Origin of the sequence: Enorma phocaeensis, from assembly GCF_900186505.1 — a bacterium.
Taxonomy (GTDB): Bacteria; Actinomycetota; Coriobacteriia; order Coriobacteriales; family Coriobacteriaceae; genus Enorma; species Enorma phocaeensis.
Window position 1 is genome coordinate 402087 of the sequence record NZ_LT891969.1, and the last position, 57671, is coordinate 459757.

Below are 57671 nucleotides of genomic sequence, written 5' to 3' on the forward strand. Positions count from 1 at the left end.
GGCGGAGGGCATGGCGTTTGAGGCGAGGTTGGCGGTGGAGGCATGCAACCTTGATGCCCAGGTCGTCTTCGACCAGGACGACCTGCTCTTCGATCTTGGGATCGACGAGCTTCCCTGCAAGCTCGATGCTAAGGACCTCGTTGACGCAATCAGGGCGGAGCAGCTCCGCCATTCCAATAGAACCATGCTCGCCCTTCCGCGCTCGATAGGTTCCATCCGTTTTGCTGCCGTAGATGACGAGCTGCTATTGCGCCATGCGGAGGCATACACCGCCTCGCGTGCCGAGCTGGTTGAGGACTAGGTGTCTCGCAACGCGTCGGAGCGTTGCAGGTGTTTGGGAAGCTTTGGGAGGATATGCAATGGTTGATGAGCTGATCGGTCCCGCTGGGCGCATCGAGCGCGTGCGCAAGCTCATGGGGGAGCGCAACTACGATGCCGTGGTGATCAGAGACGAAGCGAACCTTCGCTGGCTCACGGGAGCCGAGGGGGTTTTCGATTTTACCGGGGAGCTTCCGCATGCGGCGTTCATCACTGCGGACGACGCGCTGCTCCACACCGATTCACGCTACTATAACGCCTTCATCGAGCATCTGCCCCAAAACAGCCCCTGGCTGGTCGACCAAGAGGTCGTTGCCATCCCTCGCTGGGTTGCCGATCGCGCCTGCCGTTTCCATGCACGCGTCGTCGCACTCGAGGATACCTGCGATCTCGCTTTCTACCAGGGTCTTATTCGCGCGTTCGAGGATTGCTCCATTGTTTGCAGCGTCCCGCTCATGCATGGCGACCTTCGTCTCATGCGCGCATCGAAGGATGCCCAGGAGCTTGAGCTCATCAGGCGCGCCCAGGCTATCACCGACGAGGCATTCACGCATATGCTCGGTTTCATCCGGCCCGGCCTTACGGAGAAGGAGCTCAAGCTCGAGCTCGAGACCTATATGCTCTCCCATGGGGCAGATGGTCTTGCATTCTCCACGATCGTCGCCACGGGTCCCAATACCGCCAACCCCCACGCCATCTCGGGTGATCGTATGGTCGAGAAGGGAGACTTCGTCCTCATGGACTATGGCGCCCGCTACCGCGACTACTGCTCCGATATGACGAGGACCGTCGTTGTGGGCGAGCCTTCCAAAGATCAGCTTTTCCTCTACGATTTGGTACGACGCACGCACGAGGAGTGCGTGAGCGCGATTCACGCCGGAGTCGATGGCAAGGAGGTCCACGAGCTTTCTTGCAAGATCATCGGAGATGCAGGATACGGGGCGTATTACGGGCATGGTCTCGGCCATGGAGTAGGAATCGATATCCATGAGCTCCCCACCTTCAGCAGGAAGTCGAACACGGTTGGCGAGGGCGCCGTCATTACGGTCGAGCCAGGGGTGTATCTACCTGGTGTGGGCGGCGTGCGCCTGGAGGATTTCGGCGTCGTGACCCAGCAGGGTTTCGAGCCCTTCACGCAGAGCCCGCACGAGCTTCAGGTTATCGACTGCTCGTAATGCCCTGCCTCTGGCTCCGCAGCGGGGTCGCTGGATCGTCCCATGGGGGTGCGGTCGGGTTGGGAATCCTTACCATACGGGCTCTCGCCATGTATATTTCGCAGCGTATCGCGGGGGCGCACGTGAAAGAGTATAATTTGAGCGTTCATGCAACGACGCTCTGCGGCTATCCGGCCGCGACGGATTCGGAAAGGTAGCATATGGCAACCATCACCACCGCTGATTTCAAGAACGGTATCGGCCTGCGCATCAAGGACAAGGTCGTGACCATCGTCGAGTTTCAGCATGTCAAGCCTGGCAAGGGCGGTGCATTCGTGCGCTACAAGACCAAGGACATCAAGAGCGGCCGCGTGGTCGAGAACACCTGCAACGCCGGCACCAAGTTCGAGAGCGTTATGCTGAGCACTCGCGAGATGCAGTACCTCTACCACGATGGCACCGACTACATCTTCATGGACAACGAGACCTATGAGCAGGTGCCCGTTTCCGAGGACTTCATCGGCGACAACGCCAAGTGGCTCAAGGAGAACGACGTCTGCCAGCTCCTCTATGCTGACGACGAGCTCATGGGCGTGAATCCGCCGATGTTCATCGAGGTGCAGATCACGCAAACTGACCCCGGTTTCAAGGGCGATACCGTTCAGGGCTCCACCAAGCCGGCTACGATCGAGACCGGTGCTGTGGTTCAGGTTCCCATGTACCTTAACGAGGGTGAGACCATCAAGATCGATACCCGCGACGGCAAGTTCGTTTCCCGCGTCTAGCTCCCCTAGAGGGAAGAAATGAGGGACCTCATGTCTCAGGAGATCTACATTTCCGGTATGGGCATCGCGCCCGAGGTGCTTGCCACCGTGGTCACCCGCTCCGTTGAGGAGATCGAGGGCGTCGCATCGGTTGGCGTGAAGGACCTCGCTGCCAACCTGGTTTCGATGTTCTCCACTCGCAGTGCCTCCTCTGCTCCCGCCGTCGAGGCGACCGTCGAAGATGACAAGCTTGCCATCACGGTCCATCTCGTCGTCTTCTTCGGCTATCCTTTCAAGAACCTTGCCGAGATCGTGCGCGCGGCTGTCGTTCACGGCATCGATGCGCAGGTCGGCGTCGAGGTCTCGCGCGTCGACGTGTGCATCGACGGCCTCGTGTTCCCCAAGGAGTAGCACGTGAGCCGTAAAGTCGAACGAGGCCGCACGCTCGCGCGCAGCCAGGCACTGCAGCTCCTGTTCCAGGCGGAGATCACTCGCAGGACCGTCGAGGAGGTTCTCGCAGGGGACTACCTCATCTCGAAGGGCCCGCTTGATCCCTATGCTGTCGAGATCGCTCGCGGATGCGCGGATCATCTCTCCACGATCGACAGCGCGCTTCAGCGCGCCTCCGAGAATTGGTCGCTTTCTCGTATGCCTGGAGCCGATCGCAACTTACTGCGCGTTGCTGTCTACGAGCTTCGCTATGCGCCGGATCGGCTTGATGACGCCGTCGTCATCAACGAGGCGGTCGAACTTGCCAAGGCGTACGGTACCGACGAGTCTGCGAGCTTCGTGAACGGCGTGCTTGGTCGCGTCGTACGCGAGGGTGACCGCTTCTTCCCGTCAGATTCGTCTTCCGAAGAAGCTGAGGCGTCTTCCATTGAGGTCGCTCCATCCATTGCGGACCCCTCTTCTGAGGAGGAGCGGTAACTATGGCGGATACCGCGCTCAACAGCTTCGCAGACATCACCGAGCGCCTTGACGAGATCGTTGCTTCGGTGCGCTCCAAGGATACCTCCTTAGAGCGGAGCCTCGATCTTTTGGATGAGGGCATCGCGCTTGGGTCGCGGGCTGTCGAGCTTGTGGACAGCTTCGACCTGAGTCCCGAGGAAGCCGAACAGCTCGCTGACGCCGTTGAAGCGGATGCTGCAGGCGAACCAGAGGCTGCGCCTCACGAAAACGACGCTGAATAGACAGAGGCGGTTTATGAAGCGAGTCCGCCTTGATGATGAAATGATTGCCCAGGGCATCTGCGCTGATCGCGCGGATGCCCTGCGTATCTTGATGGCAGGTGACGTCTCCTCGCGCGGCGAGCGCTTGACCTCCCCAGGCCTGAAGGTCGATCCGGGTATCGAGCTCCATGTGAAGGGGCACCTGCCATTCGTGGGGCGCGGGGGCCTCAAGCTCGCCGGAGCGCTCGATGCCTTCCGCTTCGACCCATCCGGCCTAGCATGCCTGGACATCGGATGCTCCACAGGGGGCTTCACCGACTGCCTGCTCAAGCGAGGAGCCTCGAGCGTCGTCTCGGTTGATGTCGGGCGTGCCCAGTTCGCCTGGTCGCTCAGGAACGATCCGCGCGTGACCCTGCTTGAGAGGACCAATGTCTGCGATGTGCCGGAGCTCGGCTATCGAGGCGCTTTCGAACTCGCTGTCTGCGATGTCTCCTTCACGGGGATCGCGCATATCATCGAGGCGGTTCAAGAGCTGCTGGCCCCCGGCGGGGTCTTCCTCACGCTCGTTAAACCGCAGTTCGAGGCGGCACCTGAAGAGGTCGGTGATGGCGGCGTGGTACGTGACCTCGCCGTTCGCCGAGCGGTGCTCGAACGCGTGATCGGAGTCCTCGGTGATCACGGTCTTGCTCCTTTTGGCTTGTGTGCTTCGCCGATTTCTGGAGCTAAGGGCAATGTGGAGTTCTTCGCCATCGCCCGTATGGGTAAGCTAGAGGATGGCCGGCTTCCAGCCGAGGCGGCGCGGATGGTGCTCACCCAAGTCGAAGGAGTTGTGGGTTCATGAAGGTCTTCCTCGTTCCCAACTACTACAAGAACGAGGCTGTCGACAGCGGTCTTCGTCTTGAGCTCTGGTTGAACCGCCAGGGTGCCGAGGTCGTCTGGGCGCAGGACCAGCGCTCCAAAATCGTCGCCCAACCGGATATCGAAGGGTGCGATCTGGTGATCTCGCTCGGTGGCGACGGGACGCTGCTGCGTGCCGCGCGCATCGTCGGCTATCGGGAGATTCCCATCCTTGGCCTGTCGTATGGCCATGTCGGCTTCCTTACGGCAGCAAGTCCCAGCGAGCGCGACGTCATCAGCGTCGTGAGCGACGCGCTTGCGGGCGAGCTTCACGTCAGCCGCCGGGCGACGCTTGATGTCGACGTTGTCGGCGAGGCTGGAGAAGAGGCTCCGAGCACCGTCAACACGTTCGCTCTCAACGATCTCGCCTTGACGCGTGGGCCGCTCTCAGACATGGTCGAATTCGATATCACCGTTTCCGGTCATCACATCGACCGGTTGCGCGGCGACGGCGTGGTGGTCTCGACTGCGACCGGTTCCACCGGCTATGCGCTCTCTGCCGGAGGGCCTATCGTGAGCCCAGATTATTCGGGCATGGTCTGCGTGCCCATAGCGCCGCATACCATCCAGGCGCGCGCTTTTCTGACCTCACCCTCGGATGTCGTCGAGATCGCCATGTCGCATGAGCGCCCGTCGGTTCCCGCAATAGCGGTCGACGGTCAGTTCATCACCAGTGAAGCAACCGTCGACCGAGTTGTGGTTCGTCGCGGCCCTGGAGATATCCTGCTGCTCGATTACGGTCCCGAGAGCTTCTACAACTCGGTATCGCGCGTGTTCTACGGAGTGCATCATGGTCGATGAGATCGAGGTCCGCGACCTTGCCTTGATCCGCAACGCGTCCTTCGCTCCGGCGGAGGGCCTCACCGTTCTAACCGGCGAGACGGGTGCGGGAAAGACGGCCCTGCTTTCCGCCTTCAAGCTGCTTGTGGGGGAGCGCGCGGAGGCCTCGCAGGTTCGCGAGGGGTCAGATGCCGCCCTCGTTACCGGTCGCTTCTTCTTCGATGCCCGTGATACCGAGGGGACGTGCGTTGAGCGGCGCGTTGCATCCGATGGCCGCAGCCGCGTCCGCATCGATGGCTCGATCTCCAGCGTGAGGGAACTTGCCTCGCTTGTGGGGCCGCGGGTCGACCTATGCGGCCAGCATGAGCACCAGCGCCTGCTTGATCCTGCCTCGCATGTTGAGATGGTCGATGCCTGGTCGGGAGCCTCGGTTCAGAACGCGGTGCGGGCTTATCGCGACGCCCTTGCACAGGCGCGTGCGGCGGCTGCCGAGCTCGATCGTATCGAACGGGCGGCATCGACCCAGGGTGCCCGCTTGGAGGACGCTCGCTTCACGTGCGAGCGCATCGACGAGGTCGATCCCAAAGAAGGTGAGCTCGAGGAGCTCGAGGAGTTGCTTCCGCGCGCCGAGCACGCCGAAGCCCTCGCCGGTACGGCCCATGAGGCTGCGGAAGCGCTCTCAGGCGAGGGAGGCGCGCTTGATGGGTTGAACGCCGCCATCGCCGAGCTGTCTCGCATGGGGTCGGTTGATACCAAGCTATCCGAATATGCCGACCAGCTTGCCGGCGCGGCGATCACGATCGAGGATGCGGTGAGCGATCTGCACCGCTATCGCAATGGGGTCGATTTCGATCCGGCGGAACTCGGCCGTCTGCAAGAGCGCTACGGCGCGATCAAGGGGTTGCTCAGGCGATTCGGCCCGCGCATGGAAGATGTTTTCGCCAAACGCGACGAGGCCCGGGAGCTTCTCGCTCTCGTAGATGACAGCGAGGCGCGCGTTCGCCGGGCGCGTCAGGAGGTCGATGAGGCGGAACGTAACCTCGCAGCATGCGCGCGCACGCTCTCGAAGCGTCGCAACGAGGCTGCCCCTCGGTTCTGCCGTGAGGTCGTTAAGCAGATGGCTCGCCTCGAGATGGGGCGCGCGGAGCTCGTCTGGGAGTCGCGTCCGCTGCCCCGCGAGCGGTGGACGGAGGCTGGCCCTGCGTCTTGCGAGCTGCTGTATCGGAGCGGAGCCGGTCTTACCCCGCGCCCGCTTAGGCGCATCGCTTCGGGCGGTGAGCTCTCTCGCGTGATGCTCGCTTGCAAAGTTGTCCTCGGCGAGGCGGACGGCGTGGATACCCTCGTGTTCGACGAAGTGGATGCGGGCGTGGGCGGCGCGGTGGCTCGCTCGCTCGCTCAAGTGCTCGCCGATCTTTCCCGTACGCATCAAGTGGTCGTCGTGACGCACGTCGCGCAGGTTGCCGTCCTGGCAGATCGACACTACGTTGTGCGCAAGCAGGATGCCGATGTTCCCGAAACCCAGCTGGTCGAGGTCACCGGTGATGAGCGGGTGCGCGAAATCGCCCGCATGCTTTCCGGTGATGCGTCCGAGGCTTCGCTTGCGCACGCGCGCCAGATGCTAGGAGAGGTCGACGAGGCTTAGCCTCGATCGCCGCCCTTTCCATTGAGCGAGCGGTCGGGAAGCGAGCTATCCAGCCGATGCATCGTCGTTCAAAGCTGCTTGCTGTCAGCTCGCGCTTCCTTAGGCGAGGCGCTCTGAGAGCATCTCGATGGCGTGCCGATATCCGTTGAGACCTTCTCCCGCCACCCGCGCGATGCATGCCATTCCGGCATATGAGACCTGGCGGAAGGCCTCACGAGCATCCACGTCGGAGATATGGACCTCGATGGCGGGGATGGCGACCGCCTTGAGGGCGTCGAGGATCGCGACGCTCGTATGGGTATAGGCTGCCGGGTTGATGACGATGCCGTCGACGGTGCCCCATGCCTCCTGGATCTTGTCGACGATGGCTCCCTCATGGTTTGACTGGAATACCTCGATGTCATCGAAGCCGTTGTCAGCGGCGGCTTCGCGGCAGATCCGCTCGAGGTCGGCGTAGGTACCGGTGCCGTAAATGGCGGGTTCGCGAACGCCGAGCATATTGAGGTTGGGGCCGTTGATGACGAGCACCTTCACAGCGCGTTCCTTTCTCGGTAAGGGGCGGGTTAGAGGCTTACGCTTCAAGTTCACCGGCTTCGCCACGTAACCGGACGTCTAGCTGCAGTTCCTGCAAGACGGCTTGAGCTGTGAGTGAGGCGGAGGCGCGCGAGGCTATGATGCGATCAGCCCATGACCGGTAAAGCGGCATGCGCTGCTCGGCTAAGGCCTGCACGCCGTTTTGCGCGGAGAGCGGCCTGCCCCTGCTCGAGAGCTCCTCGAGTGGACGGTCGAGCATCACGATGCGGCTGTTCTGATGGAGCAGCGCATAGTTTTCCGGCCGGGTGACCACGCCGCCCCCGCAGGAGATGACGAGCCTGCTTGCCTTGGCGATATCGGCGAGCACGTGCGTCTCCTGCACGCGAAACGCTTCCTCGCCCTGCTCGATGATGAAGTCGGAGCAGGTCGTGCCGAGTCGCCTCTCGAGCTCGACATCGATATCGACGTGCTGGCGTCCGGTAAGGCGAGCGAGCTCTCGGCCGACGCGGGTCTTGCCAGCGCCCGGCATGCCGATGAGGGCAACGTTTTGTTCTAGCCGCGCAAGCGTCTCGGTGGTCGCCTGGATGCGATCTTTCGATATGGATTCCCCTGTGAAGAGGCGATCGGCTTCGGCTGCTTGGGCAACAAGCATAAGCAGGCCGTTCACCGCTGGCATGCCGCGCTGCTCGGCTTCGATGATGAGGGCCGTCCGCGCGGGGTTGTAGATGAGGTCGATCACTCCCTCGAGGTCGGGGAGCGCCTCGAGCGTGCAGGGCGCTTCGGGACAGTTGGGGTACATCCCTGAGGGCGTGGCGTTGACCAGAAGGGCGGCATCGCTGTAGTGGGGGAGGTCATCGTAGGTGACCGGTCCGCTACGTCCTACCGATACGACGTCTGCACCCAGATCGCATAAGACGGCGCGGCAGGTCGTTCCCGCTCCTCCGCTGCCCCCGAGCACGAGCGCGCGCTTGCCCGCGACATCTACGCCGAGAGCCGTCACGAGGGCATGGAATCCTGCGAAGTCGGTGTTATCGCCGAGGAGCGTCCCGTCCGCGCGTCTGACGATGGTGTTCACGTTGCCCAAGCGCTGCGCCGTGGGAGTGAGCTCATCCAAGAAGGGCACCACCGCATGCTTGTACGGTACGGTGACGTTGAGCCCCTGCCAGCCTGTCTGCTGCAGAAACGATCCGAGCTCGTGTGGTTCGAGTTCGATGAGCCGATAGGGTATGCCCGCGAGCTCACCATGAATGGCGGGGGAGTAGCTATGGCCGAGCTTGCGCCCAAGAAGGCCGAAGGGGGCATCTGCGGCTTGGGTGGAATCGGAAAGCGCGCCCATCTATATCAGCTCCTGATAGCTTCCTAGGTACGCGAACATCTCGCAAACGTCGGAGATCCCGTCGAGCAGATTTCCCAAGGCTGCCGATCCGAACGGGCAATCCAGATCGAAGTAGAACATGAACTCGAAGTCCCTCCCCGGAATGGGACGGCTCTCGAGCTTCACGAGGTTAATGTCGAGGGCGTAGATGCGCTCGAGTACGCGGTAGAGCGAGCCGGGTTCATGCGAGACCGTGAGCATGAGCGAGGTGCGCGTGGCGCCAGGAAAGACCTGAGGCGTGGCGGAGATCACGACGAAGCGCGTATAGTTGTTGTCTGAATCCTGCACGTCCTCATCTATGGCCGTGAGTCCATAGAGTGCCGCGCAATCGCGAGACGAGAGGGCGGCGATGTCGCGTCTCGGCGATTCTGCGACGAATGCCGCCGCTTGCGCCGTGTTCTCGCAGGCGTGCACGGTGACACCGAGGCGTTCGAGGTATTCCGAGCATTGCGCGATGGCTTGCTCGTGGGAGTAGACCTCGGAGATGTCGGCTTTCGATACACCGGGCTTGGCAAGTAGGTTGTGGTCGATTTTGAGACGTATGCTCCGCACGATGGAGAAGCGATACTTCGCGATAAGGTCGTAGACGGCGTTCACCGATCCTGCGGTGGAGTTTTCGATGGGGAGCACGCCGTAGGTAGAAGACCCATCCCTCACCGAGCGGAAAACACCCTCGAATGTGGGGTGGAAGGTGATGGTGGGAATCTTGAAAAGCCGGCACGCGGCAATCTGGCTGTAGGCTCCTTCGACCCCTTGGCAGGCAACGTCGGCGAGGGCGGGGAAGGGTTTATCGATGGGTTGCAGGGCGCTGAATGCCGTGCGGGAGAGCGAGCCGGCGTCTGCGGCATGGATCGCTCGTTGCTGGGCGGCCTTGTTCATACTCATGAGCAGCGAGAAGAGGCTCACCGCCTGCCCGCTGAACTCTGCGGGGACCGCGCGTGCCACCTGTGAGAGCTTCTCGCGCTCGCGTTCGGGATCGAAAACCGCCTTGCCCGTCTGGGCTTTGGCTTTGGCAACCTCTTGGGCAAGCTCCATTCGCTCGCAGAAGAGGTCGAGGATCCCCGCGTCGATCGCGTCGATCCGGTTGCGGATATCTGAGAGTTCCATGAACGACCCTTTCCTGTTTTGTCGATGAGCGCGGGGGATCGTGGCGAATTCCTGGTTTAGCGCCGAGGGGCGGGGTACTTGAAGCGGCCGTCCTCGATCATGAGGTCGAGCAAGGCGAGCGCGCAGGCGGCTTCGGCGACCGGCACGGCTCGGGGGACTATGCAAGGGTCGTGACGTCCTTTGATGGCAAGCTCTGCTGGTTCCATTCGGTCGAGGTCGACGCTTTGCTGCTTCTGGCCGATCGATGGCGTGGGCTTTACCGCCATCTGCCAGACGATGGGCATGCCGGTTGAAATCCCGCCGAGGATGCCCCCCGCGTTGTTCGTTTCGGTTGCTACCTGGCCATCGCGTATGGTGTAGGGATCGTTGTTCTTGCTACCGGTAAGGTAGGAGGCGCAGAAACCGGCACCGAAATCAATCCCTTTGACCGCGGGGATCCCGAAGGCAAGCCGTGCGATTCGATTTTCGATTCCGTCGAACATGGGGTCCCCGATGCCTACGGGCACCCCGTAAGCAGCGCATTCGATGACGCCTCCGATGCTGTCGAGCTCATCGCGGGCGCGCAGGATCGCCGCTTCCATGCGTGCGGCGGCGTCTGTTGCGATGCATGGGAAGCTATGAGCTCGCAACGCGGCGACCTGTGCGATGTCGAGTTCGAGCTCGTTGAGCGGCTCGTCTGGTATGCCTTCCGGTCCAAGGCTGGAGACGTGCGCGACGACCTCGATTCCTTGCGTGGCGAGCGCTTGCTTTGCGATGGCGCCGGCAACGCAAAGCGGCGCGGTGAGCCTGCCTGAGAAGTGGCCTCCGCCTGAGACATCGTGCCAGTTTCCGTACTTCATGCGCGCGGGGAAATCAGCATGGCCTGGACGAGGAACGGTTCGCAGGCCAGCGTAATCACCCGATCGCGTATCGGCATTCTCGATGACGGCGCCAATAGGCGAGCCTGTGGTATGCCCATCGAGGATTCCCGAGAGGAATGTCGGAGCGTCGGCTTCGCGGCGCCGCGTGGCCGTGTCCGAGCGTCCAGGGGCCCTCCGGTCGAGGAAGGCTTGGAGTTCGTCCATATCGATGGGAATGCCGGCGGGAACTCCGTCTATGGTGCAGCCGATGCCGGCGGAATGCGACTCGCCGAAGATCGAGAGGCGAACGCTCGTCCCTACAACCGACGCCATCTAGTCCTCCTTAAGCTCGACGATGCCGCCAAGCTCACGGTAATCGTCGAAGAACGTTGGATAGGATTTGGCAACTGCCTCGGCGCCGCGAATCACCACGGGACCGCTGGCGCGAACCGCGGCGACGGCAGCGGTCATCGCGATGCGGTGGTCGCGGCAGGCATCGACCGTGCCGCCGGTTAATTCGGGAACGCCTTCTATGACGAGGTCGTCGCCCACGATGCGCACATTTGCGCCCAGCGCGTTCAGCATCGCCGCCGTGGTCTGGAGCCGGTCGGACTCCTTGAGGCGTAGCCTTGCGCAATCGTGGATGACCGTGGTCCCCTCGCACGATGCAGCTACGGCAGAAAGCACGGGCACTAGATCCGGTACGTCGCGTGCGCTGAGCGAAAAGCCCTTGAGCTTGTCGGGACGGACGGTTGCCGCGGCGGTGGAGCGATTCACCCGCGCACCGAATCGCGACAGCGCGGCGAGCACGGTACGGTCGCCCTGCATCGAGTTGAGCGCGAGGCCGCGTACCGTGATGGGCCGTTTGCCGATCGCCGCCGCGCAGAACCAGAACGCCGCGTTCGACCAATCGCCTTCGACGCATATGCGCCGCGGCGTGCGATAGCCCGTACCGTCGAGGTGGAAGCGCGTTACCTGCTGCTCGGCATCGCACTCGGTGCGGACCGCGATGCCGAACGCGGCAAGCGCTTCGAGGGTGAGGTCGACATACGGTTTGCTCTCAAGCGCGCCGGTGACCTCGACGGTGCTCTCCTGCCCAAGAAGCGGCAAGGCAAGGAGAAGGCCCGACACGTACTGGGAGCTCACGTTCCCCGGAAGCAGGAAGGTGCCCGGACGCAGGCGATTGCGTGCCGTGAGGGGGAGGCCTCCTGTTGCCGGCAGGTCGCAGCCCGCGGCCAAGAGCTCGTTGATGAGCGGCGTGAGGGGTCGCTCGCCAAGCCGTGCCGCACCGATGAAGGTGGCGTCGGCGCCGAGCGCGCAGGCGACCGGAAGCATGAAGCGCAGGGTTGAGCCCGATTCGCGGCAGTCGAGCGTTCGCCCGGTAAGGGCGCGCAGGATTCCATGCTCCTGACTCTTGGGAATGGGGTGGATCTCGAAGACTCCAGGCGAGCGAACGATGCGCGCTCCCAGGGTCTCAAGGCAATCAAGGGTCGCCTCGATATCATCGCAGGTGGTGTTGCATACCACCTCGGTAGGGCCGTTGGCGAGCGCCGCGGCGATGACGAGCCGGTGCGCCATGGACTTCGAGGCGATGGCGTGCACCTCGCCGGAGAGGGTCTTGGGTTCGATGCGCGCGATCACAGCGTGTTCGCCTCCTGTCCTGCCGCTTGCGCCATGTCTTCGTGTCCGCAGGCAGCGTGGCGGCAATCTCCGGCGCGTAGCAGCTCGTGGAAGTCGTCCAGGCTCATGCACTCGATGGAGCATGAGCCGATTGCATGGGGCATGACGACATCGATGTGCTCGCCGGCCCGCTTCTTATCGTGCAGTGCCTCCGTATAGATGCGATCGGCGTCCCAGCGGCAGGTGGTGTCCAGGCCGCAACGGCGTGCAAGGCGGGCGATGCGGTCGGGCACGCTGGCATCGCAGGCTCCCCGCATGACGGCGGCGCTTGCGATCAGAACCATGCCTTGGGCCACGCAAGATCCGTGGCCGAGTTTATATTCTTCGAGCGCTTCTATCGCATGGCCGGCGCTGTGGCCAAAATTCAATAGCTTCCGGGCGTGGGCTTCGCGCTCATCGGCAGCAACCACGTCGCGCTTTATCTCGACGTTGCGAGCGATGATCGCGGCAACCATGCCAAGGTCGCTATGGAGCAGCTCCGTCGTGAGGGGCGTTTGCTCGAGTTGGGCAAAGAGCCGGCTATCTCTGATGACGCCATGTTTTATCACCTCGCCGCATCCATCGGCAAGTTGCTCGGGCTCAAGGGTGCCCAGGCAACCGACATCGGCGATCACCACGCGAGGCTGCCAGAAGGCGCCGGCAAGGTTCTTGCCGGCTTTGAGGTCTATGGCGGTTTTGCCGCCCACCGAGGAGTCGACCATGGCGAGCAAGCTTGTGGGGATCTGGGCAAGCGGGCAGCCGCGCATGTAGCATGCGGCAGCAAAGCCGGCGACATCCCCGGTTACCCCGCCGCCGAGCGCAACGACCGCATCGCTCCGACTGAACTCATGCTCGGCCATGAACTCGAGGATATCGATAAGGGTGCTCGCGCGCTTCTGGCGCTCGCCAGCGCTGAACGTGAACGTGAACACCTCGTAGCCAACGGACTTGAGGCTTTGGCTCACGATGGGGGCGTAGAGCGGCCCCACGTTGGAATCGGTGACGATTACGGCGCGCTCGCCTCCGCAGGCTGTGCGGACGAGTTCTCCCGATGCCTCAAGGAGCATGGTGCCGATATGCACCTTGTACGGGGTGGATGCCGGGATGTCGATGGTGTACATAGCGTGTTCCTTGACTGCTTGGATTGTCTGCCTTCCGGTTGCGATAAAGAGCCTAGTCATCATCGAGGGAGCGCTTGATGCGGTCGCCTTCAGCGAGCAGCATGCGCAGCCGATCCTGGTCGCCTGCGGAAAGGGCGCTTCTATACCCATCGAGCGCATCAATGAGACCGGTGAGCTCGCTTATAAGGTTCTCCGCGTTCTCGCACATGAGTTCAGCCCACATCGTGGGGTTGAGGTGCGCCACGCGCGTGAGGTCTCGATAGCTTCCGGCGGAGAAGCCGTGGTGTCCCTGGGCGGTGGGGCTTTTGACGTAGGCGTTCGAGACGATGTGCGCGAGCTGGCTCGTGAAGGCGATCACGCGGTCGTGGTCCTCGGGGGTGGTCACGCTGAACGACCCGAAGCCCAAGGGGGAGAGTAGCGTGTGGGCGCGGTCAAGTAGCCTGAGCCGCTCGAGGTCACCAATCGCTGGCGGGACGAGAACCATGGGGGCGCCTTTGAAGAGATCGGCGCGTGCGTACGCGAAGCCTGAATGCTCGGTTCCCGCCATGGGGTGCGTTCCCAAGAATGCGAAGCCATGGTCTTGAGCGAGTTTGAAAGCCTCTGCGCATACGGTCGATTTCACGCCGGCGGTATCGATGACGAGCGGACCGGTGCCCGCGGGGACATCGGAAGCTGCGGCAAGTGCCGCGGCGTGCTCCTTGAGCCATGCGATGCAAGCGAGCGGATAGGCAGCAAGAACGACGATGTCGAGCTTGCCGAGGGCATCGTCGTCAAGCACGCCGGCGATCGTGTCCACGCGTGCGGCTTCTAAGATGTCCCCGTCGATGTCGAAGGCATAGACCTCAGCACCTGCTGCGCGGTACGCTCGAGCGAAGCTGCCCCCGATAAGGCCAAGTCCCACGATGCCTACATGAAGGCTGGGCGCAAGGCTCGCGTCTGCGCGCGCGTCCCCCGTTCCCATCATCGAGTCGCCTCTTCAGATGCAGGCTGAATGGCATCGCGGATGAGGGCGATGCGACGCATCAGGTCATCGAACATGTCAGGGGTCAGCGCTTGAGCGCCATCGGACCATGCATGGCTTGGGTCGTCGTGAACCTCGATCTCCAGGCCGTCCGCGCCGGCAGCCGTCGCGGCGAGCGCCATGGGAGCGACGTAACGGGTGTAGCCGGTCGCATGGCTGGGGTCGGCGACCACAGGAAGATGCGAGAGGTAATGGAGCACGGGAACAGCATTCAGGTCGAAGGTGTTCCTCGTGCGCGTCTCGAACGTGCGAATGCCGCGCTCGCACAGTATCACGTTGTCGTTGCCCTCGCTCATGATGTACTCAGCAGCCATGAGGAGCTCATCGATGGTCCCCGACATTCCACGTTTGAGCAGCACGGGCGTTTTCGTTTTACCGACCTCTTTGAGCAGGGTGAAGTTCTGCGCATTGCGGGCGCCGATCTGCATGACGTCGATGCGCTTGTCGAGGAAGACCGGGATATCGCGTGCATCCATGATCTCGGTCACGATGGGCATGCCGAGCTCGGCGCGCGCTTCGCAGAGCAGGTCCAAGCCCGCAGGGCCCATGCCCTGGTAGGCGTAGGGGCTCGTTCGGGGCTTGTAGGCGCCACCGCGAAGCATGGTCGCACCGGCAGCATGAACGCGCCGTGCGATGCGGATGAGGTTCTCGCCCTCTACGGAGCACGGGCCGGCGATGACCTGGAAGTGCCCGCCGCCCAAGAGGACCCCGCCCCCGCAGTCGATGACGGAGTCTGCGGGGTGGAACTTTCGGTTCGCCTTCTTGAACGGCTCTGAGACACGCTGCACGCGCTCCACGATATCCATGCTTTCAAGCAGGAACGGATCGATCTTGGTTGTGTCGCCCACCAAGCCGATGATGAGTTCGTTCTCGCCTCGACTGATGTGCGCTTGCAGTCCTTTGCCTTCGATCCAGCTGGCAAGCTTCTTCACAGCCCTATCGTCGGCGCTGTTCTTGAGTATCGCGATCATGTAGTCTCCTGCTATCGTGCTGAAACGGTTCAAGTATTGAGAGTTTAGCGCACTTGTCCGCGCGCTTGGTCACGAACACCGGCCCAGCACGGCTTCGAAACAACATAAGAAAAATCCGGGCTGCCGAGCAACCCGGATGAAGCGTCTTGGTGTCCCATGCAGGATTCGAACCTGTGACCTTCTGCTCCGGAGGCAGACGCTCTAATCCACTGAGCTAATGGGACGTTGATGACAGCCATTATACTCAAACAGGGCCGAGAAGCAACGGCAGCGATATCCGCTCGATGCGCGCGTTCGAAGACCATGGCCTCTTCTTGCTTGCCATGCTTGTTGCGCGGGCCGTCGAGGATAATTCGCGTACTTGCGTTCATGATCGTTTTTGTGGGTAAGCTTATGGGCGTTCAAAAACTGCAGGGAGGTTCGATGACAGGGGATTGCGAGGCGGCTGACGTGTCCGGAGCGCACGGTGCCGTGGATTCGCCGTCGACGATGCATGGGTTGACATCCTCCGAGGTTGCCGAGCGCGTTGCCCAGGGGCGCGTCAACATCAACACCGAGCTCAAGACCAAATCGGTCAAGCAGCTCGTACTCGATAACTTGCTCACGCTCTTCAACCTTATCAACTTGGTGCTTGCGTTGCTCGTGATCATCGCGGGCTCATTCAAGAACCTCACGTTCCTCGCAATCGTCGTGCTCAACACGGGCATTGGTATCGTGCAGGCTCTTCGCTCAAAGCGCATGGTGGATAAGCTGACGCTCCTTGCGACCAAGAAGGCGACGGCCTTGCGCGATGGGGTTGAAGTCGAGCTCGATCTTGACGACATCGTCATCGACGAGGTTGTCAAACTCGGTCGCGGCGACCAGGTGCCTGCGGATGCGGTCGTTATCAAGGGCGAGGCGCAGGTTAATGAAAGCCTGCTCACGGGAGAGAGCAACTTGATCAAGAAGGCTCCGGGCAGCGAGCTCATGAGCGGCAGCTTTCTCGATTCCGGTCTGGTCTATGCGCGAGTGGTCCATGTTGGTGCCGAGAACTACGTCGCCAAGATCAACAACGAGGCGAAGTACGTTAAAAAGGTAAACTCCGAGATCCTCAACACGCTGAACCTCATCGTCAAGTTCGCAAGCGTCATCATGCTTCCTCTGGGAATCGCCCTGTTCATATCGAGTGTGAGCGAGAGCTATGCCGTTTGGGAGGCGACATCGACCGATCCCTCTGTGGGAATGTTCTCATGGATGTTCTCCGGCCCGGAAGCGTGGGGAGCCGTATCGGCGGCGATCCTCTCCACGGTGGGTGCGCTTTTGGGGATGATCCCACAGGGCCTTGTGCTGCTCACCTCATCGGTGCTCGCCATCTCCACCATTCGGCTCGCCCGCAGAAACGTCCTTGCCCAGCAGCTCTACTGCATCGAGACACTGGCACGCGTCGATGTGCTCTGCCTCGATAAGACCGGCACGATAACGTCTGGTCGAATGGAGGTGGAGGGTAGCTATCCGCTGCCTATCGAGGGGCCTGCAGCGGACATCGCGCTGCCCGCCGAGGTCGCTCTGGTCGATTTCGCGCTCGCCAACATCGCACGGGCAACATCCGAAGATGCGAACGAGACCTGCAAGGCTCTGCTCGACCGGTATGAGGCTTCGAACGTGCCGATAAGCGCGCCCGTTCGCGTCGTACCGTTCTCATCCGCGAAGAAGTGGAGCGGTGCGGTATTTGCAGAGGGCGCCTTTGTGATGGGGGCGGCGCAGTTCGTTCTCGACCACGAGACGTTCCGGCAGGTGGAGGATCGCGTCGCCGAGCTGGCGAGCACCTGCCGCGTGCTCGTCGTCGCGCTCGTGGACGGCTTCGATGAGGACGGCAACATGTTGGGCGCTGCCCGGCCGCTGGGCTTCGTGACCATCCGCGACGAGATCCGCACTTCCGCTGCTGAGACCATCGGTTACTTCAACGAGCAGGGCGTTATCCTGAACGTCATCTCGGGCGACGACCCGCGAACGGTATCCTCTATCGCGAAAGTCGTAGGCATTCCCGGTGCCGACGCCTTCGTTGACGCGACGACGCTTGACACGCCTGGGAAGATCGACGCGGCCATCGATCGATATCACGTGTTCGGGCGCGTGACCCCGCAGCAGAAACGAGAGCTCGTCCAGGCGCTTCAGCGCCGCGGCCATACCGTTGCCATGACAGGCGATGGCGTAAACGACGTCCTCGCGCTCAAGGAAGCGGATTGCTCGGTTGCGATGGCGGCTGGTTCGGACGCGGCGCGCAACGTGGCGGAACTCGTGCTCGTGGATAACGATTTCGCGAGCATGTCCGCTGTCGTGGCGGAGGGGCGCCGCTCCATCAACAACCTTCAGCGCTCTGCAGCGCTGTTCCTAACCAAGACCCTCTTCTCCATGGGTCTTGCCGCGATCTGCATCGCGTTTCCACCGTATCCATTCCAGCCTATACAGATGACGCTCATAAACTTCTTCTGCATCGGCTACCCCGGTTTCGTGCTCGGACTCGAGGCCAACCGCGCGCGCGTCGAGGGCAGTTTTCTCGTCAACGTCGTCAAGCGCGCGTTCCCTGCGTCTGTCTCAGTCATCGTCGGAGCCTGCCTGTGCATGCTTGCAAGCTCGCTGCTCGCGTTCGATGTTTCAACGCTTTCCACGATGTGCCTCGTTTCGACAGCGAGTGTTGGGTGCTGCCTCATTTGGCGAATCTCACAGCCGTTCACGATAGTGCGCGCCTTGCTCTTCGCCTCCATCATCGGAGGGCTCGCGATCGGCATCATCGGATTTCCCGATTTCTTCTCGATCGCGTACATGGGGTGGGGGCTGGCCATGCTGCTCGCGGTCATTTCGCTCGCTTGCTGTGCCGTGTTCTTCCGGCTTGCTCGATTGATGGATTCCCGCGCGCCCCGAACGACGCGTCTTGCATCGGGCTTTGGCCGCGGGGTTCGCGTATCTTTGGGGCGCAAGGGCTCCAAAAGGCGCGTTTCCTCCACGGGATCTTCGGCAAGAAGGGCCGTGAACGCAGTGAGGGCGCGCATCCAGAGGCAACCCGACCGAACCATGGACGCGGACAACGCAGCGGTTGCTCCGGCATCCACGCGTTCTTTCGACGAGCCCTCGGTGAATACGGACCCTGCTGTTGATGCGCCTCAGGCACGGGATACGAAGTCGGGTGTCCGAAGGTCAGCCCCATCGACGGGGCATGGCATCGACGGTTCGGGCGCTCGATCGGTGCGAACGGTAACGAAGTCAACGGGCGGGATCACGATGCGCATGCCGCGGCGCCCTCGTGCGCGCTCGAGCGGAATCGGCGAATCGCGTGATGGATAGGCATCTTTCGCGTCCCGTCGTCTTGGTCGGCATTCTGATGCCGAGTTCCATTACGGTTGCTTGGTCTAGGTGGTATCCTACCGTCAGCGTTAGGCTCGTCGACCGCCGGGTGCATATATGTAGCGAGAAAGGCAAGTTGTGATCTGCCCCCAGTGCCTAAAAACCATTGATGACCATGCGGCCGTGTGCCCTCATTGCCACGCCTATGTTCAAGCTGCTCCCGCGCGGAAGAGCTACGTGTTCTGCGAGGGGTGCGGTGCCAGGCTTTCAGCAAGCGATCGAACCTGTCCAAAGTGCGGGCGGCCTGCTCCGGGGATCCTCTCGACCGATGCGGCTGCCTCTGATCTTGCTGCTGGCAAAACCGCGAGCTTTCCTAAGCTGACCGATGTCATGCTCGAAGGGGCCCGTTCGGGCAGAAGTGCCAGGTCTAGCTCGGTACAAGACGTTCTCTCGGAGTCGCTCGACCCTTCGGCCACCAACATCCTCGACCGCAGCGAGCTCGACAGGAAATCCAAGAAGCGCAATCCCAATCGTGCCGAGGATCCCTATCATCCACGAAAGATCGTCTCGCGCAGGATGCTTCTCGCCTTCAGCGCCATGGTTGTCGTCGCCTGCGCCATCGCGTTCGTTTGGTTCGATCCTCTCGGCGTGATGCCGGGCTTTTACCAGAGCGTGAGAACTTCCGCCCAAGAGTCGTTCCCGAGCCGCGAAGGCATGGGGGGCGCCGAGCAGCTGGCGGAAGACGCAGAGTCCGATACCCAGGATGAGGGATCCCAGACGCTTGAAGACCAGACGCTCTCTGATGAGGCCGCCCTCGCGGAGCTAACCGACCTCTATGAGCGCGTGGTCGCGGTCAACGAAGGCGACGCCTTCGCCGATGCCATCGATTCGTTCAACGGCTGGTACATGGCATCGAGCCTTCAGAAGCGCCAGGATGCATCGCGTGGAGCCTATGAGGTCCGCGATGAGCTGCAAGGCATTATCGATGAGCTCGATGCGCTAAGGCTTATGGAGGGCTCTCCGTATGAGGCCGATCGCGATAACGTACGGCAGCTTGCTCAGTGGATGTACGAGCGCATCGATGCGATCTGCGCTTCCTGGGATGTGTCGTTGGGCTATCCAGATGGGGAGTCCATGGGACAGCATCAAGATGAGATTCTCGCTCCCATGCGCGAAGCGGGTTCGAGCGCTTTGAACAGCTATTACGAGCATGTGACGGAATGGCGGCCCCAGGAGCACTGAATCGGTGCGCGCCTTGAGGGCTAGGGGGTTAAGAATTGGCCCTTCTACATGCCGAATTCGTGAATGCCCACGGTTATTGCTAGAATTGGGACGATTGATGAGATTGTGCCGTGGGAAGGATTGCCATGTTCGGTTTTGCCAGGCCTGAGCTTCATACCCCCGCTTACGATGTAGCCGGCGACGAGGTTGCCATCATCGAGACTTCGAAGGGCTCCATCCGCGTTGCCCTGGATGGAGCGGGCGCCCCTATTCACGTCGGTAACTTCTGCGAACTAGCCACCATGGGCTTCTATGATGGCCTTAAGTTCCATCGCTATGTACCCGGCTTTGTCATCCAGGGCGGCGACCCCAACACGCGGGATATGACGGGCGCCGATGTCGCGGCCGGCAAGCCCGGTCCCGACGGCATGCCTGGTACGGGAGGTCCCGGCTGGCGCATCAAGGCCGAGTTCGCTACCAATCCGCGCAACAGCCATGTAGACGGAGCGCTTGCTATGGCCCGCTCCCAAGATCCGGATTCCGCGGGGTCGCAGTTCTACTTCTGCCTTGGTCCCCAGCACAACCTAGATTCGGGTTACACGGTCTTCGGCACGACGCTCGAAGGCCTCGATGTCATCGCCGCGCTCCGTGCAGGCGACGAGATCAAACACGTCGAGATCATCCATGACGTTCCGCGAGCGGGGGAGTAACCGTGAATTCTCAGCTTTTCGAGCAGGCACGTTCCGCATATCGTGCCGGTGACTATTCGACCGCTGTCCAGTTCTTTGCGGCATGCAAGGATGATTCCGAGGTCGCTGGCGAGGTCGACCACCTTAGGGGCAATGCCCTCATGAGGCTCGGCATGGTCCGCGAGGCGGCAAACGCTTATGAGCTGGCGTTGCGCGATACCGCGTACGGCAAGCGCGGCGCGCTGCTCACCAACCGCGGCAAGGCACTTTCGGCTGTCGGCGATGCAGATGGCGCCATCTCTTGCTTTATCGAGGCGACCCAGGATAATTCCTACTCCACGCCCTACAAGGCCTATCTGGGTCTTGGGCGCGCGCTCCTCTCCGAGGATCGCGTCGCCGAGGCCGGTACGGCTTTCCGCCAGGCCGCCATCGATGGTGCAAATCCGGCTCCGGCCTCTGCCCTCGGTCAGCTCGGCGCATGCTTCGTTAAGCTCGGGCGTCCGGCTGATGCCATCGAGTCGTATCGTACCGCGCTCGATTTCGCCGGCCCACGCGATGACACGCGCTCTCTCAACGCGGGTCTTGGCTGCGCATATAGCGCGAGCGGGCGACATACCGAAGCCGTCGAAGCCTTCCGCGTCGCTACGGCGGACGGCATCTACCAGCTCACCCCCGCTGAGGCTGATGCGCAGGCCGCGTCGCAGGACGCGCTCGACGCCGCTTCTGCTCAGAATGCCATGGCTCCTGTGGGCACCCAGCAGGTCGGGGCTCTCGATCCGCTCGATCCGCTCGGAAAGTCGGGGCAGTTCATGCCCGATCCCTCTGACACGGGCTTCTTCACCCTCACCGAATCAGAGATGATCCAGCAGGACCGCCAGAACATGAAGATCCGCCGCAGGCATCGTCACACGGGCCTTAAGGTCTTCCTTGTCATCCTGCTCTTGCTCGTGATCGCTGCTGGCGGCCTTGCATTCGCCTATACGCGAGGGTTCGGCTTGCCCTCGCAACAGGATGCCCTTACGGGCCTCTTCAACGCTGTTACCGATGGCGGAGACACGGGACAGTATCTAGCCCCCGGTCTTTCCGATAGCGCGCGCTCCTCGATCGTGGCCTCCATCCCCGAGGATGCGACGCCTACCATCACCAACATGGACCAGTCCATGACGGAGTCCACGGCGCTTGTCACCGTAGAGCTGCCGCGCGGCGGCCAGCCCACGTACGAGGTCACCTTCGTACGCAACGCGAATCATATCGGATGGGCGGTGAGCTCCATCACCATGCAGTTCGATTCCTCGGATGAGCAGCCTGTTGACGGTGACGCCTCCTCCACGACGACAACTGATGGCGCCGATGCCGCTAGCCAGGATCAGGCTGCCACCGACACCGCCGAGGAGCCCGTCTCCGAGGATGCGCCGGTGGAGTAGCTTGTGTTATTTGCACAGAGCGGCGGCAGGAGATGTACAGGCCGCCGCCCTGTGCTCTACACTAGCTTGCTAGCACAACGCCTCCTCTTTCGATTTTTCTGGAGCTACCTTGTTTTCTTTGATGGACATGCTGTTCGGCCAGTACGCTGGCGACCTTGCTATCGACCTTGGTACCGCTAACACCTTGGTTTCCGTGCGCGGAAAGGGCATCGTGATTCGCGAGCCCTCCGTCGTCGCCATCGATAAGAACGACGATAGGATCCTTGCCGTCGGCATCGAGGCCAAGCGCATGCTCGGCCGCACCCCGGGCAACATCGTTGCGGTTCGTCCGCTGAAGGATGGCGTGATCGCCGATTTCGATGTTACCGAGGCCATGCTGCGCTACTTCATCGACAAGGCTTCCGACAAGCGCTATCCCTGGACGCCCCGTCCGCGTGTCGTGGTCTGCGTGCCCTCGGGTGTCACCTCGGTTGAGAAGCGCGCTGTCTTCGAAGCGACCATGTCCGCCGGAGCGCGCCAGGCTTACCTCATTGAAGAGCCCATGGCGGCCGCTATCGGTGCCGATCTTCCTGTGGAGGAGCCCACGGGTTCTATGGTTATCGATATCGGTGGCGGTACGACCGAGGTGGCGGTTATCGCCATGGGAGGCATCGTCGTCTCACAGTCGATCCGCGTCGCGGGCGATGAGTTCGACCAGTCCATCCTTTCGCATGTACGCGATGCCTACAACCTGGCCATCGGTGAGCGCACGGCAGAGGATATCAAGATCAAGGTTGGCTCTGCGGTGCCCCTCAAAGATGAGCTCGACGTCGAGGTGAACGGCCGCGACGTCATCACCGGTCTGCCCAAGACCGTGCGCATCGAGAGCGAGGAGATCAGGCGGGCGCTGCAAAAGCCGCTTGACGAGATGACCAAGGCAGTCAAGGACGCCCTCGATGCGACGCCGCCGGACCTTGCCTCGGACCTCATGTACTACGGCATCCTGCTCACCGGTGGCGGGGCCCTTCTGCGCGGCCTCGACGTCTTGCTGCGTGATGAGACCGGCGTCTCTGTCAACGTGAGCCCCACTGCGCTGGATAACGTTGTCAACGGATGCGCGCGCGTCCTCGAGGCCAACGCGTTCGATGGCGGTTTCGTCCAGAGCAACGCCTAAGAGAGGGTCCTCTCCGTGCCTCGTTCGCAAGGGTTTTCCTCGCTCAACAACAACAGGCCGTCGACGGGCATGCGTCCGTTCGTGGTTCTCATGATCATCTCCGTATTGCTTCTCACCTTCTACTTGCGTGAGGGCGATACCGGTATCATCCATGGTGTTCGTGGCTTCGTTACGACGGTTACGAGTCCCATCCGCTATGCAGGCTCGGCTGTAGCGTCCCCGTTCAACGCTTTGGGCAACATCATGGGTAACCTCACCGCCTCCCAAGAGACGCTCGAAGAGCTTCGAGCGGAGAACGAACAGCTTACCGCTCAGGTGGCTGAGCTCTCAGAGGCGCAGGAGACCGCTACGCGCTTGGAGCAGCTTCTCGGGCTTCAATCTACCTACAACCTGCAGTCCACGGCTGCCCGAATCATCGGCGACTCGGGTGATGCATGGTCGCGCACGGTGCAGATCAACAAGGGCACGGCCGATGGGCTCTCCATCAACATGCCTGTCTGCAACGCTTCTGGAGTCATAGGTCAGATCATCGAGGTTTCGACCAACACGGCTACCGTCCGCCTTATCACGGACGAGAACTCCGGTGTCTCCGCCATGGTTCAGGCAACACGGGCGCAGGGTATTCTTCAAGGCCAGCCCGATGGGACGCTGAGACTCGAATACGTGACGACCGATTCCGATGTTCAGGAAGGCGATATCATCGTCACCTCGGGCATTGGAGGCGTGTATCCTAAAGGGATTCCCCTCGGGACGGTTTCCTCGGTCACCCGCGATGACAATGCCACGTACTACACGATCGTCGTGACCCCGGCGTCTTCCGGCACGGAGAACAACGAGGAGGTCCTCGTCATCACCTCGCTCACCGCTGAGCAGACGGCAAGTGATGAGGAGGTTGCCGAGGCGAATGCCAACCCGCAGGGTACGGCACGCGATGCATCGTCTGATAGCGGGGAAGCCGACCAATCGGATGGCGATTCTGCTTCGGGCGATGGATCCGATGGCGGCGAGGAGTCCGATGAGAATGCCGGAACGATAGCGGAAGCTGGGCAAGGGGAGTAGGTGAGCCATGGAATACCGCGACACAGCACATAGCCAGCGCGCGCTTGCCATCCTTATTGCCGTGGCCGCCGTCTTGCAGGTCGCTTTGGCTCCCCAGATCTCGATACTGGGTGGCCGCATCAACTTCATGATCATCCTCGCGGGCGTGGTCGCCCTCATGGGCAATGCCAGCCAAGCCGTCTACGTCGGCTTTGGTGCAGGATTGCTGTACGATCTGACCTCTCCGGTTCCCGTTGGCCTCATGACGCTGATCCTTACGGCGGGTTCGTTCCTGCTCGTGCAGATGGCGAGCGCCGGAACGAGCGGATTCTCTTCGACATCCTTGCGTTTCATGGGCATATTCTCTGTCGGGGTCTGCATGCTCAACGGTATCGCCTTGTTCTTCATGGGGAGCGAGCGCGATCTTCTGCTCTCCCTTGGCGGCCATGGTCTCATGAGCGCCGTGCTCACAACGGTCGTGTCCATTCCGTTCCTCATGCTTTCCGGTTCCATGGCCTCATCGCGTTCCGGCTTCTCGGCGCACGGCTACGGTACTCGATTCAAGTCTGCCTCGCGTGGCCGGGGTAGGAGACTGCGGTAGGGGTGGCATCGATGAGTGCTCAGCTCCTCGTCGTTATAGCCGGCCTCATTCTCGTCGCCGCCATAGTGGGGTCCCTCATCTTCATGAGGGGCTATTCCGGCCGCTTCACGTTTGACACGAAGAACGGTACGCGCCCTCGCGCGGCAGAAGGAGAGGGCAATACCCAGGGCCTTGCCTACAAAGGCCGTTTCACCCTGCTGTCTGCAGGGGTCGCCGCGATGTTCACCACGCTTCTCGTGAAGCTCTGGAGCATGCAGATGGTGAGTTCTGACCACTACGATGAGCTCGCCGTGCAGAACCAGACGAGGACCGTGACCACATCGGCTCCCCGTGGACGCATTCTCGACCGTAACGGGAACGAACTCGTGCGCAATCGCGCTTCGCTCGCGGTGACCGCCTATCGGGACCTGCGCGAAGACACGGTGCTCGTGCGCCATATCGCCAATGTGCTCGGCATGCCCTACATCGCCGTCATGCGCAACATCCAGGACAACACCGAGGGCGCCCAGGCGCGCCACACGATAGCAACGGACGTGCGTCGCTCCACGGTCGCCTATATCCAGGAGCACGCCGGCGAGTTCTCGGGCGTCTACATCGAGGACCGTACGGAGCGCGAGTACCCGTACGGGACGCTTGCCTGCCATGTTCTGGGCTACACCGGCACGGTTACCCAAGAGCAGCTGCAAACTCAGCAGGAGCTCATCGATTCGGGCGAGGATTCCGCAAGCTCCATCGTCTACCAATCCGGCGACATCGTCGGCCAAGCGGGTGTCGAGAGTCAATACGAGAACCTGCTCCAGGGTATCCGGGGCGAGCAGACGGTCACGGTTGACTCTGTGGGCAATGTAACCGGGCAGGTCGGCGAGGTGCCGCCGCGACCGGGAACCGATATCAAGCTCACGCTCGACCTCACGATCCAGCGCGCCTGCGAGGAAGGACTGGCGTACGCCATCAACATCTCGCAGCAAGCTGGATACGCGAATGCGCGCAACGGGGCATGCGTGTGCATGGACTGCACCAACGGGGAGATTCTTGGACTTGCGAGCGCGCCGGTGTTCGATCCGTCTGCATTCGTGGGCGGCATCTCATCCGACCTCTGGTCGGAGCTGAACAGCGAGGAGAGCGGTAATCCGCTTTTGAACCGCGTCGTGAGCGGCCAGTACATGTCGGCATCGACGATCAAGCCCTTCTCCGCTTTCGCCGGGCTTGAGTACGGCATCTATCCCGCTACCCGAACCACCACCTGTACCGGCTGGTGGACCGGCAATGGCGAGGCTTATGGTAAGTGGTGCTGGAACCATTCCGGACATGGCACTTTGAACTTGCAAGGCGGCATCACGTGGTCATGCGACCCGGTCTTCTATGACATGGGTAAGGACTTCTACTACGACAAGGACAATCCCGAGGGATTGCAGGAGATGTTCCGCCGCTGGGGCCTTGGCTCCAAGACCGGTGTCGACCTGCCTGCCGAGGCATCGGGCCGTGTTCCCGATGCCGCGTGGAAAAACGAGCACTTCTCGGATTACTCCGCGGAGGATCGCGCCTGGAACCCCGGTGACATGACCAACATCGTCATCGGTCAGGGCGACATCCTGGTGACCCCCCTTCAGATGGCGACCGCGTATGCGGGTATCGCCATGGGTGGCCTTGAACAGACCCCCCATATCCTGCTGTCAGCGGTTTCTCGAGACGGCAGCGGCGATGCCTATCTTTACAACGAGACCGGTAGCAAGGAGCGCCTCACCGCCTCCATCAACTCCGATGACGACCTCTCGCTCGTCAAGGCCGGCCTGAGGGGCGTCATCTACGAGGAAAGCCCGTCGTGCGCCGCGCATTTCAACAACCTGAGCGTTAAGGTGGAGGGCAAATCCGGTACGGGCGAGCGCAGCAACGAGGACCCGTATGCCTGGTTCATCGTCTACGCTCCGGCCGATGATCCAAAATACGTCATCGCCTGCCTGCTCGAAGAGGGCGGTTTTGGCGCCTCGACAGCGATGTATGCGACTCGTCAGGTGCTCGGCGTGATCTACAACGAGCCCGACAACGTCCCCGTTACAACCACCGACCAGACCAGGTAAGGAGGTGCGAATCCATGCCGCCAGCGAAGGGCGCTGCTGCCAGCAGCCTCAAACACGTCAATAAGAAGCTGAGCTCGTCGCGCAGCACGTTCAGACAGCAAGTCCATCTTGGCGTGCTCATCGCATGGATCGGGCTTATCGCCTTCGGCACGGTAATCATCTGGTCTGCGTCGCTCACGAACCCCGAGGCTTCGTTCTCCCGCCATCTGCTCGGTATCGGTCTGGGTGCTTGCGCGGCTATCGTCATGTGGAACCTCAACCTCTCGAATCTGGCCAATCTGTCGAGCGTGCTGATGGCCGTAGATATCGTCCTCATCTTCCTTCCGTTCGTACCCGGCCTTTCTGTCACCGCCAAGGGCATGACCGGTTGGATCAAGATTCCGCTCATCGGCCTGAATTTCCAGCCGGTCGAGCTCGTAAAGATCGTCACGATCTTCTACATGTCGGCCCTCGGTGCGCAATATCACGGGAGCATCGACTCGGTGAAGGAGTACCTCAAACTATGCGGCATGCTCGCGGTGCCATTCATCTGCGTCATCATTCAGGGTGACCTTGGGTCGAGCCTCGTCATCTTCGTTTCCGGCGCGATCATCATCATGATGAGCGGCGCGCGCAAGGAATGGGTTCTGGCTACGCTCGCCATCATCATCGGTTTGGTCTCACTCATCTTGGCGACCGATTCGATCGTCGACGGCATCGTGGGTGACGGGAACTCCTTGATCCAGGACTACCAGATGAATCGACTGCTGGTGTTCCTCGACCCCGAGGCCGATACGTCGAGAGCAGGCTACAACCTTCAGCAGTCGCTCATCGCTGTGGGATCAGGCGGGTTCTTTGGGAAGGGGCTTGGAAACGCAACGCAGTCAGCTGCCGGTTTCTTGCCCGAATCCCATACCGACTTCGTTTTCGCCCTGCTCAGCGAGACGTTCGGCTTCGCGGGCGCGTTCGTCCTCCTTGCGCTTTTCGCGCTGCTGATGTTTTCGACCATCCGAGTCGCCATCAAATGCGACTCGCTGTTCTATAAGCTCGTCTGCGTCGGGTTCGTGGGCATGTGGCTCTTCCAGATCTTCGAGAACATCGGCATGTGCATCGGGCTCATGCCCATCACCGGCATCCCGTTGCCGTTCATCAGCTTCGGCTCTTCATCCATGATCGTCCAGTGCTTGGTTATCGGTATCATCCAGTCCATATGGCGCCGCCATGCGGCTCAGTGAGGTGTTGCTATGCGTATTCCCCTTGATATGTTCGCCCAAGCCGTAAGGGTCGGCGCCTCTGCCAAACATGATTCAGATGCGCCCATTCGCGTTTCGGTCTACCTGGACGAGAGCGCTACGCCGTTTCTTGTCGAGACGGTGAGGGACGCTTTCGTTCCGCAGACTACCTCCGCGCTCGTGCGCGTGGAGCGCATCGCGGCAAAACCGCTGGAACCCCGCGACGACACCGATGTCGCGCTCGTCATCTCATGCGGGTCGGTGCGCTTGCAGGGCGCTGTTCAGGAGCTCCTGGTCGCAGGGGCTCCAGTGGCCGTCATCGCCGAGTCGAGCGTAGAGGCTCCCTTCATCAAAGCCGACACGCCCATGCTCGGGCTGATCGCGGCGACGAACAAGACCTATCTTCTCGAGACCCTCGCTCGCTGGATTCTCGACCGCACCGAGAAGGACGTTGCCTTTGCGGCGAACTTCCCCTTCATGCGCATCGCCGCCGTGAACCGCATCGTGACCTCGTGCGCGCTTGCCAACATGGCGACGGGAGCGCTCGTATTCATCCCGGGCGCCGACTTTCCTGTCATGACCGCCGCGCAGATCGGCATGGCGTTGCAGCTGAGTTCGATCTTCGGCTACCGATTGGAGCTCGAGCGCGGCTACGAGGTCGCCGCCGTCATCGGCGCCGGTCTGGCGCTGCGGGCTATGGCGCGCGGCGTATGCCGGTTCCTGCCTCACGGCGGCTTCATCGCGAAAGCTGCCATCGCCGCCGTCGGCACGTATGGCATGGGCCGTGTGCTTGCTTCGATATACGAGCGCGGCGTCGACTACTCCTCCATCAACGGGGCAATCAAGTCCCTCGTTGCTCGCGTCCGCGGGGCAGGGACCGCTGGTGACGGTTCTCCCGCCTCCGTCGCGGTCGCTTCCGTTCGATAGGGGGAATGTGTGCGTACCGTTTACGAGGACCGTTTCGCAGAACTTGAACCGTTGCTGGCTCGCGTTGAGAAACCGAGCAGATACCTAGATCACGAATGGGGCGTCCTGTCCTCGAGCGATGCGAGCTACCGGGCGTGCCTCATCTATCCAGACACGTACGAGGTAGGTCTTCCAAACCAGGGCCTTGCCATCCTCTACAAGATCCTGAACGCGCAGGAGGGCATCTCCTGCGAGCGCTCCTACGTGCCCTGGGTCGACATGGCGGACCTTATGCGTGACGCCGGCGTCCCACTGCTCTCGCTCGAAGGCGCGGCTCCCGTCTCTTCGTTCGATGTGGTGGGTTTCCATGTTCCCCATGAGATGGCGTGCACCAACTATCTCGAAGCCCTCGATCTTGCTGGGATTCCCTTGCTCTCTGCGGATCGCGGTGAAGACGACCCCCTTGTTATCGCTGGCGGCCCGTCGGTCTACAATCCTGAGCCCATCTGCGCGTTCTTTGATGCGATGCTCATCGGTGAGGGGGAGGAGTCCATCGTCGAGGTCTGCCGCGAGCATGAGCGCCTCCGTGATGCGGGTGCTTCTCGTCAAGAGATCCTCCGCGCGCTTGCCAAGATTCCCGGTACCTATGTGCCCGGGCTCTATGAGGTCTCTCATGAAGGAACCTGCACCGATCACGGCTATACGGTTCCTCGCCCGGGCGAGGAGGTTCCCGAGGTCGTTTATAAGCGCGTGATCGCCGATTTCGGCTCAACGGATCCCTTGAGCCAATCGATCGTGCCCTTTGCCGAGCTCGTACACGACCGTCTTTCCATCGAGATCCTTCGAGGCTGCGCGCGCGGTTGCCGCTTCTGCCAGGCTGGTATGACGTATCGCCCCGTTCGGGAGCGCACGCCCGACCAGATCGTCGCTGCCGTAACGCGCGGGCTTGAGCGCACGGGCTACGACGAGGTGTCGCTCACCTCGCTGTCCACCACCGATCATTCGTGCTGCGCCAAGATCCTGCGGCGGCTCAATCGGGGGCTCGCCGACACGGGAATCTCGGTTTCCATCCCCTCGCAGCGCCTCGACTCCTTCGGGGTGGACATGGCGCTCGAGGTCGCGGGGGAGAAGAAGGGCGGACTCACGTTCGCGCCCGAGGCCGGCAGCCAGCGCTTGCGCGACATCATCAACAAGAACGTCACGGAAGAGGATCTCGATCGTGCTGCGCGCGCCGCCTATGAAGCCGGCTGGCGGCGCATCAAGCTCTATTTCATGATGGGCCTGCCCGGTGAGCGCGATGAGGACATCGTTGCCATCGCCAACCTTGCGGATCACGTGATCGATATCGCGCATGAGGTCTTCCCCAAAGGACAGCGCGGGGGCGTATCGGTTTCCATTTCCGTTTCGGTCTTCATCCCTAAGGCGCACACGCCCTTCCAATGGTGCGGTCAGCTTGATGACGCCGAGGTCCGCCGTCGCCAGAAGCTCCTTGTCGAGAGCGTTCGGAGCCGTCAGGTGCGCGTGCATTACCATGATGCGTCCACATCGCTCGTCGAGGCTGCGCTCTCGCGGGCAGGTCGCGATTTCACCCCGGTCATCCTGGGGGCTTGGCGTCGCGGGGCGCGCTTCGACGCCTGGACCGAGCAATTCTCCTTGGATCGCTGGCTTGAGGCTTCGGCCGAGCTGGGCATGGATCTGCGTCGCATCGCAACGGAGCCCTTCGATCTCGAGGCTCGACTGCCCTGGGAGCACGTGAGCCCGGGAGAGTCCCGCGGCTTCTTGGAACGCGAATGGCGTCGGGCTCTGGAGGGAAGGACTACCGAGGACTGCACGAGAACCTCGTGCACGGGCTGCGGCATCTGCCCCACGCTCGGAGCCTCCAATATCCTGGCAGGTGATAGATCATGAGCGAACAATGCTTGTTCAGGCTGCGGATTCGCTACGTAAAGCAGGGTCGCTTGCGCTATCTGGGCCACTTGGAGGTCATGCACACCATCGAGCGGTCGGTTCGTCGCGCAGGGCTGCCCTATGCGGTCACCCAGGGGTTCTCGCCGCATCTGCGCGCTGGATTCTCCTCGGCATTGCCGGTGGGCACTGGCTCCACCTGCGAATGGTACGATCTCTTCTTGACCGAGTTGGTTCCAATCGAAGATGCGCTCGCTCGTCTCAAGGCGGCGACGCCTGCCGACCTCGCACCTCAAGAGGCGGGCTACATCGATGTGCGCGCTGCTGCCCTCACGTCTTTCATCACGCGCGCCAACTACAGCGTCCAGCTCGTATCTCGTGAGGGACGGGACGTTTCCTTGGACGGGCTTGCTGCTGTGCTCGATCGCGTGGCTGCACGCAGGGAGATACCCTATCAGCGCGGTCGCAAGACCAAGCGACTCGACCTTGCCCGCACGCTTAAAGGATACGCGGTTCATGCCGGCGAAGAGGCGGGCGCATTCGGAGTCGAGCTTAAGACGTATATGGATAACGAGGGGGCGCTCAGGCCCGAGATCCTGCTCGCGGCCATCGATGCCGAGCTAAGGGGGGAACCGGATGCAGCCATCGAGTCCACGGGTATCCAGGACCTCGCCTGCTTCGAACGGTATCAGGTCGAGAGGGTGGCGCAGTTTGGTCAGGACGAGACCGGTCGGCGCATCATGCCGCTGTGACCCAAGCTTCAGGAATCCCCGAAGGCAAGGACGAGCGGAGCGCTTCTGGAACAGTATGCGGAGACTCTGCGAATTTCCGTTGACGCAGGATTATGTAGCTGCTACTATATTCGATCGTTGCACTACCAGATGCATGAAGGGCTAACACATGTACGCAATCGTTTCAACCGGCGGCAAGCAGTACAAGGTCGCGCAGGATGATGTGATTACCGTCGAGAAGATCGAGGGCGAGGTCGGCTCCAAGGTTGAGCTTCCCGTCATCTTCCTGAACGACGGCAAGAAGATCGTCACCGACGCTGCCAAGCTTGCCAAGGCCAAGGTCACGGCCGAGATCGTCGACCAGTTCAAGGGCGAGAAGCAGCTTGTCTTCAAGTTCAAGAAGCGCAAGCGCTATCGTCGTCTCAAGGGTCATCGCCAGCAGCTCACCAAGGTGAAGATCACCAAGGTGCAGGCTACGTCGCGCGCTGCCCGCAAGACCACCAAGGAAGCGGAGGCTCCGGCCGAGGCTCCCGTAGCCGAGTAGCGCACTCAGAGAGAGTAGGTACGAGACATGGCACACAAAAAAGGACTCGGTTCCTCCCGTAATGGCCGCGACTCCCGCGGTCAGCGTCTTGGCTGCAAGCGTTTCGGCGGCCAGTCCGTCACTGCGGGCACGATTCTCGTCCGCCAGCACGGCACTCACATCCATCCGGGTGAGAACGTCGGTCGCGGCAAGGACGATACGCTGTTCGCCCTTATCGACGGTACGGTCGAGTACAAGCGCGGTATCAAGCATCGCGTGAGCGTGCGTCCGTTCGCCAACGCATAGCAGACCCTTCATACCATGCATATGCGGGAGGCCCTCGTTTGTTTCGGGGGTCTCCCGTTTTTTGAAAGCGAGGATTGAGATGCCACAGTTCACCGATATCTGCCGCATCAACGTGAAGGGCGGCGACGGCGGCGCCGGTTGCATGTCGTTCAGACGCGAGGCGCATGTGCCCAAGGGCGGCCCCGACGGCGGCGACGGCGGCCGTGGGGGCAACGTCATCATAAAAGCCGATGTCCAGCTCTCCTCGCTCATCGACTATCGCTTCAAGCACCATTTCCGCGCCGAGCGAGGAACGCACGGCAAGGGCGCGCGCAAAGACGGGCGCTCCGGCGAGGACCTCATCTTGAAGGTTCCCGTCGGCACGGTCGTTCGCGAACTTGACCTCGAGACCCAGGAGCCGCTCTACGAGATCGCCGACCTCACGCATGATGGGGAGCAGGTGGTGGTCGCTCCGGGCGGTCAGGGCGGTCTCGGCAACACGCACTTCGTGTCCTCCGTGCGTCGCGCTCCGGCGTTCGCTCAGCTCGGCGAGCCTGCTCAAGAGCATTGGATCGAGCTCGAGATGAAGCTGATGGCCGATGCGGCCCTCGTTGGTCTGCCATCGGTTGGAAAGAGCTCGCTCATCGCGCGTATGAGCGCAGCTCGTCCCAAGATCGCAGATTATCCTTTTACGACGCTCGTTCCAAATCTCGGCGTGGTGCGCGCCGGTGAATATTCCTACGTCGTCGCTGACGTGCCTGGTCTTATCGAAGGGGCGAGCGAGGGGAAGGGGCTCGGTCATCAGTTCCTGCGCCACATCGAACGAACGGCCCTCATCATGCATGTCGTTGACATCACCGGAGGTTTCGAGAATCGAGATCCTGTTGAGGACTATCGCGTTATCAACGAGGAGCTTCGCCGCTATGCTGCCGACATCGCCGAGAGGCCGCAGATAGTCGTCGCCAATAAGTGCGACGTTACCGGTACCGCAGATCGCATCGCCCGTCTGAAGGAAGCCGTTTCCGCCGACGGGCATCGCTTCTTTGCCGTTTCCGCCGTTACGGGCGCGGGCATGAACACGCTCATGCTCGCATGCGGTGAGGCCGTGGCCAAGCTGCGCTCGGAGCTTTCGAGCGAAGTCGCCCCCGTTATCTACGACGAGCGCTGGGAGCGCCGTCGGCGTGAGCGCGAGCAACGCTTCACGGTGGTGCAGGAGGAGCCGGGGGTCTTTCGCGTCATCGGCACGCAGGTGGAGCGTCTCGTGGTTCAAACCGACTGGGAAAACGAAGAGGCCATCCTGTACCTGCAGCATCGATTCAGCCGCATGGGCGTGGACGATGCCCTCGAAGCCGCCGGTTGCCGCGCGGGAGATGAGGTCCGCATCGTGGGCCGTGCCTTCGATTACGAGGGCGCCGAGGACTTCGAGGACGATGAGGAGATAGAAGCCTCCCCTGAACCGGACGATCTCGAGGGCGTGGATGCCTCGAGTGCGACGGCAGATGCTGCCGCCTCCGCCGCACTCGACGGGGGCTCTGATATCGATGGATGACCTCGCTCTGATCGCATTGCCCGAGCTCGGCAAGGACCCAAATAGGACGTACCGGCTCGGCATCATGGGCGGGACCTTCGATCCCATCCATTACGGCCATCTGGTCACGGCTGAACAGGCGCGTGAGGCGCTCGCCCTCGATCTCGTGCTCTTCATGCCTGCAGGATCTCCTGCTTTCAAACTCGATAAGCGAGTCACGAGGGCGGAGGACCGGTACGCGATGACGGTGCTTGCAACGGCTGCGAACGACGCGTTCTACGCGAGCCGCTTCGAAATCGATCGGCCCGGTGTCACCTACACGGTCGATACCCTCCGCATGCTGCGGGCTCATTATCCAAGCAACGTCGAGCTGTACTTCATAACGGGCGCCGATGCCATTCTCGATATCGTCTCGTGGCACGATGCGGCCGAAATCGCCGAGCTGGCAACGCTGATCGCCGCATCGCGTCCGGGGTACGATATCACGCAAGCTCGTTCGCGCATCGCTGCGGCGGGCATACCCTTTGATGTGCGCTACATCGAGATTCCCGCCCTGGCTATCAGCTCGACCAACATCCGCCAGCGCGTCGCGTGCGGTAAAAGCGTCCGGTACCTCACATCGGAGTCGGTCCTGGGCTTCATCAGGAAGAACGGCTTGTACCGAGAAGAGCTCGCGCATATTCAGGAAGGAGAGGAGGGCGACTGTGGAACAGCTTAAGCAGACGGTCAGCTTTCAGCTCGGATTTGCAGGCGACGAGCTTGAGGTGCTCGAGCATATCGAGGAGATGCTCGCCGTCCGCATGAAGGAGAAGCCCAAGCGACACGCTCACTCGGTGGGCGTCGCGCGCACCGCCGTCAAGCTCGCTCGCGTTTACGGCGTAAACCTCTTCGATGCGGCGGCAGCGGGATTTCTCCACGATTGGGATAAAGTCGTAGAAGATGGCGAGCTCGTAGCGCGCGCGGTGCGTTACCGCATCCCCATTGAGGGCTCGCCTGCTCTGGCTTCGCCGCTTCTTCACGGACCCGTGGCAGCCCGCGAGCTCCCTGAGCTCTTTCCCGAGCTCGATGAGGCGGTCTTCCAGGCGATCGATCGGCATACCGTCGGTGCTTGCGACATGACGCCGCTCGACATGGTACTATTCGTTGCCGATGCCATCGAACCCGGAAGGCACGGCAGCTATGCCGATGAGCTTCGTGCCTTGGTGGGCAAGGCGACCCTGGGGAAGCTCTTCTTCGCCTGCTTCTCCCAAGGGCTCGTCTATGTCATAAACACGGGTCGGTACCTGTACCCCACGGCCCTCGCCATCTACAATCACTACGCGCTCGCCCAGCGCTAAGTCATCAAAGAAAGGTATTCCATGGCTAACGATTCCGAGCTTTTGAGCGGTGTATCCGCGGACGATGCTATCAACAGCAGCGCCAACGATGCTTCTACCAGCGAGTCGCTGCATGATGATTCCGTCGCCTCCATCCAGCGTTCCGCGGCATCGCTCTCCTCATCTGGGGTCTCCGCCGAGCAGGTGGCCCGGGTCGCCGCCGAGGCGATGTCCGACAAGAAGGCGCAGGACATCATCGCCCTCGACCTGACCGAGCTCTCTGACGTCTGCGACTATTTCGTCATCGCCACGGGTGCCAACAACCGCCAGGTCGACACCTTGGTCGACGAGGTGGAGGAGAAGGTTGCCGAGGCGTGCCAGGAGCACCCGTTCTCTATCGAGGGGCGTGATCAGCGCACCTGGATCCTCATGGATTACGGCTCGGTTCTCGTGCACGTCTTCACGCCCGAGGCGCGGGAGTACTACCGTCTCGAGAAGCTGTGGGGCGATGCCCCGCGGCTGGAGCTCGGCCTCGATTAGGCCTCGATTGGCGCACATCTAGGCGAGATCTTGGGATGCGTGGCGCTTGCCCATCTCCGGTGAGTGCGCTTTGGCTCATCTCGCTCAGGGAGCAAGCTCGTGGCCTTGGAGGGCGCGTATACTTGAGCCATGGATGCACTGTCTGGCATAAGCGGTTTCGACGGGCTCTTCGACGTTTGGGAAGGGCCCGCTATCGGGCTCATGGATCTCGATGCGTTCTTCGCGAGCGTCGAGCAGCTCGATCATCCCGAGTGGCGCGGCAAACCCGTCATCGTCGGAGGTTCGCCTGAGGAGCGAGGTGTGGTCTCAACCGCATCCTACGAGGCGAGGCGGTACGGCGTCCATTCGGCCATGCCCTCGGCGCAAGCTCAAAAGCTCTGCCCCGATGCGATCTGGACTCATGGGCACTTCGACCGTTACCGCGAGTTGAGCGACCAGGTCATGGCGATTCTCGCTGACGAGACGCCGTTCGTCGATCAGGTCTCCATCGACGAGGCGTTCTTCGACGTCTCCCCAGGGCGCTTCTCGCGCGAATCCCCAATTGCAATCGCACGGCGCATCTCGCAGCGCGTGAGCGAGCTGGGGATCACATGCTCGATCGGTCTCGGGACGAGCAAGACGGTCGCCAAGATCGCGAGCGACCGCGACAAGCCGCGGGGGCTCACCATCGTTTTTCCAGGTACCGAGCAAAGCTTCTTGGGCCCGCTCCCGGTGCGCGCGATGAGCGGAATAGGCAAGAGTGCGGAAGCCGCCCTCAAGAAATCCGGTATCCGCACGCTGGGGTCGCTCGCTATGGCGCCGACTGAAGTGCTGCGAGCGGTTTTTGGCATCAACGGCGAGGTCATGCGACAGCGCGCGTTGGGTCTCGAGGCCAGCTCCGTCGCCCCGCTCGATGCCGAGGATGAGGTTAAGTCTGTGAGCAACGAGCGCACCTTTGCTCGCGATCTCACTGATCGGCGCGACGTCGATGCCGCCCTGCATCTTCTAGGCGAGACGGTCGGCAGGCGCTTGCGCCGTCGCGGCCTCGCCGGGCGCACGGTCACGGTTAAAGTCAAGTTCTCCTTTGGAGAGGGCAGGACCATCCAGCGGAAGCTCCCTCATCCAACGGACGACGAGAACATCTTCGTCTCCTGTGCCTGCGACCTTATGGATACCATTTGGTTCGAGGGCATGCATGTGCGCTTGCTCGGCATCGGGATCAGCGACTTCAAGAACGATGCCGGGGTACAAACGGACCTGTTTTGCGACGTGGATGAGCGCGGCACCGTTGCAAGCGACCGACGCGACCTGTCCGTTGCGGTGGATCGTGTTCGGGAGCGCTTCGGCAACGCTTCGGTGGGATTTGGCCGGGCGGCACGCTTCGGTGACGACCTCGTCCGACCGGATAAGTTCCTCAATCAGAACAAACCGCATGAATGACTTGATCGCGGGTTCGATTGCGTTCGATGCTTGCGGTTCCGGCTTGGTGCAGACTTGCGGATTGTTCGCACTTTTCCTTGAAATCGGTTCAATCTTGCGTAATATGTGTAGTTGCCTGCGGAACCTCCGAAGAAGTTGGCAGCTACCACTTCACCTGCTCCATCCGTTGGCGTATTATTACAAGCTGTTTGTCCGTAAGCGCAGCTGCGTGCTGCATGGTTAGAGGAGTTTTCATTGGCTGTCAAGATTCGCCTTGCTCGTCACGGTTCTAAGAAGCGTCCGTACTACCGTATCGTCGTTGCCAACTCGCGTTCGCCGCGCGATGGTCGCTTCATCGAGGAGGTCGGTCGCTACAACCCGCTGACCTCTCCCAAGACGATCAGCCTCGACCTCGAGAAGATCGCTGAGTGGCAGTCCAAGGGCGCCCAGCCCACCGATGCCGTCAAGGCGCTCATGAAGGCCGCCGAGGAGGGCCCCAAGACCGAGACCGAGGTCAAGAAGTCCAAGAAGCAGCTCGCCAAAGAAGCTGAAGCTGCCAAGGCTGCTGCTGAGGCTGCCGAGTCCACCGAGGAGTAGGCATCGTGGCCGAGGAGCTGGCGGCTTCCGCCGCAACCGAGGCCGAGCTCTCCGATCGCATCGCCGATCTGGTTGAGTACCTCGTCTTGAGCATCGTCGACGACACCGATTCCGTGAGCCTCGAGGTTATCGATGGCGAGCGTTCGTCGGTCATCGAGATCACGGTCGCGGAGGCCGATGTGGCCAAGGTCATTGGTCGCCGCGGCAGAACCATCAAGGCAATTCGCACGCTCGCTCGCGCCCTGGCTGCCCGTCTGGGCACCGCGGTCGAGGTCGAGATCATCGGGTAGCACGTTGACGGTTCGATATCGAAACATAGCCCGTGTAGTGAAGACTCACGGGAAATCGGGGGAGGTCATCGCACTGCCGGTGCGGGGCCTTCCCTTTCTTGTCGAGCCCGGCCTCGTCGTCGCGCTTACCCCTCCCGCACTCGATCGCGAGCGCTTCACAACGGTCGAAGGGGTCGAAGAGTCGGCTAACGGCTACCGCATCGCGCTCGCGGGCATCGAGGATCTCAACGCATCAGAGGGCGTCGTGGGCTGCTATCTCTTGGCTCGTGAGGACGACCTAGAGCTCGGGCCGTTGGATGTCGCGTGGGATGATCTCATCGACCGCGCTGTGATCGACGGGCGCTACGGGCGGCTGGGTGTCATCAAAGAGGTCATCGAGACCCCTGCGAACGACGTATGGTCCATAGAAGGCCCTTACGGAACGGTCCTCTTGCCCGTCGTCGAGCAGGTGGTGCAGGCGGTCCCCGAGGAAGGACCCATCCAGGTCGTGGTTCTCGATGGGCTCATCGATGCGAAGCCGGGGGATGTTCCCCGTCCGGCGGGGGAGGCCTAGATGCTCATCGAGACCCTCTCCGTCTTTCCGGAGATGTTCGAGCCGGTCATGTCCACGTCTATCTTGGGGCGCGCCCGCAGCGCCGGCATCTTCGACTTCCGCGCGTATGATTTACGCGACTGGACGCACGATCGCCATCGTACCGTCGACGACGCGCCGTTCGGTGGAGGCCAGGGGATGCTTATGAAGGCGCCCCCGATCTTCGAGGCGGTGCGCTCCATCGCATCTGAGGGGACGCGCCCGCACATCGTCTTCTTCACTCCCTGCGGCGAGCCGTTCAAGCAAGATGTCGCCGAGCGCCTCGCTGGCTATGAGCGGTTGCTGTTCGTCTGCGGGCGCTACGAGGGCATGGATGAGCGCGCCTATGAGCTCGCGGACGAGCGCCTTTCCATTGGAGACTATGTGCTCACCGGAGGGGAGCTCGCTGCCATGGTCGTGACCGATGCCGTGGTGCGCCTGCTTCCCGGAGCGCTCGGCGATGAGCTGAGCAGCGTCGACGAGTCGTTCTCTACCGCTGAGGGCGGCGGACTGCTCGAGTACGCCCAGTACACCCGTCCTGCTGAGTTCGAGGGAAACGAGGTTCCTCCGGTGCTGCTCTCCGGCGATCACGCTAAGGTCGCCCGGTGGCGCCGGCGAGACGCCATCGAGCGCACGTGCCGCTGGCGCCCCGATCTCATCCCCGCCGCCGAGCTCACCGATGAAGAGCGGCTCTATGCGGAGGAGCTCTTGAGGCGCTACCATGGAGACGAGCCGATAGAGTAGGAGCGAAACGTGATACCTCACCAGCATTCTGTGGTCCGAAGCGTGCTCGAGTGGCTGCTGACGCTCGTCCTCGTTCTCGCGTTCTTCATCTTCTTGCGAACCTTCGTGGTCGAACCATACCGGGTGCCTACGGGTTCCATGGAGCCGACGATAGAGATCGGCGATCAGGTGATAGCCCAAAAGGTGACCCTCAATGCCGGCATGGGAGTTCAAACCGGCGACATCGTGGTCTTCCATAACCCTGATGGCGATTCCGACCATGACATCTTGGTCAAGCGCGTGATCGCCACGGCGGGGCAGACGGTCGACTTCCAAGACGGCCGCGTCGTAGTCGACGGTGTGCCGCTTGACGAGGAGTACGCCGAGGGCTCTTCATACCCCCTTGCCAACCAAGCCGAAGGCGTTTCTGTCGGCTATCCCTACACGGTGCCGGAGGGGTGCGTATGGGTTATGGGCGACAACCGCGAGAACTCGGCTGATTCGCGGTATTTCGGCGCTGTTTCCGAGGACGATCTCATCGCGGTCGTCGTCTTCCGGTATTGGCCGCTCAATCGCATCGGAACCATCTAGCTTTCAGGCACCGCGGTTCGCCAGCCATGATCGGACCGGAAAACACCGCGGTTCGTCTGACGTCCTTGGTTCGCGTTGAGCTACCATAGTCACCACATGTATCTCGATGAGGAGGAGGTCGAGCATCTCATGGATGCCACGACGCATACCTTCCAGGACATCATCCTGGGTTTGCAGCGCTACTGGGGGAGCCAGGGCTGCGTCATCATGCAGCCGTACGACTCCGAGGTGGGCGCTGGTACGTTCCATACCGCGACGGCGCTGCGCTCGCTGGGGCCTGCTGCCTGGCGCACCTGCTACGCCCAGCCCTGCCGTCGCCCCGCGGACGGCCGCTACGGCGAGAACCCCAACCGCATGCAGCACTACTACCAGTTCCAGGTGCTGCTCAAGCCCTCGCCGGCGAACAGCCAGGAGCTCTACCTCGATTCGCTCAAGGCAATCGGGCTCGACCCGGCAGACCATGACATCCGCTTCGTCGAGGATGACTGGGAGAGCCCTACGCTCGGTGCTTGGGGCCTGGGCTGGGAGGTCTGGCTCAACGGCATGGAGGTTACCCAGTTCACCTATTTCCAGCAGGTGGGCGGCATCGAGGTCGATCCCGTTCCGGTGGAGATCACCTATGGCTTGGAGCGCCTCGCCATGTACATCCAGGGCGTCAACTCTGTCTACGACCTGGTATGGAGCTACCTGCCCGACGGAACGCCCATGACCTACGGCGATGTGTTCCTCGAGAACGAGCGCGAGTTCTCGGCCTATAACTTCGAGGTGGCCGATATCGAGCTCATGCGCCAGAAGTTCGATGACTATGAGGCCGAGTGCCATTCGTGCCTCGATGCGAAGCTGCCGCTGCCGGCGTACGACTGCGTCATGAAGTGCAGCCATGCGTTCAACATCTTGGATGCGCGCGGCGCGCTTTCCGCTGTGGAGCGTGCAAACTACATCCTGCGCGTACGCACGGTCGCCAAGGCCTCCTGCGAGGCTTATCTTGCGGAGGTTGCCTCGAGCGACCAGGATGCATCTGAAGGGGAGGTGGCATAAGATGGCTGAGACCCGCGATTTCCTGTTCGAGATCGGAACCGAGGAGATGCCCTCGGCACCGCTCATGAATGCCGTCAAGCAGCTCGGGCCCATGATCGACGGCGGTCTTTCCGAGGCGGGACTTGCCCATGGCGAGGTGCGCGTGCTCTCGACGCCGCGTCGTCTGGTCGCGATCGTAGCAGACGTCGCCACCGCGACTGACGAGGTGCACGAGATCCGCCGCGGTCCTGCTGCGAACATCGCGTTCGATGCCGAGGGCGTGCCCACCAAGGCAGCCGAAGGGTTTGCGCGCAAGTTCGGTCTCACGGCAGCTGAGCTTTCCCGCCGTGAGGATACCGATGGCCGCGAGTACGTCTTCGCCGAGAAGAGCATTCCCTCGCAGCCCGCGACGCCCTTGCTCACGGCCCTCTGCGAGAAGACCATCGCTGGCCTCCAGTGGCCCAACTACCGCAGCCAGCGCTGGGGCTCTACGCATGAGACGTTCGTCCGTCCCATCCGCTGGATCTGCGCGCTTCTAGGTTCGGACGTCGTGCCCGTGCGCTATGCGGATGTTCGGTCCGGGAACACCACGCGCGGCCACCGCGTCCTCGGCCCGGGCGAGCATGTGGTCTCCGAGCCTGCCGTCTTCGAGCAGGTGCTCGAGGAGGCCGGCGTCTTGTGCGAGGAGCGCAGGCGCGCCGTTATCGCCGAAGGCATCGCGCGCATCGAGGAGGAGCGCGGCGGCGCCCGCGTCGATACGCCCAAGAAGGTTCTCGATGAGGTCGTGAACCTCTGCGAGTGGCCGACCGTGCTGGTGGGTTCGTTCGATGAGGAGTTCCTCAAGGTCCCGCATGAGATCATCTGCGAGTCCATGCTTTCCAACCAGCGATACTTCCCGATCTATGACGCAGCGGGCGAGCTTACGCGCGAGTTCGTTGTCGTTGGAAACGGCAAGCCCGAAAACGCCGAGGTCATCATCGATGGCAATGAGCGCGTGGTGCGAGCCCGTCTGTACGACGCGAAGTTCTTCTACGACGAGGACTTGAAGGTGCCGCTCGAGGAGTTCCGCTCCCGCTTGGAGCAGGTCGGATTCCAGGAGAAGCTCGGCAACGTGCTTCAGAAGAGCGCGCGCATCGAGGAGCTTGCAGGTGAGATAGCCCGTGCCGCAGGCTGCGATTCGATCGTGAGCGCTGACGCGATCCGGGCCGCACATCTCTGCAAGGCAGACCTCGTTTCGAGTGCGGTCATCGAGTTCACGAGCCAGCAAGGCGTCATGGGCGGCTACTACGCATTGGCTGCAGGCGAGCATGAGGCCGTTGCTCATGCGATCCGTGACCATTATCGGCCTCGCTTCGCCGGGGACGATCTGCCCGAGGGCATCGAGGGCTGCATCGTGGCGGTAGCCGATAAGCTCGACACGATCGCGGGCATGTTCGCCATCGGCGAGCCGCCGACTGGTTCCAAGGATCCCTTCGCGCTGCGCCGGAGCGCCATCGGCGTCCTCAATATCCTTCGCGACCGTCTGCGCTGCGGCTACGTCGAGCTGGTCCACGCGGCCCTGCGCGCCTACGCAGCGCAAGGCCTTGAGTTCGATGAGGACGAGGTCGCCGGCGCGATCTGCGCCTTCATCAAGGGCCGTATGGAGCAGATCGCGCGCGACGAGGGCATCTCCCCCGATACGGTCTCGGCCGTATCGCAGGGTTCCGTGGTGGCGCCCGCCGACTATTTGGCACTCGCGCACGCCCTCGAGGACGCGCGCAAGCACGACCCCGAGGCGTTCGAGAACCTCGCCACGGCATATGCGCGCGCAAGTCACCTCGCGGATGCATCTCTTGGCACCGATGTCAGCGAGGAGTTGCTCGGCGATGCCGAGCGCGATCTGCTTTCTGCCACCGATGCCACGAACCGCGCTGTGGGCGAAGCGCTCTCGTCCAAGGATTTCACCGGTCTCATCGCCGCCCTTGCATCGCTCCGCGAACCCATCGACCGCTTCTTCGACGATGTCCTCGTCATGGATGAGGACGAGGCGCTTCGCGCTAACCGCCTGCGCCTGCTCAATCGCTTCGCCACCGTCTTCGACGGCGTGGCTAACATCGGCGAGCTCGCACGGAAGAAGTAGGTTGCTGCTTATAGCTGCTTAAACGTCCCGGTTTCGCCTGAGCGGAGCCGGGACGCTGCCTATCGGCGCTGCTCGTCGGACGATAAGCGCATGGATCGAGGGGAGTGATATGGTAGGGAAACCCATCATTCACGTCGTATCGGATTCTCTTGGCGATACCGCTTGCGATGTGGTGCTCGCTGCAGCTGGCCAGTTTCCTCCCGACGCATTCGAAATCGTTCGGCTTCCAAAGGTCGAGCGCGTCTCGCAGGTAGAGCGACATCTTGCCGAGCACGGCGCCCCAGATCGGCAGGCCGCGGTCTTCCATACGATCGTAGGGCCTGCATTGCGCGATGAGGTGACGGAGCTCCTCCAGAGGCTCGATATTCCTGCCGTCGACCTTATGGGGCCTGCGCTCGGCCTCCTTTCAAGGCTGAGCGGGTCTGAGCCCCTCGGTATCCCGGGTGTCATCCATAGGACGGATGAACGCTACTTCCATCGCATCTCGTGCATGGAGTTCACGCTCGAGCATGACGACGGCGCCGGTTCAGAGGACCTTGGCCGAGCGGACATCGTCCTCATCGGGGTCTCGCGCACCTCTAAAACGCCGCTCTCCATGTATCTGGCTCTGCAGGGGTACCGAGTCGCAAACATTCCCCTGGTGCCGGGTTCCGAGCCTCCACGCGAGCTTTTCGATTGCGACCCGGCGCGAGTGTTCGGCTTGCTTTCCACCACGGAGGTCATCGCGAGCCGCAGAAACGAGCGGCTCGAGGGGCCGCTTGCACGCGCGGTTGCTCCGAGCTACGCCGATCCCGAGCATATCGCGCGCGAGTTGGATGATGCCCGCGCGCTCATGCGACGCCTCGGCTGCTTCGTGGTTCGCACCGACGGAAAGGCTATCGAGGAGTCCGCGGCCGAGATCTCGGCGCACCTCGAGCGCATCCTTGCGAAGCGACGGCTCCGTGCCGATGGGTAGGTCCTGAAGACGACCGAGCACCACTCACGGTGGTAGGTTGTATATCAGAGTGCTACATATACCCTTCATAAGCAGGCAATAGTTCTGAAATGAACTACACCGTTACTCCATTCATCCTACCGTTTACACCTTGCATTCGGCCGTCGACGAGCACATAGATACCTCACGTCTTCCCATGGGCGCTGTTACCTATAGTTTGCGCATACCCGCTGCCGGCGGGGCATCGTACCGCGATTCGCAGCATGGGGCTGCCGAAAGGGGGAGTATCGTGAACGATGAGAAACGGGTGTACCGGTTCGGAGGCGACGAGCAGGGGAGGGATGTTACCGAAGGCTCCGCGAGCATGAACTACGTGCTCGGCGGCAAGGGGGCCAACCTGGCCGAGATGTGCCGGCTGGGATTGCCGGTTCCAGGAGGGTTCACCATCACCTGCCAGACGTGCGTCGCCTATTCCGGTGCCGGGGACGTATGGCCGCTAGGCGCCTTGGATGAGATCGATGAGGCGACTCGCGATCTCGAGCGTCGGATGGGCCGCAAGCTGGGTGATCCTGATGACCCGCTTCTGGTTTCCGTCCGTTCGGGCGCACCGTTCTCCATGCCCGGAATGATGGATACGGTGCTGAATCTGGGTTTGAACGACGAGGCCGCTCGCGGGCTCATCAAACAGACCCAAGACGAGCACTTCGTATGGGACTCCTACCGCCGTTTCATCCAGATGTTCTCGGATGTCGTCATGGGCGTGGATGCGGAGCTGTTCGAGAATGCATTGACCGAGAAGCGCCTGGTGGCGGGTGTGAAGAGCGATGCCGAGCTTTCATCTGGGGACCTGTTCGAGCTCGTCGAGGAGTTCAAGGGAATCTTCCAGGAGCATGTCTCGGCATCCGACCATCCCGAGCTCGTCGTAGATGGAAAGGTCATGTTCCCGCAAGATCCCGCTGTCCAGCTCCGGCTTGCCATCGAGGCGGTCTTCGGCAGCTGGATGAACGAGCGCGCCTGCCTCTATCGCAAGCGCAACGGCATTCCCGATGATCTTGGAACCGCGGTGAACGTGCAGGCGATGGCATACGGCAACAAGGGCGATAGCTCTGCCACGGGCGTCGCTTTCACGCGCGACCCGGCTAGCGGCGAGAACGTCCGCTATGGAGACTTCTTGATCAACGCGCAAGGCGAGGACGTCGTCGCGGGCATCCGCAACACCCAGCCCATCCAGGAGATGGGTTCGTACCCCGCGCTCGCGGATGCCGCGCGCGATCTGGAGCGCATCTTCCAGATCCTCGAAGCCCACTACCGTGACATGATGGATATCGAGTTCACCATCGAGCAGGGGAAGCTCTGGATGCTCCAGACCCGCGTCGGCAAGCGAACCGCCACGGCGGCGCTTCGCATCGCCATCGACATGGTCGAAGAGGGCCTGATCGATCGCGAGACGGCAGTTCGTCGCATCGATCCTGCTCAGCTCGACCAGCTTCTCCATCCGCAGTTCAACACCCATACCGCCCCCGATGTCCTCGCGCGCGGCCTCAACGCGAGCCCGGGCGCCGCAGTGGGTGAAATCGTCTTCAGCTCAGATGATGCGGTGCGGCGTGCCGGGGAGGGCGTTCCCGTCGTTTTGGTTCGATGGGAGACCAACCCCGATGACCTCAAGGGCATGGTTGCCGCGGAGGGCATCCTCACCAGCCATGGAGGCAAGACGAGCCATGCGGCGGTGATCGCGCGCGGCATGGGAGCGCCATGCGTATGCGGCGTCGAGGCATTCCGCATCGATGCCGCCGCCAAAGAGGTCCATGTGGAGGGAACCGATGTCGTGCTCCGCGAGGGGGACATCATCTCAATCGACGGAACCACCGGCATCGTGGTCGCCGGCGCCGTACCGCTCAAACGCGCCGAGCTTACGGGCGACCTGGAGACCATACTCTCCTGGGCTGATGAGATCCGCCTGCAGCCGGGCTCGACCCATCCCTATCATGTTCGCGTTAACGCCGACAACCCCGAGGATGCCGAGCTCGCACTCGGTTTTGGCGCAGAGGCGATCGGTCTGTGCCGTACCGAGCACATGTTCCTCGGCGATCGCAAGGAAATCATCCAGTCGTTCATCTTGAGCGACGACGAGCAGGAGCGCCAAGCTGCGCTGGACAGCCTTCTCACCGTCCAACGCAGGGACTTCCTCAAGATGTTCAAGACGATGGATGACCGCGATGTGGTCGTGCGCCTCATCGACCCGCCGCTCCATGAGTTCCTGGATGATCCCAGGTCGCTCGAAGTCCGTATCGCCCGTCTCGAAGCTGCGGGCGCTCCCGCCGAGGAGCTCGAAGCTCTCAAGGCGCGCCTGCGTCGCATCGACGGCATGGCTGAGATGAACCCCATGCTCGGATTACGCGGCGTGCGCCTGTCTTTCGTGTTCCCCGAGCTCCCGCTCATGCAGGTTCGCGCCATCGCCAGCGCCGCGGCGCTCCTCATCCGCGATGAGGGGCTCGCCCCCAAGCCGGAGGTCATGGTTCCTCTGGTCTCGCTCGAGTCCGAGCAGGTTCAGATGCGTTCGATTTGCGAGCAGGTGATCGATGAGGTGGCTGCGGAGTACGGCGTCGCGCTCGATATCCCGGTTGGCACGATGCTCGAGCTTCCACGTGCCTGCCTCATGGCGGATGCCATCGCGCAGCATGCGGACTTTCTGTGCTTCGGGACGAACGACCTCACCCAGACCACGTTCGGCTTCTCTCGTGATGATGCCGAGTCCAAGTTCATCCCTATCTACCTGCATAACAAGCTGCTTGAGAGGAACCCGTTCGAGACGATCGACGAAGGGGTGCTCGAGCTCGTCCGAATGGCGGTCGAAAAGGGGCGGTCCGTTAAGCCGGAGCTCACCTGCGGCGTCTGCGGCGAGCACGGCGGCGACCCCGAGTCCATCAAGGGGCTCTTCAACGTAGCTGGAGTCGACTACGTTTCCTGCTCTCCGTATCGCGTTCCCGTCGCGCGGCTGGCGGCCGCCCAAGCGAAGCTTGCGGAGATGGCATAGCTATTGAGCTCAGCGCATGGGTTGGACGTGTTGTTGTAAGGAATCGAGATTGCCTACTTGCCACCTCGAATCGTTTGCGTATACTAATAACGTTTGTCCAACCCATGTGTCGGCGTACGCGCGCGGCACCTCTGGATAAGAGATAGGAACGAGAATGGATTACATCCGCGCTATCGAGCGCCAGCAGATCCGCGAGGACATCCCGCAGGTCCGCGTCGGCGACAACGTCAAGGTGCACTATCGCATCAAGGAGGGTGACCGCGAGCGCATCCAGGTCTTCCAGGGCGATGTCATTCGCATGAGCGGTGGCTCCTCCCGCGAGACCTTCACCGTCCGCAAGATCTCCTTCGGCGTCGGCGTCGAGCGCACCTTCCCGCTTCATAGCCCCAAGATCGCCAAGCTCGAGGTCGTGCGCCACGGTCGCGTTCGTCGCGCTAAGCTCTACTACCTGCGCGACAAGATCGGCAAGGCTGCTCGCATTCCCGAGAAGCGCTAGGTCGTATCGCATCGACAGGAACAGGGTCGCCGCAAGGCGGCCCTTTTTCTCATAATGGAGGCTCAAGATGGCGAATCAGAACAGCACCGCAAAGGCCGCGGAGATCTCCGCTGAGCTCGCGAGTGCTCCCGTCGACGACATTCCCGCCTTGGTCGAGCGCTATGAAGACGATCCGCGCTCTCAGGTTAGGAAGGCATGCGAGAGGGCCATGCGGCGACTCGATAAGGAGTTAGCCGAGCGCGAGCGGGTCGATGCGATGTATCGCGCTATGAGGGAATACGGGGGAGGAGGCGTCGTTATCGGGGTGGACGAGGTCGGACGCGGCTCCGTTGCGGGACCGCTCACCGTTTGTGCCGTCTGCCTCCCCGATGAGCCCCGTATATCGGGGTTGAACGATTCCAAGCAGCTTACGCCTGCGCGACGCGAGCTCGTGGCGGCTCGCATAGCCGAAGTCGCGCTTGCCATCGGCATCGCGAATATCCCAGCCGCGGACATTGACCACTGGGGGATGGCGACCTGCTTGAGGCGCGCGGTGGCAGCGGCAGTCGAAGATGCCGGCATCGTGCCCGATAGCGTCCTCATGGACGGGAACCCCCTGGGAGCTGTTCCCAACGAGGTTGATATCGTTCACGGCGACGCGCGCGTTGCCTGCATCGCAGCCGCTTCAATCGTCGCCAAGGTAACGCGAGACGCGCACATGGTAGAGCTCGATGCGCTCTTCCCCGGCTATCACTTCGCAGAATCCAAGGGTTACGCCTCTGCCGACCATATCGCCGCGATCAAGGCTCACGGGCTCACCGAGGAGCACAGGGTGAGCTTTTGTGGGAACTTTCTGGAGAGCGGCCGTCTGTTCTAGCAGACCTGCGCACCATAAGCGCTTGCGAATCGCCGTTAAGCGGGGACGGTATAACCGTTGGAAGCTTCTGGTAAGGTTCCGGCAAGGTTGCGACATGGATGCGTTGGAAACCGGTGCATCGCCTGCGTGATGATGGCTCCACCACGAGGAAAGGAGCTATCCATGCACGATCGAGGCGACCATGCTGGCTGCGATTCCGCTGCGCAGCCAAGTCTGTACGACACCCTGACGTCCCATGAGGTCGGTGTTCTAGGCGAGATCATCGCCTCGTGCTACCTCGAGGAACGCGGCTACGATATCCTCGAGCGAAATTACCGTTGCCCTGAGGGGGAAGCCGACCTTGTCGCGTACGACCGGGTCGAGGAACAGGTAGTGCTCGTCGAGGTCAAGACGCGCCGCGCCCGCAACGTGCGCTCCGCTGCAGAGCTCTATCCCGAGGAGGCGGTCGATGATGGCAAGCGCTACCGGTATCGACGGATCGCAGCGCGCTATCTCACGGAGCATTTCCCGATATTCGCCTTGCGCTTCGATGTCGTCGCCATCACGATGGTGTCGGGCGGAGAGGCCTCGATCGAGCATTTCTACGATGTTCTGAATGATGAGGCGGAGTTCTGATGGGCGCCGTATTCGCTGTGCACGCCGCGTGCATCCGGGGTGTGGAGGCGGTCCCGATCACCGTCGAGGTATCGATGAGCCAGGGACTTCCCGGGATCACCATCTTAGGGATGGCGGATATGTCCGTGCGCGAAAGTCGTGGGCGCGTGCGATCGGCTCTGCGTTCAGCGGGCTTCGATATCCCTCGGAGGAGCATCGTGGTCAACCTCGCTCCAAGCGATATGCGCAAGTCTGGATCGAACCTCGACCTGCCTATCGCGGTCGCCATACTAGCCGTTTCGGGGCAGATTCCCTTGAATGGGTTGGACGACTGCCTGTTTATTGGCGAGCTCGCGCTCAACGGCCAGATCAGTCCCGTGACCGGCGAGGTTGCCTATCAGCTGCTTGCTCGCGATGAGCATCTTGTACTCGTCGGCCCTGCCGGGGGCCAGCATGTTCCCGTCGCAGGCATACAGCATCGTTGCTTGCCCGATCTTTCTCGCCTTGCACTCGGTATCGAGCGAGCGGTGAATGACCTTCCGGCATATGCCGCCGAGATGAGGAGCCTTCCACAGCTTGATTTTGGAGACGTGGTGGGGCAGGAGACCGCCAAGCGCGGTATCGCCATCGCTGCGGTCGGGGAGCTCGGGATGCTCATGATAGGGGCGCCGGGATCGGGGAAGACGATGCTTGCCCAGCGCATGACGAGCATCCTGCCGCCGCTCGATCCTGAAGAGCAGCAGGAGGCGCTGAGAATCCATTCGGTAATCGGGGAACCGATCGATGCGCTGCTCGCCGGGATACGGCCCTACCGGAATCCGCATCACAGCGTGTCATCGGCGGGGCTTCTCGGCGGCGGGCGCCCCGTGCGCCCCGGTGAGATCAGCCTCGCCCATGGAGGCGTGCTCTTCTTAGACGAACTGGGCGAGTTCCCGCCAACCGTTCTCCAAGCCCTACGCCAGCCTCTCGAGGAGGGTTGCGTGCGCATCGTGCGCGTCGAGGGCATGTTCTGCTTTCCGGCGCGCTTCCAGCTGCTTGGCGCGAGCAACCCCTGTCCCTGCGGCTACCTGGGTGACCATTCGATACCTTGCACGTGCTCGGCATCGGCTATCGAGCGCTACCGCGCCCGGCTTGCGGGCCCGCTTATCGACCGCATCGATATCATCGTTGACGTAGCGCGACCCGACCCCTCGCTTGTGATCCAGGGAGCGGAGGGCCTCACGACCGACGAGCTGAGGCAAATCGTCCTCTGCGGGAGGGAGTTTCGGGATTGGCGGCGCTCTCGTCAAGTCATCCATGAGGGCGGACCCGACGGCTCCAACAGGCTTGCGGCGATCAAGGCCGCCAACATCGATGAGGGGGCCGAGCGGGTGCTCCTCGGCCTTGCGCGGCGCGGCAACCTCACCGGCCGCGGGGTCTCGCGCATCTGCCGCATAGCTCGAACGATAGCGGATATCGACGAATCGGAGCGAGTAACCGAATCACATGTGCTCGAAGCGGGTGTGTTCCAGGGAAGGAGGCCATCGTGAGCAGTTCATTTCCAAAAGATGGGATCGAGATCAAGCGCGGAGACCCCATGTATCCTCGAAGCGTCGCCGCCCTGCATGATGCTCCACCCGTGCTCTATGTACGCGGTGCTCCCGAGATACTATCAGAACCATCGCTTTCGGTCGTGGGCACCCGCTTGCCCACGCCCTACGGCCTGGAGACGACCGAGCTTGCATCACGGCTAGCCGTTGAGGCAGGGCTCGTGGTCGTTTCCGGCGGGGCGCGCGGGTGCGATCAAGCTGCGGGTACGGCGGCGCTCGATGCGGGGGGCTCGCATGTTGTCGTGCTCGGCACGGGGGCAGACGTCGTCTACCCCGGATCAAGCGCTGGCCTTATCGAACGAGCGCTTGATGGGGGAGGGGCTATCGTTTCCATCGCGCCATGGGGCACGCAGCCCCAGCGCTTCCTGTTCCCAAAGCGCAACCGCGTGATCGCCGCGCTATCGGAAGCGCTGTTCATCGGCGAGGCGGGGATGCCATCGGGCACTTTTTCAACCGCGGAGGCGGCCATGGAGCTCGGCCGCGAGGTGCTTGCGGTGCCGGGATCCATCTTTTCCGCGCGGTCTCGCGGCTCGAACTACCTCATAGGAATCGGTGCATGCTGCATCGCTGATGAGCAAGCCCTCGAGATGGCGGTCTCTCGCATCTACGGGCGCCTGCGCTCTTCGCATCATGTGGATGCGGCCCCGAGGATGAAAGACCGGCGCTGGCAGAAGGTGCTCGATGCCGCCATCTCGGCACCTCTGAGATCCGATGAAGTTGCCTCTCTTCTTGGGTTGGACATACGATCGGCGCTCGAGGTGCTTGGAGACATGACCGTTGCAGGCGTTGTCGAGCAGGCGCTTGATGGTCGCTATATCGCCACGAAAGCGTCACTTCACGCACGGACCAGCTTCAGTCACAATGGGTTGGTCAAGACATGAGGAGGAACAATGGCTAACCAAGTAGTGACGGTTGTGGGCGGCGGGCTTGCCGGAAGCGAATGCGCGCTTCAGCTCGCTGCGCGCGGCGTGTCCGTGCGCCTGTGCGAGATGCGGCCTCAAACGATGACCCCCGCTCATCGCACCGCGGCCTTCGCAGAGCTCGTCTGCTCGAATTCCCTTAAATCAACGCGTCCGGATAGCGCTGCCGGCCTCCTCAAGTCTGAGCTCCGTCGCATGGGGTCCAAGCTCCTTGAATGCGCCGAGCAAGCCGCGGTGCCCGCGGGCGGCGCCCTCGCTGTCGACCGAGGTGCGTTCTCCGCCCTCGTGGGGAAGCGCATCGAGGGCGACCCGCTCATCGAGGTCGTCCACGGCGAGGTTACCGATATTCCTGAGGGGCGCGTGGTGATAGCTGCCGGTCCGTTGTGCTCTGACGCTCTGGCAGACAGGCTGCGAGCTCTGGTTGGCGGGGAGTCGCTGTCATTTTTCGATGCGGCCGCCCCCATCGTGGATGCTGCCACCCTCGATCTTGATGTGCTGTTCCGCCAATCGCGCTACGATGATGCGGGGAGAGGAGATTACCTCAACGCTCCGCTCAATCGCGATGAGTACGACGCGTTTATCGACGCGCTTGTTGGTGCCGAGCGCGTAGTTCAGCGAGATTTCGAGAAGGGCGGGCTGTTCCAGGCATGCCAGCCAGCCGAAGAGGTCGCGCGTACGGGTCACGACGCGCTGCGCTTCGGCGCTATGAAGCCCGTGGGCCTCACCGATCCGCGCACGGGTAGGCGTCCGTGGGCCGCGCTGCAGCTCAGGGCGGAAAATGCCGATGGAACCGCATACAACCTTGTGGGATTCCAGACCAACCTTACCTTCGGTGAGCAGAAGCGCGTATTCCGGATGATACCGGGGCTCCAGAACGCGGAGTTCTTCCGCTTCGGGGTGATGCATCGTAACACCTTCTTCGATAGCCCCCATGTTCTCGACCGGACCTTTGCGATTCCAGGGACCAAGGTGCGGCTTGCCGGGCAGATTACCGGCACCGAAGGGTATGTTGAGGCGATTGCCTCGGGGCTCGTAGCCGCCTTGAACACCTACGCCGAGATCATCGGCGCTGCGCCGTTGGAGCTGCCCGTGACGGGTGCGCTAGGCTCGCTCATCGCTTACGCAACCGATCCCGCAACCGAGCAATACCAACCCATGCACGTGAATTTTGGCTTGGTACCGCCGCTCGAAGATGGGAAGCGCAGAGGGAAGCGCGAACGCTATGCCGCTTATGCTGATCGTGCGGAGCGCGACCTCTCCGTCTACCTCGCCGCGCGCTCGGAGCTCTTCTCTGAAGGCGAGCTTCATGGATGACCTTGCTCCATCCGATAGCCGCGCCCTCGAGGCGGTTGATGACTTCATAGCCCGCATCGCTGGGTTCGAAGGCTTCTCGCCCGAAACCATCCGCGCCTACCAGGGCCATCTGGATGCATATCTCTCCTGGTCGCAACGGTCGGGAACCTCCGCGCTGGATCCTGGCGTGCGCGGTCTCAGGCGGTATCTTGCCGAGCTCAAAGCCGCGCGATATGCGCCTCGAACCATAGCTGCGCATCTTTCGGCGATACGCTCGTTCTTCTCGTGGGCTGTTGTCGCGGGCATCGTGCCTGCCAACCCAGCCGATGCGGTGCAGATGCCCAAAATCCCCAAATCGCTTCCCAAGACGGTTGGCGCCGCGGATATGCGCAGGCTTCTCGAGACACCGGACCCTGGATCCGCTGAAGGGGCGCGGGACCGCGCCATGCTCGAGCTGTTTTACGCAACGGGCGCGCGCATCGCCGAGCTCTCCCATCTCGATATCGAGTCGTTCGACCTGCAGGCGGGAACGGTTCGACTGTTTGGAAAGGGGTCCAAGGAGCGCATCGTCCCCATGTACCGAAAGGCCGTCGATGCGGTGCGCGATTATCTCGATGGGCCCCGGGACTCGCTCCTCGCTGCTGCGGGCAGGTGCGAAGAAGGGGCCGGAAGGCATGCGTTGTTCATCTCATCGCGCGGAAACCGGATGGATGCGAACGCGTTGAGATACCGTTTCCGCGTGCTCTGTCTCAAAGCCGGTCTTCCTGCTGATGTGACCCCGCATGTGATGCGGCATACCTTTGCCACTGACCTCCTGAGCGGGGGAGCTGATCTAAGAAGCGTCCAAGAGCTCCTCGGGCATGCAAGCCTCTCCACGACGACGCTGTACACCCACCTCACCCCCGATCGGCTCAAGGCTGCGGTCAAAGGATCGCATCCGCGTGGGTAAACGTGCCGTTTCAACTACCATCGCTCGCGCTTATGCGCAAAGGTTGAGTTCATGAATCTGTTCTCGCATGCAAGAGGCGCTTCTGCTATTATGTCGAACGTTGTCGCATACGCGGCACGTTCCATCACACACGTGCGGCTACTTTCGCGTCGTGGTGCCTGGATTCTGGTAGCACATGTCCAGGTTGGCGCGCAGGGAAGACCCCGCACGGAGGCGAACCACAGGAGGTTTACATGGCTACCAAGATCAATATCCGCACCCTTCTCGAGGCTGGCTGCCACTTCGGCCATCAGACCCGTCGCTGGAACCCCAAGATGAAGCCGTTCATCTTCGGTGAGCGCAACGGCATCTACATCCTCGACCTCAAGCAGACCATCATCAACGCCGACCAGGCCTACACGTTCTTGCGCAACGCCGCCAAGGGCGGCAAGGTGCTGTTCGTCGGCACCAAGAAGCAGGCTCAGGAGCCCGTGAAGGCTGCTGCTGAGCGCTGCGGCATGCCCTACATCAACCAGCGTTGGCTCGGCGGCATGCTCACCAACTTCGTGACCATCCGCTCGCGCATCAACCGCATGGAGGAGCTCGAGGGCATGATCGCCGATGGCTCCATGGCGCTTCGCGGCAAGAAGGAGCAGGCTGTTCTGGGCAAGGAGCTCGCTAAGCTTCAGGCCAACCTCGGTGGCGCCCGCGACCTCAAGGGCCTGCCCTCCGCGCTGTTCGTGATCGACACCAAGCGCGAGGAGAACGCCATCAAGGAGGCCCGTCGCCTCAACATCCCCGTCATCGCCCTCATCGACACCAACTCGGATCCCGACGAGGTCTTCGAGAACGGCATCGGCATCCCCTGCAACGACGACGCCATCAGCGCTGTGACGCTCATGTGCGAGCTCATGGCCGACGCTTGCATCGCCGGCAGCGATAAGCCCGAGGTCACTGAGGCCGAGATGGCTGCCGAGCAGCTCCCTGCCGAGGAGGCTCCCGTCGAGCAGGCCAAGGCTGTCGAGGCTGCTCCCGCCGAGTAAGCTTCCCGTAACGTTTCCCGCCCCGTGCCGCTGAGCGGGGCGGGTATCCCGTATCATCGGTACCAGTCGAAACAGAAGGGAATACCCATGGCTAACATCACTGCTGCGCAGGTCAAGCAGCTGCGCGACATGACCGATTCGCCCATGATGGAGTGCAAGAAGGCGCTCGTCGAGGCCGAGGGCGATATGGATCTCGCTGTCGACATCCTGCGCAAGAACGGCCTTGCCGCCGCTGCCAAGAAGGCCGGCCGCGCCACGAACGAGGGCGCTATCGGCGCCTACGTGTCCGAGGACGGCACCCTCGGCGCCATCGTCGAGGTCGCCTGCGAGACCGACTTCGTGGGCTCCAACCCCACGTTCACCGGCTTCGCTGCCAAGCTCGCCCAGCATGTCGCCGAGACCGAGCCCGCTTCCGTCGAGGAGCTCCTTGCTTCTAAGATGGACGGTGAGACCGTCGAGGCCGCCCTCACCGAGCTCATCCACATCATCGGTGAGAACATGAAGATCACGCGCTTCGCCGTGCGCAAGCCCGAGCATGGTGGCGTCTCCACTTACATCCACATGGGCGGCAAGATCGGCGTCATCGTCGAGTTCTCCTTCGAGAAGCCCGAGACCGCCACGACCGATGCCTTCAAGACCTTCGCTCACGACGTGGCCATGCAGGTCGCTGCGACCGCGCCCATCTGCGCCGTCCGCGAGGATGTTCCCGCCGAGACCGTCGAGCATGAGAAGTCGATCTACATGGCTCAGGCTGCCGAGTCCGGCAAGCCCGAGGCTATCCAGGAGAAGATGGCCGTTGGTCGCCTGGAGAAGTTCTACAAGGGCGTCGTGTTGAACGAGCAGGAGTTCATCAAGGATTCCAGCCTCACCATCGCCAAGTACGCCGAGCAGGTCAGCAAGGAGGCCGGCGACACCATCGTCGTGCGCGGCTTCGATCGCCTTGCTCGCGGCGAGGCTTAAGCCTTTCCCGTAAAATGCGTCCAGACGGGGCGGTCCTCTTGGGGCCGCCCTTTTTTTGAGGTGATCGGTTGGCGCCCATCGGTTCTTCATCCCTCGCTCAGTACGGATGGGCTGCACGATGCTCGTTCATCCAGTGCCTTTGTGCGGTGGGCGTATTGAGGTGAGCGGTCAAGGCCGGCTTTGTTAGAATGTCGTAAGGTACGACCATAAGGAGGATTCCCTTGTCCCAATATCGATACAAGCGCGTCTTGCTCAAGCTCTCTGGCGAGGCGCTCATGGGCGATGGAGGCTACGGTATCGATCCGAGCGTGACCGATCGCCTTGCCCATCAGGTTGCCGAGCTTCACGATGACGGCATCGAGGTTGGCGTCGTGGTTGGCGGAGGGAACATCTTCCGTGGCATGGCTGGTGCCGCCAAGGGGATGGATCGCGCCCAGGCGGACTACATGGGAATGCTTGCGACCATCATGAACGCGCTTGCCCTGCAGGATGCCTTCGAGCGGGCAGGTTGCGAATGCCGCGTCATGAGCGCCATCCAGATGAATGAGGTGTGCGAGCCGTATATTCGTCGCCGTGCCATGCGCCATCTGGAAAAGGGCGATGTCGTGATCTTCGCGGCAGGTTCGGGCAACCCGTATTTCACCACCGATACCGCCGCTGCTCTCCGTGCCTGCGAGATCGATGCCGACTGCCTGATCAAGGCCACCAAGGTCAACGGCATCTACGATAAGGACCCGGTTGCCAACGAAGACGCGGTGCGCTTCGATACCATCTCCTACCATGAGGTGCTCGTGCGCGGGCTTCAGGTCATGGACTCGACCGCCGCTGCGCTTTGCCAGGACAACCATATGCCCATCATCGTCTTGAGCATCGAAGGCGAGGACAGCATCAAGCGCGCCCTCATGGGCGAATCAGTCGGCACCGTCGTCAAGGAGGACTAATCATGGCACAAATCACCGATCGCATGGACAAGACCCTCGAGAACCTTGCGCATGAGTTTTCCAAGGTCCGTACCGGGCGCGCCAACGCGAATATCCTTTCGGACATCACGGTTGATTACTACGGCGTTGCGACCCCCATCACGCAGGTTGCAGCCGTAAAGGTTCCCGAGGCGCACATGCTGGTCGTCGAGCCCTGGGATAAGTCGCTGCTGAACGCCATCGTCCATGCCATCAACGCCTCCGATCTGGGCATCACGCCTTCGAGCGACGGCACGATCGTGCGCCTACCGTTCCCTGCTCCCACCGAGGAGCGCCGTCGCGGCCTGGTAAAGGAATGCCGCGAGATCGCCGAGCAGGCGCGCGTCTCCATCCGCAACATTCGTCGTGATGTGAACGGTAAGATCGAGCGCGACGAGGAGCTTTCCGAGGACGACATCCGTCGCGAGCAGGCTCAGGTTCAAAAGCACACCGACGCCTACATCAAGAAGATCGACGAGATGCTTAAAACCAAAGAAGCCGAGGTCATGGAGATTTAGCGTGAGGTCAGACCACATCTACGATGATTCGACGTTCGAGACGTTCTTCGCAAATCCCCCTGAGGGCATTGAGATGGAGGCGCTCGACCGCTCGCGCATCCCGAGGCATATCTCCTGCATCATGGACGGAAATGGCCGTTGGGCAACCGCGCGTGGCATGAATCGCGGCGAAGGCCACAAGGCGGGGATCGTTTCTTTACGGGAGATCATCACAGCTTGCGTTCGTCTTGGTGTCGAGGTCCTCTCTGCATATGCCTTCTCGACCGAGAACTGGAAGCGCCCTGCCGCTGAGGTCAATCTGCTCATGCATCTGTTCGCCCAGACGTTCGTTGACGAGCTTCCGCTGCTTAAGCGCGAGAACGTGCGCGTCGTGTTCCTAGGCGACCTTTCCGCGCTGCCCAAGCGGACGCGCGATGTGTT

At 62.0% G+C, this 57671-nt stretch carries 57 protein-coding genes and 1 tRNA gene (2 of these 58 cut by a window edge); 49 read left to right on the plus strand and 9 right to left on the minus strand.

The features are described from left to right. The 9 genes from C1717_RS04690 to recN form a co-directional block, all read left to right on the plus strand. Positions 1-301, plus strand: partial view of a dehydroquinate synthase/iron-containing alcohol dehydrogenase family protein gene (locus C1717_RS04690; protein ID WP_102372058.1) — the final stretch only. 803 nt of this gene lie to the left of the window's left edge; 301 of the gene's 1104 nt are visible here — the last part of the coding sequence; its start codon lies off the left edge, out of view; it ends in the stop codon at positions 299-301. A gap of 58 nt (positions 302-359) precedes the next feature. Then, entirely contained in the window at positions 360-1493 is a 1134-nt protein-coding gene (locus C1717_RS04695) for a M24 family metallopeptidase (RefSeq protein ID WP_102372059.1), read from the plus strand. Between the two features lie 200 nt (positions 1494-1693). Further along, positions 1694-2257: an elongation factor P gene (gene efp / locus C1717_RS04700; protein ID WP_102372060.1), complete on the plus strand. Its 564-nt coding sequence runs from the start codon at positions 1694-1696 to the stop codon at positions 2255-2257. A 30-nt stretch (positions 2258-2287) separates the two neighbouring features. Further along, on the plus strand, positions 2288-2647 hold the full coding sequence (locus C1717_RS04705) for an Asp23/Gls24 family envelope stress response protein (protein WP_102372317.1): 360 nt from the start codon (positions 2288-2290) through the stop codon (positions 2645-2647). 3 nt (positions 2648-2650) lie between these two features. Next, positions 2651-3163, plus strand: coding sequence for a transcription antitermination factor NusB (gene nusB / locus C1717_RS04710; RefSeq protein ID WP_102372061.1), 513 nt, complete (start codon positions 2651-2653; stop codon positions 3161-3163). Positions 3164-3165: 2 nt separating this feature from the next. Continuing rightward, positions 3166-3426, plus strand: a complete 261-nt coding sequence (locus tag C1717_RS04715) for an exodeoxyribonuclease VII small subunit (RefSeq protein WP_102372062.1) — start codon at positions 3166-3168, stop codon at positions 3424-3426. A gap of 13 nt (positions 3427-3439) precedes the next feature. Next, positions 3440-4246, plus strand: coding sequence for a TlyA family RNA methyltransferase (locus C1717_RS04720; protein WP_102372063.1), 807 nt, complete (start codon positions 3440-3442; stop codon positions 4244-4246). Continuing rightward, positions 4243-5103 (plus strand): NAD(+)/NADH kinase, encoded by an 861-nt coding sequence (locus C1717_RS04725; RefSeq protein ID WP_102372064.1) that lies wholly within the window; start codon positions 4243-4245, stop codon positions 5101-5103. The genes C1717_RS04720 and C1717_RS04725 overlap by 4 nt, the downstream gene beginning before the upstream one ends. Further along, positions 5093-6724 (plus strand): DNA repair protein RecN, encoded by a 1632-nt coding sequence (recN, locus tag C1717_RS04730; RefSeq protein ID WP_102372065.1) that lies wholly within the window; start codon positions 5093-5095, stop codon positions 6722-6724. Before C1717_RS04725 ends, recN begins: the two co-directional genes overlap by 11 nt. Positions 6725-6823: 99 nt before the next feature. Here the strand turns inward: recN and aroQ are convergent, their stop codons facing one another. From aroQ to C1717_RS04775, 9 genes are all read right to left on the minus strand, one after another. Continuing rightward, positions 6824-7258 carry a type II 3-dehydroquinate dehydratase gene (gene aroQ, locus C1717_RS04735; RefSeq protein ID WP_102372066.1) on the minus strand — a complete coding sequence of 145 codons (435 nt, stop codon included), beginning with the start codon at positions 7256-7258 and terminating at the stop codon, positions 6824-6826. Positions 7259-7295: 37 nt separating this feature from the next. After that, on the minus strand, positions 7296-8594 hold the full coding sequence (locus tag C1717_RS04740; RefSeq protein ID WP_102372067.1) for a shikimate kinase: 1299 nt from the start codon (positions 8592-8594) through the stop codon (positions 7296-7298). Beyond that, the gene (locus tag C1717_RS04745; RefSeq protein WP_102372068.1) at positions 8595-9740 is read right to left on the minus strand and encodes a bifunctional chorismate mutase/prephenate dehydratase; all 1146 of its coding nucleotides are present in this window, start codon (positions 9738-9740) and stop codon (positions 8595-8597) included. It lies immediately after the preceding gene. A 56-nt stretch (positions 9741-9796) separates the two neighbouring features. Further along, on the minus strand, positions 9797-10912 hold the full coding sequence (gene aroC, locus C1717_RS04750; protein WP_102372069.1) for a chorismate synthase: 1116 nt from the start codon (positions 10910-10912) through the stop codon (positions 9797-9799). Further along, on the minus strand, positions 10913-12220 hold the full coding sequence (gene aroA, locus C1717_RS04755; protein ID WP_102372070.1) for a 3-phosphoshikimate 1-carboxyvinyltransferase: 1308 nt from the start codon (positions 12218-12220) through the stop codon (positions 10913-10915). Further along, a complete protein-coding gene (aroB, locus tag C1717_RS04760; RefSeq protein ID WP_102372071.1) occupies positions 12217-13359 on the minus strand; it encodes a 3-dehydroquinate synthase in 1143 nt (380 codons plus the stop codon). The genes aroA and aroB overlap by 4 nt, the downstream gene beginning before the upstream one ends. Positions 13360-13411: 52 nt before the next feature. Continuing rightward, positions 13412-14323, minus strand: coding sequence for a prephenate dehydrogenase (locus C1717_RS04765; protein ID WP_342745795.1), 912 nt, complete (start codon positions 14321-14323; stop codon positions 13412-13414). Next, the gene (gene aroF, locus C1717_RS04770; protein ID WP_102372072.1) at positions 14320-15351 is read right to left on the minus strand and encodes a 3-deoxy-7-phosphoheptulonate synthase; all 1032 of its coding nucleotides are present in this window, start codon (positions 15349-15351) and stop codon (positions 14320-14322) included. The genes C1717_RS04765 and aroF overlap by 4 nt, the downstream gene beginning before the upstream one ends. Before the next feature lie 147 nt (positions 15352-15498). After that, a tRNA-Arg gene (locus C1717_RS04775) sits at positions 15499-15575 on the minus strand. 199 nt (positions 15576-15774) lie between these two features. Here C1717_RS04775 and C1717_RS04780 point away from each other — a divergent pair. From C1717_RS04780 to C1717_RS04975, 40 genes are all read left to right on the plus strand, one after another. Beyond that, on the plus strand, positions 15775-18672 hold the full coding sequence (locus C1717_RS04780; RefSeq protein ID WP_180965841.1) for an HAD-IC family P-type ATPase: 2898 nt from the start codon (positions 15775-15777) through the stop codon (positions 18670-18672). Positions 18673-18810: 138 nt separating this feature from the next. Further along, on the plus strand, positions 18811-19914 hold the full coding sequence (locus C1717_RS04785) for a zinc ribbon domain-containing protein (RefSeq protein WP_102372073.1): 1104 nt from the start codon (positions 18811-18813) through the stop codon (positions 19912-19914). A 125-nt stretch (positions 19915-20039) separates the two neighbouring features. Next, positions 20040-20603 carry a peptidylprolyl isomerase gene (locus C1717_RS04790; protein WP_102372074.1) on the plus strand — a complete coding sequence of 188 codons (564 nt, stop codon included), beginning with the start codon at positions 20040-20042 and terminating at the stop codon, positions 20601-20603. Between the two features lie 2 nt (positions 20604-20605). Next, on the plus strand, positions 20606-22006 hold the full coding sequence (locus C1717_RS04795; RefSeq protein ID WP_102372075.1) for a tetratricopeptide repeat protein: 1401 nt from the start codon (positions 20606-20608) through the stop codon (positions 22004-22006). Between the two features lie 121 nt (positions 22007-22127). Beyond that, positions 22128-23159, plus strand: a complete 1032-nt coding sequence (mreB, locus tag C1717_RS04800) for a rod shape-determining protein (RefSeq protein WP_102372076.1) — start codon at positions 22128-22130, stop codon at positions 23157-23159. 15 nt (positions 23160-23174) lie between these two features. Next, the gene (gene mreC, locus C1717_RS04805) at positions 23175-24218 is read left to right on the plus strand and encodes a rod shape-determining protein MreC (RefSeq protein ID WP_245859472.1); all 1044 of its coding nucleotides are present in this window, start codon (positions 23175-23177) and stop codon (positions 24216-24218) included. A 7-nt stretch (positions 24219-24225) separates the two neighbouring features. Next, complete coding sequence (locus C1717_RS04810) at positions 24226-24798, plus strand: hypothetical protein (RefSeq protein ID WP_102372077.1); 573 nt, start codon at positions 24226-24228, stop codon at positions 24796-24798. A gap of 11 nt (positions 24799-24809) precedes the next feature. Then, positions 24810-26876: a penicillin-binding protein 2 gene (gene mrdA, locus C1717_RS04815; protein ID WP_102372321.1), complete on the plus strand. Its 2067-nt coding sequence runs from the start codon at positions 24810-24812 to the stop codon at positions 26874-26876. Between the two features lie 14 nt (positions 26877-26890). Next, positions 26891-28090: an FtsW/RodA/SpoVE family cell cycle protein gene (locus C1717_RS04820; protein WP_102372078.1), complete on the plus strand. Its 1200-nt coding sequence runs from the start codon at positions 26891-26893 to the stop codon at positions 28088-28090. A 9-nt stretch (positions 28091-28099) separates the two neighbouring features. Further along, positions 28100-29014, plus strand: a complete 915-nt coding sequence (locus C1717_RS04825; RefSeq protein WP_102372079.1) for a YcjF family protein — start codon at positions 28100-28102, stop codon at positions 29012-29014. A 9-nt stretch (positions 29015-29023) separates the two neighbouring features. After that, a complete protein-coding gene (locus C1717_RS04830) occupies positions 29024-30901 on the plus strand; it encodes a TIGR03960 family B12-binding radical SAM protein (protein ID WP_102372080.1) in 1878 nt (625 codons plus the stop codon). Further along, positions 30898-31650, plus strand: a complete 753-nt coding sequence (locus C1717_RS04835; RefSeq protein WP_102372081.1) for a TIGR03936 family radical SAM-associated protein — start codon at positions 30898-30900, stop codon at positions 31648-31650. Before C1717_RS04830 ends, C1717_RS04835 begins: the two co-directional genes overlap by 4 nt. 148 nt (positions 31651-31798) lie before the next feature. Next, a complete protein-coding gene (gene rplU / locus C1717_RS04840) occupies positions 31799-32173 on the plus strand; it encodes a 50S ribosomal protein L21 (RefSeq protein WP_102372082.1) in 375 nt (124 codons plus the stop codon). Positions 32174-32200: 27 nt separating this feature from the next. After that, complete coding sequence (gene rpmA, locus C1717_RS04845; RefSeq protein WP_102372083.1) at positions 32201-32458, plus strand: 50S ribosomal protein L27; 258 nt, start codon at positions 32201-32203, stop codon at positions 32456-32458. A gap of 79 nt (positions 32459-32537) precedes the next feature. Beyond that, positions 32538-33986: a GTPase ObgE gene (gene obgE, locus C1717_RS04850; RefSeq protein ID WP_102372084.1), complete on the plus strand. Its 1449-nt coding sequence runs from the start codon at positions 32538-32540 to the stop codon at positions 33984-33986. Continuing rightward, complete coding sequence (nadD, locus tag C1717_RS04855) at positions 33979-34683, plus strand: nicotinate-nucleotide adenylyltransferase (RefSeq protein WP_102372085.1); 705 nt, start codon at positions 33979-33981, stop codon at positions 34681-34683. Before obgE ends, nadD begins: the two co-directional genes overlap by 8 nt. Further along, positions 34670-35302 carry a bis(5'-nucleosyl)-tetraphosphatase (symmetrical) YqeK gene (gene yqeK / locus C1717_RS04860; protein ID WP_245859473.1) on the plus strand — a complete coding sequence of 211 codons (633 nt, stop codon included), beginning with the start codon at positions 34670-34672 and terminating at the stop codon, positions 35300-35302. Before nadD ends, yqeK begins: the two co-directional genes overlap by 14 nt. A gap of 21 nt (positions 35303-35323) precedes the next feature. After that, positions 35324-35821, plus strand: coding sequence for a ribosome silencing factor (gene rsfS / locus C1717_RS04865; RefSeq protein WP_102372086.1), 498 nt, complete (start codon positions 35324-35326; stop codon positions 35819-35821). Between the two features lie 129 nt (positions 35822-35950). Next, complete coding sequence (dinB, locus tag C1717_RS04870; protein ID WP_102372087.1) at positions 35951-37240, plus strand: DNA polymerase IV; 1290 nt, start codon at positions 35951-35953, stop codon at positions 37238-37240. A gap of 234 nt (positions 37241-37474) precedes the next feature. After that, on the plus strand, positions 37475-37816 hold the full coding sequence (gene rpsP, locus C1717_RS04875; RefSeq protein ID WP_102372088.1) for a 30S ribosomal protein S16: 342 nt from the start codon (positions 37475-37477) through the stop codon (positions 37814-37816). Positions 37817-37821: 5 nt separating this feature from the next. Continuing rightward, positions 37822-38106, plus strand: coding sequence for a KH domain-containing protein (locus tag C1717_RS04880; RefSeq protein ID WP_102372089.1), 285 nt, complete (start codon positions 37822-37824; stop codon positions 38104-38106). Between the two features lie 37 nt (positions 38107-38143). Beyond that, on the plus strand, positions 38144-38659 hold the full coding sequence (locus C1717_RS04885; RefSeq protein ID WP_245859474.1) for a ribosome maturation factor RimM: 516 nt from the start codon (positions 38144-38146) through the stop codon (positions 38657-38659). Beyond that, the gene (gene trmD / locus C1717_RS04890) at positions 38660-39421 is read left to right on the plus strand and encodes a tRNA (guanosine(37)-N1)-methyltransferase TrmD (protein ID WP_102372091.1); all 762 of its coding nucleotides are present in this window, start codon (positions 38660-38662) and stop codon (positions 39419-39421) included. Positions 39422-39430: 9 nt separating this feature from the next. Continuing rightward, the gene (gene lepB, locus C1717_RS04895; RefSeq protein ID WP_102372092.1) at positions 39431-39991 is read left to right on the plus strand and encodes a signal peptidase I; all 561 of its coding nucleotides are present in this window, start codon (positions 39431-39433) and stop codon (positions 39989-39991) included. A gap of 129 nt (positions 39992-40120) precedes the next feature. Continuing rightward, the gene (locus tag C1717_RS04900; protein ID WP_102372323.1) at positions 40121-41029 is read left to right on the plus strand and encodes a glycine--tRNA ligase subunit alpha; all 909 of its coding nucleotides are present in this window, start codon (positions 40121-40123) and stop codon (positions 41027-41029) included. Between the two features lies 1 nt (position 41030). After that, positions 41031-43127 (plus strand): glycine--tRNA ligase subunit beta, encoded by a 2097-nt coding sequence (gene glyS, locus C1717_RS04905; protein ID WP_102372093.1) that lies wholly within the window; start codon positions 41031-41033, stop codon positions 43125-43127. Positions 43128-43236: 109 nt separating this feature from the next. Further along, positions 43237-44082: a pyruvate, water dikinase regulatory protein gene (locus tag C1717_RS04910; RefSeq protein ID WP_102372094.1), complete on the plus strand. Its 846-nt coding sequence runs from the start codon at positions 43237-43239 to the stop codon at positions 44080-44082. A gap of 268 nt (positions 44083-44350) precedes the next feature. Then, positions 44351-47095, plus strand: a complete 2745-nt coding sequence (gene ppdK, locus C1717_RS04915) for a pyruvate, phosphate dikinase (RefSeq protein WP_102372095.1) — start codon at positions 44351-44353, stop codon at positions 47093-47095. Positions 47096-47249: 154 nt separating this feature from the next. After that, positions 47250-47591 carry a 50S ribosomal protein L19 gene (gene rplS, locus C1717_RS04920; RefSeq protein WP_102372096.1) on the plus strand — a complete coding sequence of 114 codons (342 nt, stop codon included), beginning with the start codon at positions 47250-47252 and terminating at the stop codon, positions 47589-47591. Between the two features lie 67 nt (positions 47592-47658). Next, the gene (locus tag C1717_RS04925; protein ID WP_102372097.1) at positions 47659-48447 is read left to right on the plus strand and encodes a ribonuclease HII; all 789 of its coding nucleotides are present in this window, start codon (positions 47659-47661) and stop codon (positions 48445-48447) included. Positions 48448-48609: 162 nt separating this feature from the next. Then, entirely contained in the window at positions 48610-49062 is a 453-nt protein-coding gene (locus C1717_RS04930) for a YraN family protein (protein WP_245859475.1), read from the plus strand. Continuing rightward, a complete protein-coding gene (locus tag C1717_RS04935) occupies positions 49062-50570 on the plus strand; it encodes a YifB family Mg chelatase-like AAA ATPase (protein ID WP_180965842.1) in 1509 nt (502 codons plus the stop codon). Before C1717_RS04930 ends, C1717_RS04935 begins: the two co-directional genes overlap by 1 nt. Next, positions 50567-51511, plus strand: coding sequence for a DNA-processing protein DprA (locus C1717_RS04940; protein WP_245859476.1), 945 nt, complete (start codon positions 50567-50569; stop codon positions 51509-51511). Before C1717_RS04935 ends, C1717_RS04940 begins: the two co-directional genes overlap by 4 nt. Positions 51512-51520: 9 nt before the next feature. Further along, a complete protein-coding gene (trmFO, locus tag C1717_RS04945) occupies positions 51521-52864 on the plus strand; it encodes a methylenetetrahydrofolate--tRNA-(uracil(54)-C(5))-methyltransferase (FADH(2)-oxidizing) TrmFO (protein ID WP_102372100.1) in 1344 nt (447 codons plus the stop codon). Next, positions 52857-53792 carry a tyrosine recombinase XerC gene (locus C1717_RS04950; protein ID WP_102372101.1) on the plus strand — a complete coding sequence of 312 codons (936 nt, stop codon included), beginning with the start codon at positions 52857-52859 and terminating at the stop codon, positions 53790-53792. The genes trmFO and C1717_RS04950 overlap by 8 nt, the downstream gene beginning before the upstream one ends. A 233-nt stretch (positions 53793-54025) precedes the next feature. Beyond that, positions 54026-54814 (plus strand): 30S ribosomal protein S2, encoded by a 789-nt coding sequence (gene rpsB, locus C1717_RS04955; protein ID WP_102372102.1) that lies wholly within the window; start codon positions 54026-54028, stop codon positions 54812-54814. Between the two features lie 87 nt (positions 54815-54901). Next, the gene (gene tsf, locus C1717_RS04960) at positions 54902-55774 is read left to right on the plus strand and encodes a translation elongation factor Ts (protein WP_102372103.1); all 873 of its coding nucleotides are present in this window, start codon (positions 54902-54904) and stop codon (positions 55772-55774) included. A 221-nt stretch (positions 55775-55995) separates the two neighbouring features. Next, positions 55996-56715 (plus strand): UMP kinase, encoded by a 720-nt coding sequence (pyrH, locus tag C1717_RS04965; protein ID WP_102372104.1) that lies wholly within the window; start codon positions 55996-55998, stop codon positions 56713-56715. 2 nt (positions 56716-56717) lie between these two features. Beyond that, complete coding sequence (gene frr, locus C1717_RS04970; protein WP_102372105.1) at positions 56718-57251, plus strand: ribosome recycling factor; 534 nt, start codon at positions 56718-56720, stop codon at positions 57249-57251. A gap of 1 nt (position 57252) precedes the next feature. Beyond that, positions 57253-57671, plus strand: partial view of an undecaprenyl pyrophosphate synthase gene (locus C1717_RS04975; RefSeq protein WP_102372106.1) — the 5' portion only. It continues 388 nt past the right edge of the window; 419 of the gene's 807 nt are visible here — the first part of the coding sequence; the start codon lies at positions 57253-57255; its stop codon lies beyond the right edge, outside the window.

What these genes read in the sequence shown, in the direction of transcription:
- C1717_RS04720 (WP_102372063.1), top strand. Translation starts at nt 3,440, where the DNA reads ATGAAGCGAGTCCGCCTTGATGATGAAATGATTGCCCAGGGCATCTGC.
- recN (WP_102372065.1), top strand. Translation starts at nt 5,093, where the DNA reads ATGGTCGATGAGATCGAGGTCCGCGACCTTGCCTTGATCCGCAACGCG.
- C1717_RS04910 (WP_102372094.1), top strand. Translation starts at nt 43,237, where the DNA reads ATGGTAGGGAAACCCATCATTCACGTCGTATCGGATTCTCTTGGCGAT.
- aroF (WP_102372072.1), bottom strand. Translation starts at nt 15,351, where the DNA reads ATGATCGCGATACTCAAGAACAGCGCCGACGATAGGGCTGTGAAGAAG.
- tsf (WP_102372103.1), top strand. Translation starts at nt 54,902, where the DNA reads ATGGCTAACATCACTGCTGCGCAGGTCAAGCAGCTGCGCGACATGACC.
- C1717_RS04950 (WP_102372101.1), top strand. Translation starts at nt 52,857, where the DNA reads ATGGATGACCTTGCTCCATCCGATAGCCGCGCCCTCGAGGCGGTTGAT.
- C1717_RS04810 (WP_102372077.1), top strand. Translation starts at nt 24,226, where the DNA reads ATGGAATACCGCGACACAGCACATAGCCAGCGCGCGCTTGCCATCCTT.
- C1717_RS04900 (WP_102372323.1), top strand. Translation starts at nt 40,121, where the DNA reads ATGGATGCCACGACGCATACCTTCCAGGACATCATCCTGGGTTTGCAG.
- C1717_RS04825 (WP_102372079.1), top strand. Translation starts at nt 28,100, where the DNA reads ATGCGTATTCCCCTTGATATGTTCGCCCAAGCCGTAAGGGTCGGCGCC.
- C1717_RS04695 (WP_102372059.1), top strand. Translation starts at nt 360, where the DNA reads ATGGTTGATGAGCTGATCGGTCCCGCTGGGCGCATCGAGCGCGTGCGC.
- rplU (WP_102372082.1), top strand. Translation starts at nt 31,799, where the DNA reads ATGTACGCAATCGTTTCAACCGGCGGCAAGCAGTACAAGGTCGCGCAG.
- C1717_RS04925 (WP_102372097.1), top strand. Translation starts at nt 47,659, where the DNA reads ATGGCGAATCAGAACAGCACCGCAAAGGCCGCGGAGATCTCCGCTGAG.
- C1717_RS04715 (WP_102372062.1), top strand. Translation starts at nt 3,166, where the DNA reads ATGGCGGATACCGCGCTCAACAGCTTCGCAGACATCACCGAGCGCCTT.
- rpsB (WP_102372102.1), top strand. Translation starts at nt 54,026, where the DNA reads ATGGCTACCAAGATCAATATCCGCACCCTTCTCGAGGCTGGCTGCCAC.
- C1717_RS04705 (WP_102372317.1), top strand. Translation starts at nt 2,288, where the DNA reads ATGTCTCAGGAGATCTACATTTCCGGTATGGGCATCGCGCCCGAGGTG.
- C1717_RS04745 (WP_102372068.1), bottom strand. Translation starts at nt 9,740, where the DNA reads ATGGAACTCTCAGATATCCGCAACCGGATCGACGCGATCGACGCGGGG.
- trmD (WP_102372091.1), top strand. Translation starts at nt 38,660, where the DNA reads ATGCTCATCGAGACCCTCTCCGTCTTTCCGGAGATGTTCGAGCCGGTC.
- C1717_RS04835 (WP_102372081.1), top strand. Translation starts at nt 30,898, where the DNA reads ATGAGCGAACAATGCTTGTTCAGGCTGCGGATTCGCTACGTAAAGCAG.
- rplS (WP_102372096.1), top strand. Translation starts at nt 47,250, where the DNA reads ATGGATTACATCCGCGCTATCGAGCGCCAGCAGATCCGCGAGGACATC.
- trmFO (WP_102372100.1), top strand. Translation starts at nt 51,521, where the DNA reads ATGGCTAACCAAGTAGTGACGGTTGTGGGCGGCGGGCTTGCCGGAAGC.
- dinB (WP_102372087.1), top strand. Translation starts at nt 35,951, where the DNA reads ATGGATGCACTGTCTGGCATAAGCGGTTTCGACGGGCTCTTCGACGTT.
- mrdA (WP_102372321.1), top strand. Translation starts at nt 24,810, where the DNA reads ATGAGTGCTCAGCTCCTCGTCGTTATAGCCGGCCTCATTCTCGTCGCC.
- rsfS (WP_102372086.1), top strand. Translation starts at nt 35,324, where the DNA reads ATGGCTAACGATTCCGAGCTTTTGAGCGGTGTATCCGCGGACGATGCT.
- C1717_RS04820 (WP_102372078.1), top strand. Translation starts at nt 26,891, where the DNA reads ATGCCGCCAGCGAAGGGCGCTGCTGCCAGCAGCCTCAAACACGTCAAT.
- C1717_RS04930 (WP_245859475.1), top strand. Translation starts at nt 48,610, where the DNA reads ATGCACGATCGAGGCGACCATGCTGGCTGCGATTCCGCTGCGCAGCCA.
- C1717_RS04790 (WP_102372074.1), top strand. Translation starts at nt 20,040, where the DNA reads ATGTTCGGTTTTGCCAGGCCTGAGCTTCATACCCCCGCTTACGATGTA.
- efp (WP_102372060.1), top strand. Translation starts at nt 1,694, where the DNA reads ATGGCAACCATCACCACCGCTGATTTCAAGAACGGTATCGGCCTGCGC.
- obgE (WP_102372084.1), top strand. Translation starts at nt 32,538, where the DNA reads ATGCCACAGTTCACCGATATCTGCCGCATCAACGTGAAGGGCGGCGAC.
- C1717_RS04935 (WP_180965842.1), top strand. Translation starts at nt 49,062, where the DNA reads ATGGGCGCCGTATTCGCTGTGCACGCCGCGTGCATCCGGGGTGTGGAG.
- C1717_RS04765 (WP_342745795.1), bottom strand. Translation starts at nt 14,323, where the DNA reads ATGATGGGAACGGGGGACGCGCGCGCAGACGCGAGCCTTGCGCCCAGC.
- rpmA (WP_102372083.1), top strand. Translation starts at nt 32,201, where the DNA reads ATGGCACACAAAAAAGGACTCGGTTCCTCCCGTAATGGCCGCGACTCC.
- aroC (WP_102372069.1), bottom strand. Translation starts at nt 10,912, where the DNA reads ATGGCGTCGGTTGTAGGGACGAGCGTTCGCCTCTCGATCTTCGGCGAG.
- aroB (WP_102372071.1), bottom strand. Translation starts at nt 13,359, where the DNA reads ATGTACACCATCGACATCCCGGCATCCACCCCGTACAAGGTGCATATC.
- frr (WP_102372105.1), top strand. Translation starts at nt 56,718, where the DNA reads ATGGCACAAATCACCGATCGCATGGACAAGACCCTCGAGAACCTTGCG.
- glyS (WP_102372093.1), top strand. Translation starts at nt 41,031, where the DNA reads ATGGCTGAGACCCGCGATTTCCTGTTCGAGATCGGAACCGAGGAGATG.
- C1717_RS04740 (WP_102372067.1), bottom strand. Translation starts at nt 8,594, where the DNA reads ATGGGCGCGCTTTCCGATTCCACCCAAGCCGCAGATGCCCCCTTCGGC.
- nadD (WP_102372085.1), top strand. Translation starts at nt 33,979, where the DNA reads ATGGATGACCTCGCTCTGATCGCATTGCCCGAGCTCGGCAAGGACCCA.
- mreB (WP_102372076.1), top strand. Translation starts at nt 22,128, where the DNA reads ATGGACATGCTGTTCGGCCAGTACGCTGGCGACCTTGCTATCGACCTT.
- C1717_RS04725 (WP_102372064.1), top strand. Translation starts at nt 4,243, where the DNA reads ATGAAGGTCTTCCTCGTTCCCAACTACTACAAGAACGAGGCTGTCGAC.
- C1717_RS04780 (WP_180965841.1), top strand. Translation starts at nt 15,775, where the DNA reads ATGACAGGGGATTGCGAGGCGGCTGACGTGTCCGGAGCGCACGGTGCC.